41 protein-coding genes are annotated in these 52,541 nt (G+C 70.3%); 24 read left to right on the top strand and 17 right to left on the bottom strand.

Annotated features, from left to right (window positions below; genetic code table 11):
- From E1294_RS21510 to E1294_RS21500, 3 genes are all read left to right on the top strand, one after another.
- Nucleotides 1–1,021, top strand: a 1,021-nt coding sequence (locus E1294_RS21510; protein WP_342775070.1) for a MerR family transcriptional regulator, incomplete at its 5' end; no start/stop codon positions are given.
- Between the two features lie 23 nt (nt 1,022–1,044).
- On the top strand, nt 1,045–1,272 hold the full coding sequence (locus E1294_RS21505; protein WP_220447858.1) for an NUDIX hydrolase: 228 nt from the start codon (nt 1,045–1,047) through the stop codon (nt 1,270–1,272).
- A 47-nt stretch (nt 1,273–1,319) separates the two neighbouring features.
- On the top strand, nt 1,320–2,324 hold the full coding sequence (locus E1294_RS21500) for a MerR family transcriptional regulator (RefSeq protein WP_132510796.1): 1,005 nt from the start codon (nt 1,320–1,322) through the stop codon (nt 2,322–2,324).
- A 44-nt stretch (nt 2,325–2,368) separates the two neighbouring features.
- Here the strand turns inward: E1294_RS21500 and E1294_RS21495 are convergent, their stop codons facing one another.
- On the bottom strand, nt 2,369–2,752 hold the full coding sequence (locus E1294_RS21495) for a TIGR03618 family F420-dependent PPOX class oxidoreductase (RefSeq protein WP_132510794.1): 384 nt from the start codon (nt 2,750–2,752) through the stop codon (nt 2,369–2,371).
- A gap of 121 nt (nt 2,753–2,873) precedes the next feature.
- Between E1294_RS21495 and E1294_RS21490 the strand changes: the two genes are divergently transcribed.
- Complete coding sequence (locus E1294_RS21490) at nt 2,874–3,326, top strand: winged helix-turn-helix transcriptional regulator (RefSeq protein WP_132510792.1); 453 nt, start codon at nt 2,874–2,876, stop codon at nt 3,324–3,326.
- 71 nt (nt 3,327–3,397) lie between these two features.
- Here the strand turns inward: E1294_RS21490 and E1294_RS21485 are convergent, their stop codons facing one another.
- On the bottom strand, nt 3,398–4,252 hold the full coding sequence (locus E1294_RS21485) for an SDR family NAD(P)-dependent oxidoreductase (protein WP_132510790.1): 855 nt from the start codon (nt 4,250–4,252) through the stop codon (nt 3,398–3,400).
- A 174-nt stretch (nt 4,253–4,426) separates the two neighbouring features.
- Between E1294_RS21485 and E1294_RS21480 the strand changes: the two genes are divergently transcribed.
- Complete coding sequence (locus E1294_RS21480) at nt 4,427–5,323, top strand: LysR family transcriptional regulator (protein WP_132510788.1); 897 nt, start codon at nt 4,427–4,429, stop codon at nt 5,321–5,323.
- On the opposite strand, the gene E1294_RS21475 is transcribed toward E1294_RS21480, so the two are convergent.
- The gene (locus E1294_RS21475) at nt 5,320–6,327 is read right to left on the bottom strand and encodes an SGNH/GDSL hydrolase family protein (protein WP_132510786.1); all 1,008 of its coding nucleotides are present in this window, start codon (nt 6,325–6,327) and stop codon (nt 5,320–5,322) included. The two genes, E1294_RS21480 and E1294_RS21475, sit on opposite strands and share 4 nt — an antisense overlap.
- 10 nt (nt 6,328–6,337) lie before the next feature.
- Complete coding sequence (locus tag E1294_RS21470; RefSeq protein ID WP_132510784.1) at nt 6,338–8,131, bottom strand: right-handed parallel beta-helix repeat-containing protein; 1,794 nt, start codon at nt 8,129–8,131, stop codon at nt 6,338–6,340.
- A gap of 208 nt (nt 8,132–8,339) precedes the next feature.
- Between E1294_RS21470 and E1294_RS21465 the strand changes: the two genes are divergently transcribed.
- The 10 genes from E1294_RS21465 to E1294_RS21420 are packed head-to-tail and all read left to right on the top strand — an operon-like array spanning nt 8,340 to nt 20,393.
- Nucleotides 8,340–9,395 carry a LacI family DNA-binding transcriptional regulator gene (locus E1294_RS21465; protein WP_132510782.1) on the top strand — a complete coding sequence of 352 codons (1,056 nt, stop codon included), beginning with the start codon at nt 8,340–8,342 and terminating at the stop codon, nt 9,393–9,395.
- On the top strand, nt 9,392–10,318 hold the full coding sequence (locus E1294_RS21460) for an ABC transporter permease (RefSeq protein ID WP_132510780.1): 927 nt from the start codon (nt 9,392–9,394) through the stop codon (nt 10,316–10,318). Before E1294_RS21465 ends, E1294_RS21460 begins: the two co-directional genes overlap by 4 nt.
- Nucleotides 10,315–11,181, top strand: a complete 867-nt coding sequence (locus E1294_RS21455; protein WP_132510778.1) for an ABC transporter permease — start codon at nt 10,315–10,317, stop codon at nt 11,179–11,181. The genes E1294_RS21460 and E1294_RS21455 overlap by 4 nt, the downstream gene beginning before the upstream one ends.
- Before the next feature lie 29 nt (nt 11,182–11,210).
- On the top strand, nt 11,211–12,734 hold the full coding sequence (locus tag E1294_RS21450; RefSeq protein WP_165977408.1) for an ABC transporter substrate-binding protein: 1,524 nt from the start codon (nt 11,211–11,213) through the stop codon (nt 12,732–12,734).
- A complete protein-coding gene (locus tag E1294_RS21445) occupies nt 12,731–13,747 on the top strand; it encodes an ABC transporter ATP-binding protein (protein ID WP_132510774.1) in 1,017 nt (338 codons plus the stop codon). The genes E1294_RS21450 and E1294_RS21445 overlap by 4 nt, the downstream gene beginning before the upstream one ends.
- A complete protein-coding gene (locus E1294_RS21440; RefSeq protein WP_132510772.1) occupies nt 13,744–14,541 on the top strand; it encodes an ATP-binding cassette domain-containing protein in 798 nt (265 codons plus the stop codon). Before E1294_RS21445 ends, E1294_RS21440 begins: the two co-directional genes overlap by 4 nt.
- A gap of 24 nt (nt 14,542–14,565) precedes the next feature.
- Nucleotides 14,566–16,176 (top strand): FAD-dependent oxidoreductase, encoded by a 1,611-nt coding sequence (locus E1294_RS21435; protein WP_246083170.1) that lies wholly within the window; start codon nt 14,566–14,568, stop codon nt 16,174–16,176.
- Nucleotides 16,176–17,084, top strand: a complete 909-nt coding sequence (locus tag E1294_RS21430) for a dihydrodipicolinate synthase family protein (protein ID WP_132510768.1) — start codon at nt 16,176–16,178, stop codon at nt 17,082–17,084. Before E1294_RS21435 ends, E1294_RS21430 begins: the two co-directional genes overlap by 1 nt.
- On the top strand, nt 17,077–18,810 hold the full coding sequence (locus tag E1294_RS21425) for an alpha-amylase family glycosyl hydrolase (RefSeq protein WP_132510766.1): 1,734 nt from the start codon (nt 17,077–17,079) through the stop codon (nt 18,808–18,810). Before E1294_RS21430 ends, E1294_RS21425 begins: the two co-directional genes overlap by 8 nt.
- Entirely contained in the window at nt 18,807–20,393 is a 1,587-nt protein-coding gene (locus E1294_RS21420; protein WP_132510764.1) for an arylsulfatase, read from the top strand. The genes E1294_RS21425 and E1294_RS21420 overlap by 4 nt, the downstream gene beginning before the upstream one ends.
- Nucleotides 20,394–20,427: 34 nt before the next feature.
- Here the strand turns inward: E1294_RS21420 and E1294_RS21415 are convergent, their stop codons facing one another.
- The 4 genes from E1294_RS21415 to E1294_RS21400 all read right to left on the bottom strand — a co-directional run bounded on the left by E1294_RS21415 (nt 20,428) and on the right by E1294_RS21400 (nt 24,146).
- Entirely contained in the window at nt 20,428–21,060 is a 633-nt protein-coding gene (locus E1294_RS21415; protein WP_132510762.1) for an isochorismatase family protein, read from the bottom strand.
- Nucleotides 21,061–21,296: 236 nt separating this feature from the next.
- Entirely contained in the window at nt 21,297–22,196 is a 900-nt protein-coding gene (locus E1294_RS21410) for an alpha/beta fold hydrolase (protein WP_132510760.1), read from the bottom strand.
- 226 nt (nt 22,197–22,422) lie between these two features.
- Nucleotides 22,423–22,929, bottom strand: coding sequence for a hypothetical protein (locus E1294_RS21405; protein WP_132510758.1), 507 nt, complete (start codon nt 22,927–22,929; stop codon nt 22,423–22,425).
- Nucleotides 22,926–24,146 carry a molybdopterin-dependent oxidoreductase gene (locus E1294_RS21400; protein WP_246083169.1) on the bottom strand — a complete coding sequence of 407 codons (1,221 nt, stop codon included), beginning with the start codon at nt 24,144–24,146 and terminating at the stop codon, nt 22,926–22,928. The genes E1294_RS21405 and E1294_RS21400 overlap by 4 nt, the downstream gene beginning before the upstream one ends.
- 367 nt (nt 24,147–24,513) lie before the next feature.
- On the opposite strand from E1294_RS21400, the gene E1294_RS21395 reads away from it, so the two are divergent.
- From E1294_RS21395 to E1294_RS21385, 4 genes are all read left to right on the top strand, one after another.
- Nucleotides 24,514–24,801 (top strand): DUF1905 domain-containing protein, encoded by a 288-nt coding sequence (locus E1294_RS21395; protein WP_132510754.1) that lies wholly within the window; start codon nt 24,514–24,516, stop codon nt 24,799–24,801.
- Between the two features lie 207 nt (nt 24,802–25,008).
- Nucleotides 25,009–25,851, top strand: coding sequence for a neutral zinc metallopeptidase (locus E1294_RS21390; RefSeq protein WP_246083168.1), 843 nt, complete (start codon nt 25,009–25,011; stop codon nt 25,849–25,851).
- Nucleotides 25,852–25,983: 132 nt separating this feature from the next.
- Entirely contained in the window at nt 25,984–26,130 is a 147-nt protein-coding gene (locus E1294_RS52840; RefSeq protein WP_165977406.1) for a hypothetical protein, read from the top strand.
- 422 nt (nt 26,131–26,552) lie between these two features.
- The gene (locus E1294_RS21385) at nt 26,553–27,686 is read left to right on the top strand and encodes a HesA/MoeB/ThiF family protein (RefSeq protein ID WP_165977405.1); all 1,134 of its coding nucleotides are present in this window, start codon (nt 26,553–26,555) and stop codon (nt 27,684–27,686) included.
- Between the two features lie 50 nt (nt 27,687–27,736).
- Here E1294_RS21385 and E1294_RS55945 read toward each other — a convergent pair whose 3' ends face one another.
- Nucleotides 27,737–27,985, bottom strand: a complete 249-nt coding sequence (locus E1294_RS55945; RefSeq protein ID WP_342775071.1) for a nuclear transport factor 2 family protein — start codon at nt 27,983–27,985, stop codon at nt 27,737–27,739.
- On the bottom strand, nt 27,982–28,104 hold the full coding sequence (locus E1294_RS57265) for a hypothetical protein (RefSeq protein ID WP_281284468.1): 123 nt from the start codon (nt 28,102–28,104) through the stop codon (nt 27,982–27,984). Before E1294_RS57265 ends, E1294_RS55945 begins: the two co-directional genes overlap by 4 nt.
- Before the next feature lie 267 nt (nt 28,105–28,371).
- Here E1294_RS57265 and E1294_RS21375 point away from each other — a divergent pair, with 267 nt between their 5' ends.
- The 4 genes from E1294_RS21375 to E1294_RS21360 all read left to right on the top strand — a co-directional run bounded on the left by E1294_RS21375 (nt 28,372) and on the right by E1294_RS21360 (nt 36,720).
- Nucleotides 28,372–31,590: an AfsR/SARP family transcriptional regulator gene (locus E1294_RS21375; protein WP_132510748.1), complete on the top strand. Its 3,219-nt coding sequence runs from the start codon at nt 28,372–28,374 to the stop codon at nt 31,588–31,590.
- A gap of 60 nt (nt 31,591–31,650) precedes the next feature.
- Entirely contained in the window at nt 31,651–32,289 is a 639-nt protein-coding gene (locus tag E1294_RS21370) for a histidine phosphatase family protein (RefSeq protein ID WP_132510746.1), read from the top strand.
- 143 nt (nt 32,290–32,432) lie between these two features.
- The gene (locus E1294_RS21365; protein WP_132510744.1) at nt 32,433–32,903 is read left to right on the top strand and encodes a hypothetical protein; all 471 of its coding nucleotides are present in this window, start codon (nt 32,433–32,435) and stop codon (nt 32,901–32,903) included.
- Between the two features lie 85 nt (nt 32,904–32,988).
- The gene (locus E1294_RS21360; RefSeq protein WP_132510742.1) at nt 32,989–36,720 is read left to right on the top strand and encodes a protein kinase domain-containing protein; all 3,732 of its coding nucleotides are present in this window, start codon (nt 32,989–32,991) and stop codon (nt 36,718–36,720) included.
- 147 nt (nt 36,721–36,867) lie between these two features.
- Here E1294_RS21360 and E1294_RS21355 read toward each other — a convergent pair whose 3' ends face one another.
- The 7 genes from E1294_RS21355 to E1294_RS21325 all read right to left on the bottom strand — a co-directional run bounded on the left by E1294_RS21355 (nt 36,868) and on the right by E1294_RS21325 (nt 46,026).
- Complete coding sequence (locus E1294_RS21355; RefSeq protein ID WP_132510740.1) at nt 36,868–37,596, bottom strand: class I SAM-dependent methyltransferase; 729 nt, start codon at nt 37,594–37,596, stop codon at nt 36,868–36,870.
- Nucleotides 37,597–37,977: 381 nt separating this feature from the next.
- On the bottom strand, nt 37,978–39,222 hold the full coding sequence (locus E1294_RS21350; protein WP_165977404.1) for an MFS transporter: 1,245 nt from the start codon (nt 39,220–39,222) through the stop codon (nt 37,978–37,980).
- A complete protein-coding gene (locus tag E1294_RS58115) occupies nt 39,207–39,443 on the bottom strand; it encodes a bS18 family ribosomal protein (protein ID WP_132510803.1) in 237 nt (78 codons plus the stop codon). Before E1294_RS58115 ends, E1294_RS21350 begins: the two co-directional genes overlap by 16 nt.
- Nucleotides 39,433–41,205: an ABC transporter ATP-binding protein gene (locus E1294_RS21340; RefSeq protein WP_165977403.1), complete on the bottom strand. Its 1,773-nt coding sequence runs from the start codon at nt 41,203–41,205 to the stop codon at nt 39,433–39,435. Before E1294_RS21340 ends, E1294_RS58115 begins: the two co-directional genes overlap by 11 nt.
- The gene (locus E1294_RS21335; RefSeq protein ID WP_132510734.1) at nt 41,202–43,058 is read right to left on the bottom strand and encodes an ABC transporter ATP-binding protein; all 1,857 of its coding nucleotides are present in this window, start codon (nt 43,056–43,058) and stop codon (nt 41,202–41,204) included. Before E1294_RS21335 ends, E1294_RS21340 begins: the two co-directional genes overlap by 4 nt.
- Nucleotides 43,055–44,404, bottom strand: coding sequence for a salicylate synthase (locus E1294_RS21330; RefSeq protein WP_132510732.1), 1,350 nt, complete (start codon nt 44,402–44,404; stop codon nt 43,055–43,057). The genes E1294_RS21335 and E1294_RS21330 overlap by 4 nt, the downstream gene beginning before the upstream one ends.
- Nucleotides 44,401–46,026, bottom strand: coding sequence for a (2,3-dihydroxybenzoyl)adenylate synthase (locus E1294_RS21325; RefSeq protein WP_132510730.1), 1,626 nt, complete (start codon nt 46,024–46,026; stop codon nt 44,401–44,403). Before E1294_RS21325 ends, E1294_RS21330 begins: the two co-directional genes overlap by 4 nt.
- 144 nt (nt 46,027–46,170) lie before the next feature.
- Between E1294_RS21325 and E1294_RS21320 the strand changes: the two genes are divergently transcribed.
- Nucleotides 46,171–52,541 (top strand): non-ribosomal peptide synthetase (locus E1294_RS21320; protein ID WP_132510728.1); only part of this gene is annotated, 6,371 nt, incomplete at its 3' end.

The following is a 52,541-nucleotide window of genomic DNA, read 5'->3' as shown; positions in this document are numbered from 1 at the left end:
CCATAGTGGCGGCATGGACGACAACGAGTTGTACCCGATCGGGGACGTGGCCCGCAGGACCGGGCTGAACGTGAGCGCCATCCGCTACTACTCCGACGCCGGGATCATCGCACCCACCCAGGTGACCGAGGCGGGCTACCGCCTGTACGACATCCGCGCCATCGCCCGGCTCGAACTCGTCCGCACCCTCCGCGATCTGGACGCCGGCCTGGACGACATCCGCCAACTGCTTGACGGCGAGACGTCGCTCCACGATCTCCTCACGACGCACCTGGAGCTCGTCGAGCGGCAGGAGCGGGACCTCCGGGCCAGGAGGGCCGTGCTGCGAACGCTGGTCAAGCAGGGTGGCACGGCCGCGCAGGCGGCCCTGATGCACAAGCTCGTCGCGATGCCCGACGAGGAGCGCGAGCGGCTCGTCGACGCCTTCTGGAACGAGGTCGGCGAAGGCCTCGACGTGCCGTCCGGCTTCGTCGAACGCCTGCGCACGATGCGGCCGCGGCTGCCGGAGGACCCCACCGCCACCCAGCTCGAAGCCTGGATCGAGCTGGCCGACCTGGTCCAGGACGAGGAGTTCCGCGGCGCGGTCCGCTCCTACCTCCAGGACACGTTCTCCACGCCCCCGGGACGGCTCATGGCCGCCACACCGGTGCAGGACTTCATCTACGGGCCGGGGGTGACGATCATGGAGGACATCATGGCTGCGTACCGTTCCGGGCTGTCCGCGGACGCGCCACGCTCGCAGGAGCTGGCCGTCCGCCTCGTGGACGCGACCGCCGCGCTCGGCGGCTGCCAGGCGACCGTCGAGTTCCGGCGCGAGATGGCCGCGAAGTTCCTCGAAATCGATGAGATCCTCCGCGATGAACCTCAGGACGACATGTCCCGATTCGACCTCACTCATGGCAGGTACCTGTCCCTGGTGTTCGCGATCAACGGGACACCGCCCGTCGCGGACCAGCAGGTCGTGCCCTTCGCGTGGATCGCGGCGGCCCTTCGTGCTTCGCTCCCGCGCACGAGCCCCTGACACCGCCTGGGAGGATGACCTATGTGGCACCAGGAACGCGCATCACACGGGATGCCTGTGGGGGAGACCCGCTGGCCGCCGTAGCGGCCGCGATCGTCCAGGACGGGCGCCTCCTGGTCGTGAGCAAGCCCGCCGCCGAGCTGGCGCACCTGCGATGGATCTCCGGGCACGAGCGTGACGTTCAGCTCCCTCCCGCCGTCAGGGACCATGTTCTGCCGTTGTTGCGGCAGGGCGGTCTCATGGCGTCGTAGCCGGCAGGGCTTGAGTCTCAAGCCGCTTGAGACTCCATAGTGGCGGCATGGACGACAACGAGTTGTACCCGATCGGGGACGTGGCCCGCAGGACCGGGCTGAACGTGAGCGCTATCCGCTACTACTCCGACGCCGGGATCATCGCACCCACCCAGGTGACCGAGGCGGGCTACCGCCTGTACGACATCCGCGCCATCGCCCGGCTCGAACTCGTCCGCACCCTCCGCGATCTGGACGCCGGCCTGGACGACATCCGCCAACTGCTTGACGGCGAGACGTCGCTCCACGATCTCCTCACGACGCACCTGGAGCTCGTCGAGCGGCAGGAGCGGGACCTCCGGGCCAGGAGGGCCGTGCTGCGAACGCTGGTCAAGCAGGGTGGCACGGCCGCGCAGGCGGCCCTGATGCACAAGCTCGTCGCGATGCCCGACGAGGAGCGCGAGCGGCTCGTCGACGCCTTCTGGAACGAGGTCGGCGAAGGCCTCGACGTGCCGTCCGGCTTCGTCGAACGCCTGCGCACGATGCGGCCGCGGCTGCCGGAGGACCCCACCGCCACCCAGCTCGAAGCCTGGATCGAGCTGGCCGACCTGGTCCAGGACGAGGAGTTCCGCGGCGCGGTCCGCTCCTACCTCCAGGACACGTACGGCACGTTCCCGGGACGCGGCATCGCCGCCGCACCGGTGTGGGACTTCATCCACAAGGAGGGGGCGAAGATCGGGGAGGAGGTCTTGGAGGCGTACCGTTCCGGGCTGGCGGCGGACTCGCCACGGGCGCAGGAGCTGGTCGTCCGCCTGTCCAACGCCTCCGCCGAGACCTTCGGCAGGCAGGCCACGACCGAGTCACGTGACCGGCTGGCCAGGGCCTTCCTGCTCGTGGAGGATCTCCGGCGCGAGGACTCCGAGGAGGAGGCACGGTACGACGCCACTCACGGCAGATACCTGTCCCTGGTGGCCCTGATCAACGAGACCCCGCCCAGCACGGACGAGGACGATCCGGCGCTCTTCGCGTGGATCGCCTCAACCCTTCGTGCTTCGACCCGGCAAGGGGCGTGAGTGACGGGAGCGGCGCGTTGAAGCCGTTGCCGGGGCTGGGGGGCTCAGCCGACGCCGACGGTCTGCCGTTCAGGCTCGACGACGGCGACGACGCGTTCCTCTTCCCGGGGGTAGGGCCGGCCGGTGTACTTCGTGGAGATCCGGTCGATGATCTCCCAGGCCGCGTCGCCGTCCAGCCACCCGATGACCCGGCCGCGCACGATGACGGGCTGGAACGGGTCGTCGGCGGGCGTCAGGGAGAGCGCCACCCGCGGGTCGCGGCGCAGGTTGCGAGCCTTGCGTGAGTGCGGTCCCGTGAGGAAGACGATGTGGTCGCCGTGCGTCCCGATCCAGAGCGGGACGGTGTGGGGCGAGCCGTCCGGCAGGACGGTGGCGAGGTGGGCCAGCGAGGTGCCGTCGAGGACGCGGCGCACGTCAGGGCTGAGCATCTGCTTCTCCTGGCGGGAGGTGTCGTCTCATTTGCGTGCTCCGATCGGAGTTCCTTGAAGAGACTCCATGACCGTAGCACGCAGAGTTCCCTAAGGGAACCCCGACAGCTAGGCTGATGCCATGCAGCGCACGAAATTTGGCGAAATGGCGTGCTCGATCGCGCGCACGCTCGACGTCATCGGGGGACCCTGGTCGCCGCTCATCCTGCGTGACGTGTGGGTCGGGTTCACCCGGTTCGAGCAGATCCAGGCGGATCTCGGGATCTCGCGCAAGGTCCTCACCGAGCGGCTCGGCCACCTCGTCGAGTGCGGCGTGATCGAGCGCCGGCCCTACGACCGGCGGCCACGGTACGAGTACGTCCTGACGGAGAAGGGCATGGAGCTCGTCGACCTGCTCATGGTCATGGCCGGCTGGGCGGACAGGTGGCTCGCGGGCGAGGCCGGGCCGCCGGTGCTCTACCGCCATCACGCGTGCGGTGAGATCAGCCGTGTCGACCTGCGCTGTGCCCACTGTGGTGGGCCCATGCACGCCGGCGACGTCGACCTGCTGCCCGGCCCGGGCGCGGCCGTCTGAGGCCCCGCCACGGACCGCGCCGGAGATCCGCGGTCCGTGGCGGCCACGACGGAGCCCGGCGACGGGTTTCGTCAGTCGCCGAGGAGCATGGGGGTCCACCGGCGTACGGCCGCCGCCACGTCCTCTGTCAGGTACTGGAGCAGGTTGTCGTCGGGAGCGCCTGACGGGCCGATCACCACATCCGTCCCGTGGTAGGGGCCGGTGCCGGCGGCCAGGACGGCGGCCGCGGCCTCCGCCACCGGGCGGGTTACCCACTCCTGGATCTGGTCCCAGAGCGGGCGCATCTGCGGCGGCAGGATGTCGATCGTCATCTGCGCCGCGTTGGGCGTCGCGGCGGGTCCCGGGTCGACGGCGACGACCTGGACGCCCTGGCCGTCCAGTCGCTTGGCGAGGTCCATCGTGTGGGCGAGATGGGCGAGCTTCGCCCGGCCCGTCGCGGCCAGGCCGTAGTAGGGCCCCGGCGGCTCCACCTCCTCGAACTCCGGCACCGCCGCCATCATGGCGGAGGAGGTCACGTTCACGATGCGGCTGGGCGCACCCGCCTTGAGCGTGTCCAGCAGGGCCTCGGTCAGCACGTACGGCGACAGGTGGTTGAGCACCACGCTCGCCTCGATGCCGTCGGCGTTCTCCCAGCGCCGGGTCCACATGCCGCCCACGTTGTTGACCAGCATGTGCAGGGGCCCTTCCGAGGCCAGCCGATCCGCGAGCGCGCGGGTGTCGGACAGGGAGGAGAGGTCGGCGCGGAGGAAACGACCCGCGGCGCGCCCTGCCGCCTCCTCCAGCCGGGCTGTCGCGGTTGCGCCGCGTTCGGCGTCGCGGCCCACGACGGTGACGTCCCAGCCCCGTGCCGCCAGCCCCGCGGCCGTCTCCAGGCCGATGCCGCCGGTTCCCGCGGTAACAACCGCCTTGCGGGCATGCTCAGACATTGCGTCATCCATTCAAGAGGGTGAGGTGAACGAGTGCCGCGGGCGAGGTCGCGGGCCGATGGGCTCCGCGCCGCGGCGCTAGACCAGCACACACCGGCCACCGCCGGAAGGGAAGTTCCGATGCGGCAGACCGCCATGTCGCAGCGGCATAGCCGCACGTGAGAGACTGCGCGTGTGGCTGATGTGGAGATTCGCCAGTTGCGCTACTTCATCGCTGTTGCCGAGGCACACAACTTCACCAGGGCCGCCGAGCGGCTCGCCATGACCCAGCCCGCGCTCTCACGCGCCATCCGCGCCCTGGAGCGGGACGTCGGCGCCCAACTGCTCGTCCGCGCCCCTGGCGACGTGAGCCTGACCCCCGCGGGTGAGGTGCTGCTGGGCGAGGCCAGGACCCTGGTCGCCCAGGCCGGACATGCCCTGTCACGGGCCCGCAGGGTCGCGGGGACGCAGGCCCCGCTGACGGTGACCGGGCCCGGGTGCGACGCCTCGCTGCTGAACGAACTCGTGCGGTCGTACAACGAGACCGAGCCGCGGATGCCCGGCCATGCGGTGGTCGGCAACGCGGGCGACCAGTTCGGCCGGCTGCGCTCCGGCGCGGCCGACGTCGCGTTGTTGCGCGCGTCGGTCGACGACGAGACGCTGGACAGCGTGGTCCTGCTCATGGAGCAGGTGCACGTGCTGCTCGCGGCGTCGCATCCGCTGGCGGGCCGGGAGTCGATCGGTGTGGCGGACCTGGCCGACGAGCCCGTGGTGCGCTGGCAGGGAGACAACCTCCAGCACATCGCCTCCGAGCTCTGGCCGGACGGGCTTCCAGGGCGGCCGGGGCCGGAGGCGAGCGACGGCCTGCAGATGCTGGCGGTGGTCCGGCTGGGGCAGGCCGTCGTCCTGAGCACGCCCCGGGCGGCGGCGGCGACGGGATCGGCGGACGTCAGGGCCGTCCGCCTCAGCGACGGGCCGCCGGTGCCGCTGCGCCTGGCCTGGCTCCGCGACCACCCCCAGGTGCAGTCCGTACACCGGTTCGCCCACCACAGCAGGGCCGTCTGCGCGAACCGGGACGGGCAGGCGGGCTAGGGATCGGGCGCGATGGCGGCCAGGCGTGGGGCGAGCCGCCCGGCCATGAGGCGGTAGCCGTCGGCGTTGGGATGCAGGGCGTCAGGGAGCAGGAGGCGAGCGTCGCCGGCTCCGAAGACGCTCGGCCCGTTGACGAGGTGGAGGTCGGTCACGCCGCATCGGCGCAGCGTGGTCACGGCGTCCGTGACGGCGCCGCGGACCTCGTCGAGGGTCATCATCGCCTGGTTGGCCAGCCGCTCGCGGCCCGGTGAGACGATCGGCGAGATCACGGCGATCGGCGCCTGCGGATGTGCGTCGCGAACGGCCTGGATGAACCCCGACACCTGGCCGGTGAGCGTCCGCGGGCCGAGGCTCGCGCTGCCGTGGACGTTGATCCCGAGGCAGAGCGAGATCAGGTCCGCGGGCGTACGCGCGATGGCCCTGGCGACGATGGGATCAAGGTGACACTCCCCGGCGAAGCCGAGACAGGTGAGATCCCAGCCGAGGCGCCGGGCCACGAGAGCGGGCCACGTCTCGCTCGGGCCGGAGGCCGAGCGGCACTGCGTGATCGAGCTCCCGTACGTGAGCCAGCGGAACCCCTCGTCCGCGGGGGCGGTGGCGTACGTCGCGCCGTGCAGGACGAGGGGTCCTGTCCGGATCTCGCCGAACTGGGGCAACCACACCTCGATGACCTTGGTGCCGGGCGGCAACGCGACGTGGCTCGTCGTCGCACCTGCCGTCAGCGCCGTCCGCCGCCACAGCGCTCCGTCCACGACGACATCCAGCGACGTCACATCATCGTCGACGGCGTGGGTGCACAGCTCAAGCGCGGTCGCGTCGGTACGGACGACCGCGCGCACACCGGCCGGCATGCGCGCACGCGTGACCAGGCCGGGAGCGTGGGCGGTGGCGATCCGGTCCGGTGGCAGCCGCCACGGTTGCCATGAGCCGCCCTCCTCCGTCCAGGCCAGGCCGCCCCGCCAGACGGCCGGCCGGGCGTCGGGAGCGAGCTGGATCGGCGCCACGCGAGCCGGGTCAGACCTCGGCGCCGAGCACGACGTTCCGCCAGGATTCCCCGTCGGAGAGCGCGAGGCCGCGCTTGCCGGTCTTCGGGTCGCGGATCATGATGATCCCTCCGGTGTGGTCGGCCGCGTCCGGCAGTGTGCCGGGTGCGTGTTCGGCCAGGGCCACCTGGTGTGCGTACACGGTTCGCATCCGCCGGTCCGCGCTGCCCAGGTCTCGTCCGTTGTCGACGGGGGGAACCAGCCCGGTGGCGTTGGAGATCATGGAGACCAACGCGTTGGTGGACGTGGTCGAGCAGAGCAACTCGGTGGCGGCCGATCCCGACTGGTTGACGGGGACGACCCGCAGCCCGCCTTTGACGCCCGGGTTGGCGTTGCTGCCCTCCACGACGAACGAGCCGTAGCGGTCCTCGCCCACCTTGACGGACCCGGTCGAGGTGCTGACCACCTTCGCCGCCGCTCCCAGCGGCTCGGCCACCTCGATCCGGTTGAACCGGCCCGGTTCGGCCTGCACGAACGAGTCCGCCCCCACCGCGCCCGCGACCAGCGGCACATGCGCGGAGGCGTTGCCGATGACGTGTGACTCGTGCAGCCCGCCGGTGGTCATGACCGGCGGCCGGTCGGCTGGGTCGGCCGAGATGACGTTGCCGATGATGCTGAACGCGCTCGCCTTCCCGGCCACCCTGATCGCGGCGGCATCGGATTTGCCGTCGAGGTTCCAGTGGTCGAACGAGTTGTTCGCAATGGTGATCTTGCTGGCGTCGTTCTCGAACCGGATCGGCGAGTGGTTGAGCCAGTTGAACGTGTTCCCGCTGATGGTGACATTCTGCGCCTTGACGCCGCTGGAGAACTGGATGGCGCTCGGGCCGTCGTTCAGCGGCGGCTCGAACCCGCCGAGAACGTTGTCGCCGATGGTCAGGTTGTGGCCCCCGCTGGTGATCTCGATGATCGGCCCGTTGTCCCCCTTTTCCACCACGTTTCCGCTGATGGTGGAGTTGGACAGGCTGCCGATCAGCAGGCGCCGGCCGATGTCGAGCAGGTTGCCCTGGATGATCGCGCCGCGGAAGTCGCTGTCCTCGGCTCCCTGCGTGACGATGGCCTGGAACGGGCTGTGGAAGTGGTTGTTGGTGATGAGCCACTTCCGCAACCCGTACGGCGGGACGTGGACGCCGCCGCCTTCGACGCCTTCGGTGGGCCAGGCAAGGCTGATGCCGGTGGTGCAGAGGGCGACGAGGTTGTGCGAGAAGTACAGCCCGCGGCCGACGTGCTCGACGGCGAGCTTGAACGACACGAACGTGCACTCCAGGATGGCGGCGTCGGTGTCGTCGGTGTTGACCTCGCCGGCGAAGCGCAGCGCCCGGTTGTTCTCGGTCTTGGCGGGGGCGACGAAGGCCAGGCCATAGATCGCGGCGAGCGAGCACCGCACGTCGATGCCCACACCGTCGTGCTCCACCTGGATGATCGACGCGCGGTTCGTCATGGTGCTGTAACCGCGTAGCTGGATGCGGTTGAAGTTCTCGCCGGGCTGGTCGGGGATGACGATGGTCCGGGTGATCCGGTAGGTCCCCGGCGGGAAGACGACGATCCGGTACTGGGTGCGCTGGGCGTTGATGGCCTGCTCGATGGCGTCGGTGTCGTCGTGCTCCCCGTCGGCCAGCGCGCCGTACTGTTGTGGCGTGACGACGTCCTGCGGTTCCGCGGTCGCGGCCGCCGCGGGTGCCGGCCCCCAAGACACGGTGGCCGCGGCCGCGCCCAGTGCCGCACCGCCGATCCGTAACAGCGCTCGCCGATCGGTTCCCTCAGACATGGCCCCTACCTCCTGTGAAGCGGGTTGATACGTATAGATCGTGGATCGTACAGACCGGATATCCGGCTCACAAGGGGCGGTGCGTTGCCCCTTGTGGGGCTGCTTACGACATCTTGAGGAAATATTGGGGAAATCTGCCCCTTGTGGGAACCGCCCTCGGGTCCCTAGAGTGCCTCGGAGTCGTTACGTATTAGTCAAGTGGATCGCCATGCGCAAACGAGCGGGGCCACGACGCCCCACCCAGGTCGAGATCGCCCAGCGGGCCGGAGTGTCCCAGGCCACCGTCTCCCTCGTGCTCAACGGGGGACCGGGCGTGCCCGTCGCCGAGGAGACCCGCCGCCGGGTCCAACAGGCGATCGAAGACCTGGGGTACGCCGTCAACCCCGCCGCCCGTGCGCTGCGCGGGATGACCGTCAAGACCATCGGGCTCTACACGTTCGAGTCGGTGTTCCCGGTCGACCAGCGGGACTTCTACCACCCGTTCCTGCTCGGAGTGGAGGAGGAGGCGGCCCGGCTCGGCTACGACCTGCTGTTGTTCACCTCGGCCAACACCGCCCACGGCGGGGTCTACGCCAGGGGGCGCAACGCGCTGCTGAAGGCCGACGGCTGCGTCCTGCTGGGCCGGCACATCTCGCGGGACGACCTGGCGAACCTGGCCAAGGAGGGTTTCCCGTTCGTCTTCATCGGCCGGCGCGACATAGAGGGAACCGAGCTGTCCTACGTCGCCCCCGATTACGTCACCCCGACCGCGGCCCTCGTAGAGGAACTGGTCGCCCTCGGGCATCGGCGGATCCTGCTCCTGCGGCAGATCGACGGCGCGGAACCGGGCGACGATCGCGAGCTCGGCCTGCGACAAGGCGCCCAGGCCGCGGGCCTGAGCCCCGACGACCTCGTCGTCGAGTTCTCCTCCGGTGCCGAGGACATCGGCACGGACCGGGTCACCGGATGGGTCCGGGCGGGGATCACCGCGGTCGTGGTCGAGCCCTCCGAGGACAACGCCAGCGGCCTCGCCCTGGCCGAGGTCGCCGAGGCGGCCGACCTGCGCATCCCGGACCACCTGTCGGTCGCCTTCCTGGGCTCCGCGCCGCCGCCGACCGCGACCAGGATCTGGACGTCGTTCGAGATACCACGGGTGGAGATCGGCCGGGCCGCGGTGCAGCTGCTGGTCAACCTGCTCGAAGGCGCGGAACAGCCGCCCCTTCAGCTGGTCGTGCCGTGCACGGACGTACGCGGCAACTCGATCAGCCGGGTGGTGCGGCGATGACCAGGTACGCGTTGCGCACCGCGGCGACCGGCGTCCTGATCGTCTTCGGGGCCGCCACCCTGGTGTTCTTCATCATGCGGGCCGCCCCCGGGGACCAGGCTCTGGTGCTGCTCGGGCCGGACGCCACGGCGGCCGAGGTGGCGGCCGCCCGGACCCGGCTCGGCCTGGACCAGCCGCTGCCGATCCAGTACTGGCACTATCTGACCCAGCTGGCGACGCTCGACTTCGGAGAGTCCTACCGCTTCGGACAGCCGGCGGTCGAGCTGGTGTTGTCCCGGCTGCCGGCGTCGGTGGAGCTCACCCTGACGGCGACCGTCATAGCGATGACGGGCGTCGTCCTCGGCGCGCTGGCCGGCGCCCATCGCGGCCGGTGGATCGACCGCGGGATCTCGGGTTTCGCCCTGACCCTCTACTCCATGCCGCCGTTCTGGATCGGGATCATGCTGATCCTGGTGATGGCGTTGCAGCTCCGGCTGCTCCCCAGCGCCGGCGTCGGCACCCCGGCGCACATCGTGCTCCCGGCGCTCACGCTCGCGGCCCCCTTCACCGCGCTCCTCACCCGGATCACCCGCAGCAGCGTCGCCGACACCATGGCGGAGCCCTACGTGCAGCGGGCGTACGCCAAAGGGCTGAGCACGCGCGAGGTGGTGACCGGACACGTGGTACGCAACGCGGCGACCCCCGTGGTGACCGTCGGCGCGCTGCACGTGAGCACGCTGCTGGGCGGCGCGGTGATCGTGGAGAGCGTCTTCACCTGGCCCGGCCTCGGCTCGTTGCTGGTGACGGCGGTCACCAACCGCGACTACTCGATCGTGCAGGCCGCCGTGCTCCTCATCGCGGTCATCGTGGTCTGCTGCAACGTCGCGGCGGACCTGATCGCCGCCCGGCTTGATCCGCGAGTCAGGCTGGGGGCACGCGCATGAGCGCGGTGACCGTCCGGCCCCGGTTGTGGCCCGTCCGCCTGCGGTCCACGCCGACCGTCGCCACGATCGCCACCGTCGTGCTCGCCGGCTACCTGCTCGTCGGCCTGCTCGGCCCGCTGCTGATCGCGTACGACCCGGTGGCGACCAGCGTGGCGGACCGGCTGCTGCCGATCGGGGCGACGAGAGCGGATGGCACGGTCGCCCTGCTGGGCACCGACGGCGCGGGCCGGGACATGCTCGGCCAGCTCGTCTACGGCGCCAGGACGTCGATCATCATCGGGATCTCCGTGGTGGCCGCCTGCCTGGTGGTGGGGCTGGCCTTCGGGACGCTCGCCGGCTACCTCGCCGGCTGGACCGACGTCGCGATCTCCCGGTTGATCGACATCCTGATGGCCTTCCCCGGCATCCTGCTGGCGATCGTGATCGCCGGCCTCTTCGATCGCAGCATGCTGGTCGTGGTCCTGGCGTTGTCGGTGGCCGGCTGGGTCGGCTTCGCCAGGCTCGCCCGTGGTCTCACCCTCTCGCTGCGCGAACGACCGTATGTCGACGCGGCGCGGCTGATCGGGGTCGCCACTCCGGTCGTGATCATCCGGCACGTCATCCCGTTCGTCATCGGCCCGGTGACCGCGTTGGCGACCACGGAGTTCGCCGGCGCGGTGTTGTCCGAGGCCGGGCTCAGCTTCCTGGGCCTCGGCCTGCCCTCGGCCACGGTCTCCTGGGGTCAGGTCATCGCGAACGGCAAGGACTATCTGGACACCGCCTGGTGGATCTCTGCGCTACCGGGGCTGGCGCTGACCGGCCTCGTGGTGAGCACGGGCCTGCTCGGCGACCATCTCACCCAGCGTCTCGGCACCAGCCGCTGACGGCTCAGCCAATGTCAGGAAGGATTCCCATGAGGCCCGTTCGGCTTCGTCGTGCGGTGGCCCTCGCCGCCGCGACAGTGTCCATCGTCGGGCTGGTCGCTTGCAGCACCACCACCGGCGGCTCGCCGACCGGTGGTGCCGTGCCGCAGGAGCTCGCCGTCGCCGTCTGGACCCCGATCGAGAACCTCGACCCGCACGGCGCGTCCGCGATGGACAACGGCACCCAGGTGGCCGCCAAGGCGATCTTCAGCGCGCTGGTCCGTACGGCGGGGAAAGGCACGTTCGAGGGCGTGCTCGCCGAGTCGTGGCAGGCCAACGAGGACGCCACGGAATGGACGTTCACGCTGCGGAAGGACGTCAAGTTCTCCGACGGCACGCCGGTCACCAGCGCCGACGTCGTGGCCTCCTTCGAGCGGCTGCTGGCGCTCAAGGGCGCGATGGCCGGCAACTTCGCCGGACACAAGGCCAAGGAGAGCGGCACGAACAAGGTCGTCATCACGGCCGAGGACCCCGATCCCGCGCTGCTCGGCAAGCTCATCACCTTCTACGTCACCCCCGCCGCGCACCAGGACGACGACTGGACCAAGCCGATCGGCTCGGGCCCGTTCATCGTCGAGAAGTTCACGCCCGGCCAGAGCCTCGTGCTCACGCCCAACCCCGGCCACTGGCGCGGCAAGCCGGCGCTGAACCGCCTGGAGCTGCGCAGCATCCAGGAGATGGCGGCGCGGATGACCGCGCTGAAGACCGGCGAGGTGGACATGACGTGGGCGGTCCCCGACGACCAGTTGCCCGGCCTGAAGGGCAACTCCGACCTCGTGGTCGAGAAGGACTCGGGCAGCGGCGTCATCACCATGTGGATGAACGGCTCAGAAAAGGGGCTCAAGGAAGCGGCCGTCCGGCGCGCGCTGTGGCAGGCGGTCGACTTCGCCACCATCATCAAGTCGCTCTTCCCTGAGACCGGTTCGGCGGCGAACTCGGTGGTGACCCCCAACGTGCTCGGCCACGCGCCGCAGACCCCGGTGACGTACGACCCGGCCGCCGCCAAGAAGGCGCTGGACGACGCCGGCTGGGACTACGACCAGACGATTCAGATGCAGTTCTCCCAGCCGCAGTTCCAGCAGTTCGCCGACGCGGTGGCGAGCGACCTCGCGAAGATCGGGGTCAAGGCCGAGCCCACCCAGAAGGAGGCGGCGGTCTTCCTGCAGGATCTGCTGGCGTTGAAGTGGGATCTGAACATCCAGCAGCTCGGCACCGCAGGCTTCGACGCGGCGACCAACCTCGGCCGGTTGTACACGTGCGCGGCCAAGCGCACCGGTTACTGCAACCCCGAGCTCGACAAGCTGCTGGCCCAGGCGGGCTCGACCAGCGACACCGCCAGGCGGCAGGAGCTGTACGCGCAGGCCAACAAGATCATCTGGGACGACGCGGTCGGTATGTACCCCATGTTCGTGCGCAACCTGTACGTCCGGAACAAGTCCGTACAGGGCCTCACCGTTCCCCCGGACCTCACGCCGGACTTCTCCACCGTCCGGATCGGCACCGGCGCATCATGAACCGGTCCTCGAACGTCACCGATCCGGTGCCGGCGGAGCTCGACCCGGAGCCGGCGTCGTTGCTGCGGGTCGAGCACCTGTCGATCGACCTGCCGGGCCCCTCCGGCGCCATCCGCGTGGTGGACGATGTCTCGTTCACCGTCGCCGCGGGCCGGACCACCGGCCTGATCGGCGAGTCGGGCAGCGGCAAGACGATGACGGCGACCGCGATCATCGGGCTGCTGCCGGCCGGCGCGGCGGTCTCCGGCCGGCTGCTGTGGCACGGCGAGGACATGACCGCCATGGCGGAGCAGGATCGCCGCCGGCTGCGCGGGCGCGGCATCGCCATGATCTTCCAGGACCCCCAGGCGGCGCTGGACCCGACGCAGACGATCGGCCGGCAGGTCGGCGAGATCCTGCGGCGCGGCGGAATGCCCGCGAAGGAGGTCCGCCGGACCGTGATCGACCTGCTCGGCCGGGTGGGCATCCCGGACCCGGAGACCCGGCACGCTCAGTATCCCCACCAGTACTCGGGCGGGCTGCGACAGCGGGCCATGGTGGCGACGGCACTCGCCGGCTCGCCGGAGCTCATCCTCGCCGACGAACCGACGACGGCGCTCGACGTCACCGTGCAGGCCCGCATCCTCGCGCTGCTGAGGCGCGTCCGCGACGAGGAGGGCATGGCCATGCTGCTGGTCAGCCACGACCTGCGGGTGATGGCACACGTGGCGGACGAGGTCGTCGTCATGTACGCCGGCCGGATCTGCGAAGTCGGCGGCGGCCGGGAGGTGCTCAACAGCCCGGCCCACCCGTACACGCGGGCGCTGGTGGTGAGCGTCCCGGCCGTACGCAGCAAGACGGCCATCGCCGAGCCGCTGCCGGGCAGCCCGGCGAGCCCGGCGGAACGCCCGAGCGGCTGCCCCTTCCACCCGCGGTGCGCCAAGGCGCAGGACCGGTGCCGAAGCGAGGTGCCGCAGATGCGCCGGGTCGCCGCGGGCCGGCAGGTCGCCTGTCACTTCCCGGAGGAGATGTGAGCGCATCGGCTCTGATCGAGGTCAGCGACCTCGTGGTCAACTTTCACACCCGGAGGGAGCGCAGGCGCGGCACCGCACCGAACGCCGTCGACGGCGTCTCCTTCGCCCTTCGCCCTGACGAGACCCTGGCGATCGTGGGGGAGTCCGGCTCGGGAAAGACCACGGTCGCCCGCTGCGTCGTCGGACTCCAGGCACACCAGGAAGGGGCGGTCCTGTTCGACGGGGCTCCGGTCGGCCCGGTGGCGAGGCGGTCACCGGCGACCCGGCGGGCGATCCAGATGGTCTTCCAGGATCCCGCGGCCTCGCTCAACCCCCGGATGAGCGTCCGGTCGATCATCGCCGAGACCTGGCGGACCCACCCCTCGGCCGCTCCGGACGGCCGATCCTGGGATGCCGCGATCGGCGAGCTGCTCGCGGACGTCGGCCTGGACGCCGACGTCGCCACCCGGCGTGCCACGGCCCTGTCCGGCGGGCAGTGCCAGCGGGTCAGCATCGCCCGCGCGCTCGCCCTGCGTCCCCGGCTGCTGGTCTGCGACGAAGCCGTCTCGGCACTCGACGTCTCGGTGCAGTCGCAGATCCTGCGGCTGCTGGCCGGCCTGCGCGCCGCTCGCGGGCTCGCCATCCTCTTCATCACCCACGACCTCGGGGTGGTCCGGCAGATCGCGGACCGGGTGGCGGTCATGCACCAGGGCCGCCTGGTCGAGACCGCGGCCGCCGACGATCTGTTCGAGCGGCCCGACCATCCGTACACCAGGAAACTTCTCGACGCCGCCCTTGACCTTGAGGGCGCCTGAATTCACATGCAACCAGGGGGAACGTTGGAATCGCGGATCACTGATGCGGATCTGGCCATCATCGGCGGCGGCGTCGGAGGAGTCGCCGCCGCGCTCGCAGCTCTGCGACGCGGGCTGCGGGTGGTGCTGACCGAGGAGGGCGACCGCATCGGCGGGCAGTTCACCAGCCAGGGCGTGCCCCCGGACGAGCACAGGTGGATCGAGCAGTTCGGCTGCACCGCCTCCTACCGCCGGTACCGGAACGCGGTCCGCGATCACTACCGGACGTGGTATCCCCTCACCCTGGCGGCCAGGAACCAGCCACACCTGAACCCCGGCCTGGGCCGCGTCGGTGCGCTGTGCCATGAGCCGCGGGTCAGCGGCGCGGTGCTGCGCGCGCTGGTCGACCCCTACCTGAGCAGCGGCCGGCTGCGCGTCCTGCTCCGTGCGCGGCCGGTGGCGGCGGAGACCGACGACGACCGGGTCCGCAGCGTGACGGTGGACTGTGCGGACACCGGCCTGGTGCACATCACGAGCCCGTACTATCTGGACGCGACCGAACTCGGCGACCTGCTGCCGCTCGCGGGTGTGGAACACGTCACCGGGTTCGAGTCCCGGCACGAGACCGGTGAGCCCAGCGCGCCGGAGGTGGCGCAGCCCGGCAACATGCAGGCGTTCTCCTGGGTGTTCGCCGTCGATCACCGCGAGGGCGAGGACCACGTGATCGACCGGCCGGCGAACTACGACCACTGGAGCGCGTACCGTCCCGACTACTGGCCCGGACCGCAGGTCGGGCTGACCGCCCCGGACCCGCGGACGCGGGAGCCGCTGACACGGACGTTCACCCCCAACATCCGGTCAGGGCCCGTGCTCGCCGACCAGAGCCAGGACCCGGGCGATCGCGAACTGTGGGAGTTCCGCCGGGCCGTCGCGCGCGAGCTGTACGAGCCCGGCTTCGTGACCAGCGACGTCACCCTGGTGAACTGGCCGATGATCGACTACGTGGCGGGGCCCCTCATCGGAGTGGGCGAGGAGGACAAGGCCCGCCACCTCGCCGGCGCGCGTGAGCTCTCCGCGAGCATGCTCTACTGGCTGCAGACCGAGGCGCCACGGCCGGACGGCGGCCGCGGCTGGCCGGGGCTACGGTTGCGGCCGGACGTCATGGACACTCCCGACGGCTTCGCCGCCGCCCCCTACATCCGCGAGTCCCGGCGGATCAGGGCCGAATACACCATCGTCGAGCAGGACGTGTCTCTCGCCGTGCGAGGTGTGGCGGGCGCGACGCCGTACGACGACGCGGTCGGCATCGGCATGTACCGGATCGACCTGCACCCCTCGACGGGCGGCGACAACTACATCGACGTCCCCAGCTGCCCGTTCCAGATCCCGCTCGGCGCCCTGCTGCCCGTACGCATGAGGAACCTGTTGCCGGCCGGCAAGAACATCGGCAGCACGCACATCACCAACGGCTGCTACCGGCTCCACCCCGTGGAGTGGAACATCGGCGAGGCCGCCGCCTCACTGGTGGCCTACTGCCTGGGGGAGACGGTGGAGCCGCACGATGTCCGGCGCAAGGAAGGACACCTGCGGGCGTTCCAGGGCGCGCTGAAGGCCGACGGCGTGGAGCTGTCCTGGCCGGAGATCCGGGGGTACTGATGCCGGTGTCAGGTGTGATCGTCCCCGCCGTGACCCCGATCGGCGAGAGCGGACGCCCGGACCTCGCGGCCGGCCTGGGGTACTTCGGCGCGCTCGCCGCCGCGGGCATCACGAAGATCATGCTCCTGGGCACGAACGGCGAAGGGCCGTTGCACCAGACGGAGGAGATCAACGCGTTCCTCGGCGACGCCGTCGGCCACTGGCGGCGGCTGGCGCCGGACGGCTCCGTCGTCGTCAACGTCTCGGCCGCCGGCACCCGTGAATCGCTCAGGCGGGCCGAGATCGCCGCCGAGGCCGGGTGTGACGCGGTCGCCCTCAGCCCGCCCTGCTATTTCCACCATGACGAGCGCGACGTCGTCGAGCACTACCGGGCGAGCCGTACCGCGGCCGTGCCGGTGATCGCGTACAACATCCCGCGGTACGCGCCGCCCTTCTCGGCGGGCTCGATCGCGGCCGTCGCCGACATGGAGCACGTCGCCGGCGTCAAGGACAGCTCCGGTGACACGGACATCCTGCGCCAGTGGCTCGACGTCAAGCGCCACCGGCCGGACTTCGGGGTGAGCCAGGGAGCGGAGGGCAAGATGCTCGACGCGCTGGCCGCGGGCGCGGACGGGATCACCCCCGGAATCGCCAACATCGCCCCGCGCGTCGCGCTGGAGCTGGTCGCCGCCTACCACGCCGGCGATCAAGATCGTGCCGTCCTGGCCCAGAAACGGGTCATCCGGTTGCTCGGGGTGCACGGGATCCGGGCCGGAGTCCCGGTCGTCAAGGCGAGCCTGGCCATGCGGGGCCTGTGCCGCGCCGAGGTCGCCCCACCGCTGCGGACCCTCGACGACGGCGAGCTGGCGGCACTGCGCGAGTTCCTGACGGGATTCGAGCCGGACCTGATCGGAGCCGCCGATGGCTGACGTCGAGTGGTGGCGTACCGCGGTGATCTACCAGATCTACATCCGGTCCTTCGCGGACGGCGACGGCGACGGGATCGGCGACATCGCCGGGATCCGCAGCCGCCTGGGCTATCTGGCCGAGCTCGGTGTCGACGCCATCTGGATCACGCCGTGGTACGCGTCGCCGAACAACGACGGGGGCTACGACGTATCCGACTACCGCGCCATCGCCCGCGAATACGGCGACGTACGCGGGGCCGAGCAGCTCGTCGCGGAGGCGCACCGGCATGGCCTGAAGGTGATCCTGGACATCGTGCCGAACCACACGTCCACCGATCATCCCTGGTTCCAGGCCGCGCTCGCCGCCCCGCCGGGCTCCGCGGAACGCGCCAGATACCACTTCCTGGACGGCCGGGGAGCCGCGGGGGAGGTCGTGCCCAACGACTGGCGCAGCACGTTCGGCGGCCCGGCCTGGACCCGGGTGCCCGACGGGCAGTGGTACCTGCACCTGTTCGATCCCACCCAGGCCGACCTGAACTGGTCCAACCCCGAGGTTCGCGCGGAGTTCCTGGACCTGCTGCGCTTCTGGTTCGACCGCGGGGTCGACGGGTTCCGCGTCGACGTCGCCACCGGCCTGGTCAAGCACCCCGGCTATCCCGATCTGGGCTACCGCGAGGAGGACCTGCTCGTCCTCACCGACGTGCCCGACCATCCGCACCGGGACCGCGACGAGGTGCACGCCGTCTACCGGGAGTGGCGCGAGGTGGCCGATGCCTACGACCCGCCGAGGGTCTTCGTGGCCGAGGCGTGGGTGGCGGATCCCGAGCGGCTGGCCCGGTACGTGGCGCCGGCCCAGCTCCACACCGCCTTCAACTTCCCCTTCCTGCAGTCCGCGTGGGACGCCGGCGATCTGTTCACGGTGATCGACTCCACGCTCCGCACGATGTCGCTCTCTGGGCCGCTCTCTGGGCCGCTCTCTGGGCCGCTCTCTGGGCCGCTCTCTGGGCCGCTCTCTGGGCCGCTCTCTGGGCCGCTCTCTGGGTCCCTCCCCGGTGCGCCGCCGACCTGGGTGTTGTCCAATCACGACGTCGAACGGACGGTGACCCGCTACGGCCGTGCCGACACCCGCAAGCACCAGGGAAGGTCCGGTCACGAGCTGGGCCCGGTCGACGAGGATCTGGGCCGCCGTCGCGCCAGGGCCGCGCTGCTGCTGATGCTGGCGCTGCCCGGCGTCGCCTACCTCTATCAGGGCGAGGAACTCGGGCTGCCCGAGCACATGGACATCCCCGACGATCGCCTCCGGGATCCGATCTGGACCCGTTCCGGCGGGCGGCGCCGAGGACGCGACGGCTGCCGCGTACCGCTGCCCTGGACGCCGGCACCGGACGGCGCCGGGTTCGGTTCGGCGGACCCATGGCTTCCGCAGCCTCCTGGCTGGGGGCGGCTCTCGGTGGCGAACCAGGTGGACGACCCGGCCTCCACCTACCACCTCGTGGCGCGGGCGCTGCGGATCCGGCGGGAGCTGGACGTCCCCCAGGAGCTCGAATGGGTGGACCGAGCCGGCTCGGTCCTGCGCTTCCGGCGCGGACCGGACTTCGAGTGCGTCGTCAATATCGGCGCCACGGAGGTGCCGGTGCCCCCGGGCACGCTCACCCTCCTGCGCAGCGACACCCTCGACGCGGCACACGATCCGCTCGGACCGGACACCGCCGCCTGGTTGCGCCCGCAGGGCGGGAGCGGGCCATGAGACGGCCCAACATCGTGCTGATCCTCGCCGACGACCTGGGCTATTCGGACATCGGCTGTTATGGCGGTGAGATCCGCACGCCGAACCTCGACCGGATCGGGCGGTCCGGGGTGCGGCTGTCGCAGTTCTCCAACACGGCACGATGCAGCCCGTCGCGCGCGTCCCTGCTGACCGGGCTGCATCCGCACCAGACCGGTATCGGTGTTCTCGCAGGCAACGGCGCACCCGGAGGGTATCCGGGCAGCCTCAACGACCGCTGCGTGACCGTCGCCGAACTGCTGGGAGCCGCCGGGTACGCCACCGGCATGTCGGGCAAATGGCACCTGAGCGGGCCGTTGCGGGAGCCGGCCGACTCGTGGCCCACGCGGAGAGGGTTCGGCGACTTCTTCGGAACGCTCAGCGGATGCGGGAGCTACTACGACCCGGCGACGCTGTACCGAGGCGAGGTGGACGCGAGCGCCGAAGTCCGCGATCCGCGATTCTTCTACACCGATGCGATCACCGATCACGCGGTGGAGTTCATCGGCCGGGAGGCCGCCGCCGGTCGTCCGTTCTTCGCCTACGTGGCCTACACCGCGCCGCACTGGCCGCTGCACGCGCCCGAGGAGGACATCGCCGGATACGACGGCGTCTACGCCGCGGGCTGGGACGAACTACGCGCCCGCCGGCTGGATCGGCTGCGCGCCGAGGGCCTGCTCGGCGCCGAGTCGGCACTGTCCGCGCCCGACCCGGCGCAACCACCGTGGGCGGCGGCGCCGGATCAGGCGTGGGAGGCACGCCGCATGCAGGTGTACGCCGCCCAGGTGGAGCGGATGGACCGGGGCATCGGCCGGATCCTCGACCAGCTGACGGCATCCGGAGTCTCCGACGACACCATCGTGGTGTTCCTGTCGGACAACGGCGGCTGCGCCGAGATCCTGCCGCTCGGCGACCCAGCAGAGTTCCGGACCAGACGGCACATCGTGCCGGCGACCACCCGGGCGGGCGCCGAGTTACGCGTCGGCAACACCCCGGACGTCGACCCCGGCCCGGAGGACACCTACGTGAGTTATGGCCCGGCGTGGGCCAACCTGTCGAACACCCCGTTCCGCCTCTACAAACGATGGGTCCACGAGGGAGGCATCGCGACCCCGTTCATCGTGCACTGGCCCGCGGGGGGCCTGGCCGCGGGCCGGATCGTCCGAACGCCCTTTCAGCTCACCGACGTGCTGCCCACCCTGCTCGCCGCCGCCGGCGTCGACTATCCGCGTGAGTACCGGGGGCGGGAGGTGCCGCCCCCCGAGGGGCGCAGCATGTTGCCCGCCCTGCGCGGGGCGCCGGTCCCGGACACGTGGCTGTTCTGGGAGCACCTCGGCAACGCCGCCGTACGCCGGGGGCGGTGGAAGCTGGTCCGCGAACACGCGGGGCCATGGGAGCTGTACGACATGGACACCGACCGCTCCGAGCTGGCCGACCTCGCCGACCGCCGCCCCGGCCTGGTCGCCGAGCTGGCCACGGCTTACCAGGGCTGGGCGCGGCGGGTCGGCGTCATAGCCCGGCGCTCACCTCCGTCACCTGCCAGCCGACGGCGCGGGCGCAGGTGATCGTCTGAGACGCCGGTGTCGTGGGCGCGCGAACCTACGTGGCCGCGTGCTTACGGGCGTTCGTGGTGAGGGTGTTCTGGTGCCTCCACGAGCTGAGGTGCTCGTAGATCACCTTGGCGAAACCCGGCGCGGTCTTCTGCTCGGTCCAGGAACGTTGGAGTTCGGACCCGATGGCCAGCCAGTTCGCCGGGACCACCCCGGCCTGGACCAACCGCAGCACAGCGGTGTCGTGAGTCTCCTTGGTGGTGGCAGCCGAGGCGTCGACCACCGCGTACACCTCATGACCGCGGTCGAGAGCGGTCAGGGCGGTCAGCGCCAGGCAGACGTCGGTCTGAACACCCGCCATGATCAGTCGCCGGCGCCCGGTCGCCTCGATCGCGGCGGCGAAGTTCTCGTCGTAGAACGCGTCGAAGCCCTCGTGCCGGTGGATGACGGGGTGGTCGCCCAGGACCTCGGCGAGCTCCGGGTACAGCGGGCCGGACGGCGCGTCATCGTAGCCGTTCGTGACGACCAGCGGCATGTCGAAGACCTTCGCGACCTTCGCCAGGGCGACTGCGCCGCTGATGTTCTCTTCGAGTGTGTGAGATCCGATTAGGTTGGAGAAGCCGATCGCGTGGTCGATCAGGACGATCGCGCTGTTGTCCGGGGAGAGCGGTGTGCGTGCCATTGTCTGTCCTCTTCCGCTGTCGGAACTGCAGGTGCGGGTGGATCCGACCACCCGGCGACATCAGCTCTAACTTGTCTGCACAGGCAGATATTTCCGATGCGTGGCCCGGTGCGCTGTGATACCGCGCACACATGTCTGCGGGCCTTGTGGCCAGCGCTCCGCTATCGTCGCTCAGCGGTGCTCCGAGAAGGTCCTGCTGTCCGTGCGTCCTGGGGTCGCCACCCCTGCGGCCGGGGCTAGCCGGCGACCTGCGTGGTGACGCGCTGGATGGCCTTGACGGCGATGTCGGGCTGGTCGGTGTAGATGTAGTGCCCGCTCCTGGTGGCGGTGCTCAGCGTGCTGTTGCTGGAGATGGCGAGCCACTTGCGCTGGCCTGCGGCCCACGCCTTCTCCAGGCGCGGCCCGTAGGCGGGGACGGCCTCCAGGTACGGCTGCCCGTGCGTGATCACCTCGACCGGGATGTCCCCGGCGGAGCGGACCTTGCCGTCGGGGATGACGAGCTTCTCCGGGTTCTGCCCCTTGAAGACCGCCAGGTTCTGCGCGCGCACCCCGGCCGCCGGGCCCTTGGCCGAGCCCGGGATCACCTTGGCGATGTCACCGGCCATGGTGGAGGGGGTGGCGTCCATCAGCACCAGTCCCTTGACGCGGTCCTGGTGGCCGGGGGCGTAGCGGGCGGCGATCAACCCGCCCAGCGAGTGCCCGGCCAGCACGACCGGACGGTCACCGGCGATCCGCTCCAGCACCCCGGTCAGGATCTTGCCGGTGCTGTCGAAGTCCTGGGGGCCCTGCGGCTGGTCGCTGCCGCCCGCGCCGAGCCGGTCGTAGGAGCAGACCCGGTTCTTCTCGCTCAGCGTCTTCTGCAGAGCGGCCATCTTGTCCAGCGTGTCGCCCCCACCGTGCATCAGCACGATGACCGGCTTACCGTCCGCCGCGTCACCCGCACACGACACGTTCACCGACCGGCCCGCAACGTCGATCTTCTTCGTCCCGTCGATCAGGTCGGCCTCGACCTGCTGCTCCGCGGAGGCGATGGGGTCCCAGTTCTCCCACGCGTCGCCGTTGCAGCCGGCGGCTCCCGCGCCGATCACGGTGCTGCACAGAGCGGCCAGAACGGTTGCCTTGATCGTGCGGGGCATGGGTCCTCCAGTGATTGACGGGGTGGTGTGGTGGGAAGCGGCGAAGCGCCTCAACCACGCCTCAACGCTAGGGATCGGGCGGTCCCCGAAGCGTCCCCGCACGGTGGACATTCGCCGGTAGCTCGCACGGGGGACAAGCCCGCCGGCGTCCTCCGAGTGAACCGGTCACCAGAGCGGGTGGACCGGCGGTCCTACAGCGTCGCGTGATCGCCGATCGCGCGGCCGGTCAATGATCCGGCCGTCTCGCGGCCCAGCGCCGCACCGCGTAGAGCAGGCCCGAGACGCCGAAGAGCACCAGGGTGATCAACAGCCACCGCCCGAGGTAGGGGGAGGTGCTCAGTCCGACCGCTCCCCGATAGTTGCGCTCGGCACCGCGCATGATGAGCGGGAACCACACCACCAGCAGCAGGCAGGACAGCCCGGCCGGCACCCGTACGTGATTGACCACCGCCGGCCGCCATCCGGCCGGGCGCGCCCGGCCGAGGCGCGCCGGAAGCTTCGGCAGGGAGCGGATCGCGGTGTCGGCCGCCGAGTACAGCGGCCACAACACCAGATCGTGGAAGATGACGGCGCCGACGAACCACACGGCGAATCCCATCCCGATGCCGGCCCCCACCACGCGGGTGGCGGCGTAACCGGCGACCGCGAAGCAGGCCGCCAGCCCGAGCAGGTGCCACGGGCCGGCACCGTAGGCGCTCGCCCACCGGCTCGCGCCGCGACCGCGGCGGGTCACCGCCCCTCCCGGCGGAACTCGAGTTCGCGCACCCACTTGGTGTTGTGCACGCCCGGGGCGTTCGGCACGATGATCCGCGCGGGAAACCCGTGGTCAAGGGACAGATCGGCGCCGTTGACCCGCAGCGCCAGCAGCGAACGCGGGTCGGCCACCTGCCCGGTGCTGAGTGATGCCTGGCCGAAATAGCCCACACGTTGCAGAGATCTGGCCGTGACCGCCGCCGCGCCGGGTGGGAGGCCGGCCAGGCGGGCCAGGTCCGCCAGCCGCACACCTGTCCAGACCTGCTCGGTCGACCACCCCTCCACGCAGGCGATCGGCAGCGCGTAGGTGTGCAGCGGCATCGCCAGCAAGTCCGCACGGGACAGGTGAATCCGGCTCGCCCCCACGACCGCCAGCCGCCACCCGTCGCCTGCCTCCGCCGCGGTGACACCGAGGCTCGCCGCCGTCTTGTTGACCTGGAAGTCGTTGGGCCCCGTCCCGTACTCGCGCCCGTGCGGTGCCAGCAAGGCCGTCCGGCGCAGCGGCCCGTCCAGCGTCTGGCCGGCCGACAGGCCGAACATCAGCACCGAGCCACCGCCGACGAACGCCAGCACGCCGCGCCGGGACATGGTGGGCGGCGCCGGATCCGCCGGGACCAGGCCGTTGGGGTCGGGAGGTTCCGGTCGCGTGTCGGCCAGGCGTGTGCGCAGTTCGCGACGCAGGTCCCGGGACCGCACCGCGCGGATCGCCCGCGGCAACCGCACGGCGACGTGGACGGCCAGCGCCGCCAGAAAGATCCACGCACCGTACAGATGCGCCGGATAGAAGGAGAAGGGAAAGACGTAGAAGAGCTGGATGTTGAGGATCCCGGTAGCGAACTGAAATCCCGCACCGCCGACCAGCAGCACCAGGCTGGCACGGTCGACGGCCTGCGCGATCGAGCGAGCCGGCGGCCACTCGAACAGCTTGGGGATCACCGACCACAACTTGGCGAGGAGCACCGGAACCAGCGTCAGCCCCAGGACGACATGGGTGCCCTGGGTGACCCGGTACAGCCATGCCGGGTGCGTCGGCCAGTCGAAGAGGTAGAAGCCCAGCAGCCCCTTACCCGGCGTCATGTCGTTCCCCGGCAATCGGGGCTCATAGGCGGCGTACGACAACAACCCGGTGACCGCGACGATGACGAGCCCGACGAGCAGGACGAGACCGAACACCGACGTGAGCCAGGGTCCGCGCAACGGGCTCCGCCAGAAACCCGGCCGGAACGGCCCGGGAGGCCCGTTTCCCGCCCGCAACCCAGCCCTCAGCCGTGTCTTCAGCCGTGTCTTCACCTGTGCCCGCAACCGTCCGGCCCGGCGACTCTCCACAGCGGACGCGTTCCGCGCATGGGCGCGCCCGTGCGGCGTATCCGGCACTGATCCCCCCGAAGCCGTTGTCGGATGCTGGGGTCCTTACCGCAAATGCCGCCTTCAACGCATGACAACGGTAAACATCCCGCTATGCTGCGATCGCCTTGGGCGAGGGCGTGTGGTCCGTGGTGCCACGTCGTCCTGACGTGCTCGTCCGTGTGCAGCCGCGCGACGAGGGTGCTTCTATCCTGTGTCGATGGACTTGGAGTTCAGCGGCGAGATGTGGTTCTGGAAAGGGCCGGCGCCGTGGCACTACATCACCGTTCCCGATGACGAGTGCCGCGATCTGGCGTCGATCGCCGCCCTGGTGAGCTATGGCTGGGGCATGATCCCGGTTGCGGCTCGGATACGGGGGACCCGGTGGAGGACGTCGCTGTTCCCCCAAGACGGGCGCTATCTCGTGCCGGTCAAAGCGGCGGTGCGCAAGGCCGAGCGGGTCGGCGTGGGGGACGTGGTGACCGTTCGGCTGACCGTCGATGTCTGACGCAACCACTGGGCCGGCTGTCTGCCCCCTGACGACGGTCCCGTTCCAGCGTTGACGCGACGGTGATCCGACGCGTGTTCGTACCGGCTGTCACAGCTGCCTCACGGAGCAATTACGCCAATTGTGACCCATTATGCCCGATCTTGACCTAACCTTGTGCAGTCTATGAACGTTTCTCACAGATTCGCAGCGCTCGCATCCACCGGTGTGGCCCTCACGATGGCCGTGACCTCGCAGGTGTTCGTCCTGAGCGACGTGGCGTCGGCGTCCGCGGCATCCAGCAATCAGATCCAGCAGGCTGTCCACCCGCTCGCGGGGGCCGCGGTGAGCACGCAGAGCCGGAGCGCCAGTGCGAACAAGTCACTGGCCACCAGGAACCGGATCTACCGGACCGGCCGCCTCACCGACGTGAACTGCTCGCCCGGCGCGCTGCCTTCTGGGAGCACGCGTGCGTACAAGCGTTTCCTGACGCGCGTGACCAACTGTCTCAACAAGGCGTGGGGCTCGCAGTTCCGCAAGGCGCGGATGCCCTTCTCCAAGCCGCGGCTGCGCATCATCACCAGGAAGGTGAACACGCCCTGCGGCAGGTGGAGCACCGGCGCCGACGGCTACTACTGCTCCTCCAACCGCACGATGTACATGCTGATCACCAGGAAGCAGCTCCGCCAGCCGTTCCCGCTGGGGATCGCGCGGCTCATGGCTCACGAATACGGCCACCACGTGCAGCAGATCTCGAAGATCTGGAGCTACTACTGGACGGCCCGTAACTCGGCCGGCAGGTCCCAGCGCCTGGCGCTGTCGCGCAGGTCCGAACTGCAGGCCGAGTGCTTCTCCGGCGCCTTCATGTCGACGCTGCGAGACGGGTCGCACTTCTCGGACCGGCAGTGGAACTACACGGTGGACTGGTTCAGGAAGAACGGCGCCAAGGCCTGGCCGCAGAACGACCACGGCAGGGGGCCCACGCAGGCGGCCTGGATGACGCGCGGCTACAACAGCGGCTCTCCCGGATCGTGCAACACCTGGGTCGCGTCGGCTCGCAGCACCACCTGAAGTCTCGTCACCTTTGATGAACGAACTTGGCGCGGACACTGACGCCGAGTCCAGGTTGATCACCGCGCTGTCCATCACGTTCTCATAGGAAAGGGCCGGGCCCGTCGCGGGCCCGGCCCTTTCCTCTTCGCATTGACCTCCGCGGGCTCCCCGGCCGCGATGCTCAACGCGGACCAGGCCCAGTACGCGGTGAGCAAGACAGGCGATTACGTCGCGCTGCCAGCGAACTCGATCAAGTCGACCAGCGACGACGTCGCCAGGTTGTCGGCCAAGGACTGACCCGCCCGCGGGGGCCGCCACCGGCCTCCCGTGTGCGGGCTCCCTCCCGGCTTCATGGACAGGCCCGGAGAAGAAACACCCCGGATTCGGACGTCGCGTGGGTTCCTCCGCATGCCCGGCGGGGTGGCGGTGGCGGACGGCCGTGGCTGCGGCCCCCGACGAGCTTTACGTCAGGCTGTTCAAACGCGGCGTCGCCGACAATCTCCACGAGGCGATTCAGGGCCCGGCTGACTTTCCCTTGTAAAACAAACATGTGCTGGGCAGAATGCACTCAAGGAATCCGTTCGGCGAAAGGGGCGTCCGGTCGTGGTGCAGCTCGAAGAAGCCGGCCTGCGCGTAGACGCGGTGACCGCTTCGAATTCCGCCGGCAACTGACAGTGCCACGGGCGAGGCGTCGCGCCTCACCCGTCCGGGAGGAGCGCGTGACGGAGTGGCGCCCCCGCCTGCGGGAAAGCGTGATCGTCCAGGCCGAGGGCCACGAACTGCTCTTCCTGTGCACGGCGGACAGAACCGTGAAGAGATTCGCCGCCGACGATTTTGTGAAACACGTGATAAAGCTTCTCGACGGCACGCGCACATATGCCGAGATCGAACGCTCCGTCGGTGACTCGCAGGCGCTCGGCGAGGTGCTGCAGATCCTCACGGAAGAAAGGCTCCTGAGTCGCGTCGGAGACCTGGAGTCGTCCTTTTCGAAGCTCGGCGAGGAACGTGCCGAATTCTACGACCGCCAATTGCGGCTGCTCCAGGATTTCTGCGACCAGGGCCGCGCCGACGTCATCTGCGGCGCGCGGTTGCAGGAGCGCGTCGACCGCTCGACCGCGGTGGTGTGCGGCGTCGGCGGGCTCGGCGGCTGGGTCGTGCTCTCCCTGGCGAACGCGGGTGTCGGCACGGTCCGCCTGTGCGACTTCGACCGGGTGGAGCCGTCCAACCTGACCCGGCAGGCCCTGTTCGCCCTCGCCGACGTGGGAGCGCCCAAGGTGGAGGCGGCTGCCGCCAGGCTGCGGGCGGCCAATCCCTTTGTCACGGTCGAGACCTTCGACCGGCGCGTCACGTCGTCCGCCGACCTGACCGACCTGGTGGACGGCGCGGGCATCGTGATCAACGCGATGGACCTGCCCACGCCCAACGACACGGCCACCTGGGTCAGCGAGGCCTGCCGGCCGGACGTGCCGCACATCCTGGGCACCGGGTACGCGTACCACATCGGGGTGCTCGGCGCGACGGTCCTTCCTGGCAGAACGGCCTGCTGGGCGTGCGTGCGGGCCGCGACCTTCGCCGACCACGGGCGCCATCGGATGGAGTCGCTGATCGGCAAGAGGCAGAAGGCGGGCGCCATCGGGGCGTTGTGCGGGCTGGTCGGCACGATCCTGGCCTGGGAGGCGATCCGGGTCCTGACGGGGCTGGAGCCGGCGCTGAGCGGCAAGTGGAGCGAGGTGGACTTCTGGCCGCTGGAGATCCGTTCGCGCCCCATCCCGCGGCGACCCGACTGCCCGATCTGCGGGGAGGAACGCGGTGGAGCCCCGTTCCAGCGACCGGACGGCTCTGATCACCCCTGACGGCACGCCGCTTCCGCGGAAGGCTTCCGCGCGCCCGCCGCAGCCGCAGATCAGCGGTAGCCGTTCTCCTTCAGTTCGACGACCCAGGCACGACGCTCGGCGATCTTGCCGTCACGCATGACGAACACCTCCGCCATGGACATGCGCATCTCGCCGCCCGCGACTCGCTTCACCGTCCCGGTGAATTCCGCCATGACGACATCGCCCTGCTCGACCATGCGCACGACCTCCAGGTGAGGAGGGTCGATGAGTCCGGGCGGGCCGTCGATGGCCCGGTCGTAGGCGTTTTTGCCGGTCAGGTGGAAGGCGCCGAAGACGGTCCACTCGATGCGTCTGTCAGGCAGGACAGGATCTGCTCGTGGTCGTTCTTGCGGAACCCGTCCAGGTAGGTGTTGACGGTCTCGATATTCCGTGACATGTCTGCTCCTTCTCCTCGGGATGCCGTCCAGGGGGCGCACTGTTGCGCGAACCGGCGGCTCCCTCGCAGGTAGGTCGGAGCAACCCCGAGGGTTCTCGACATCACTCTGGCAACCAAACGTCCAGCAGCAGGACATCAGGCGCGTTCGACACCGATGTCGTAAGGGGATCGAGGGCAGGGCAGGAAAAGTTCGCAATCGTTTCTTCACCCAGCGGACCGCCGAAACGGGCCGTCCAGGTTTACAGTGCGTCCATCCAAGGGAGCACGATGAAGTTCGGGATATTGGGTCCACTGACGGTGTGGCGAGAGGGTGAGCCGCTCGATCTCGGCACGCCCAAGGCCCGGGTGCTGTTAGCGGTCCTGCTGTGCCAAGCGGGTAACCCTGTTTCGGAAGATCAACTGGCCGTGGCGCTGTGGGGGAACACCCCTCCGAAGAGCGCCACCAAGAATGTGCAGACCTACGCCCACCGGCTCCGGCGGCACCTGAGCGACCCGGCTCGCGTCGTGCGGCAGGGCTCCGGCTATCTGGTGCCGGTGGCCCCGGACGAGCTGGATGCGGCGAGATTCGAGAAGCTGGCGGGCTCAGGGCAGGCGGCGGAGGCTGCCGGTGAGCCGGAGGAGGCGACCCACCGCCTGCACGAGGCGCTGAGTCTCTGGCGCGGGCCCGCGTTCGCCGGCATGGCCGATGTCCCGATGCTGGCCGCGGAGGCCGTGCGGCTGGACGAGGTCCGCCTGTCAGTCCTGCAGTCGCGGATCGCCGTGGACCTGAGGCTGGGACGCCACGCCGGGCTGTTGGGCGAGCTGATCGCGCTCACCGGCGAATACCCCCTGCGGGAGCGGCTGCGCACGCAGCTGATGCTGGCGCTGTACCGCTGCGGGCGGCGGGCGGACGCGCTCGCCGAATACACGCGTGCCCGCAAGACCCTGATCGAGGAGACCGGTCTGGACCCGGCCGAAGAGCTGCACGACATGCATCAGAGAATCCTCACGGAGGACCCCTCACTCGACCTCGTTCCTCGCGCCATGGCGACGATCCCGGGCTCGCCTGCGCGGGGCCCGCGCAGGCCGGCCGAGGCCCAGCGGGCCTACCGTGAACGTGCCGCGCGCCGCCCGGAGGAACGGGGCGTCGAGACGGGCGAGAAAACGCGGCACACGCCCACACGTTCCAGGTCCGCCGACCGTACCGTCCATGTCAGCGCTCTGACGCCTGAGCTTCGAGTGGCCCCCACCCCCGCCGAGTTGCCGCCGGACATCGCGGAGTTCACGGGCAGGGACGGCGAGGTGGCGGACCTCACCGAGGTCCTCACCAAGCCACGGCCGGGCACCGTCGCCATGGCCAGCATCGCGGGCATGGGGGGCCTGGGCAAGACCACGCTCGCCGTGCACGTCGCGCACCGGATCGCGGGTCGTTTTCCCGACGGCCAGCTCTATGCGGACCTGCGCGGCGCCTCCGCCGACCCTGCCCGCCCGGAGGACGTGCTCAGCCGGTTCCTGTTCGCCCTGGGCATCAGCGCCACCCGCATACCCGAATCCCTGGAAGAACGTGTGGCGTTCTACCGCAGCTGCATGGCCGGACGGCGAATTCTCATCCTGCTGGACAATGTCGCAGGGGAGGAGCAGGTACGGCCGCTCCTGCCCGGGGCCCCCGGCACGGCCGTGCTTCTCACCGGACGTGTCCGGCTGGTCGGTCTCGAAGGTGCGAGCCTGCTGGAGCTCGACGTCCTGCCGTCGGCCCAGGCCATGGACCTGCTGAGAAAGATCGTCGGCGACGCGCGCGTCCAGGACGACCCGGACGCGGCTCTGGAGATCATCCGGCTGTGCGGCCGGGTCCCGCTGGCGGTCCGCATCTCGGCGGCCAGGCTCCTCGGCAGAAGGCAGTGGAGTCTGTGCCACCTCGCCGGCGTCCTCGGGGAGGAACGGCACCGGCTGGACGAACTTGTGGCGGGGGACCTCGACATCCGCGCCGGATTCGAGATGAGCTACCGTACGCTTCCCGCTGGCGCGCAGCGGGCCTTCCGGCTGGCCGGGCTGCTCGACGCGCCCGACTTCGCCTCCTGGGCGGTGGCGGCCCTCCTGGACGTGCCGATGCGGCAGGCGGAACGCGTGATCGAAGCCCTGGTCGACGCGCATCTGCTGACCCTCACCGGGACGGACGAGACAGGCAGGCTCAGATACCGCTTCCACGACCTGATCCGGTTGTACGCGCGCGAGCGGGCGCAGCGCGAGGATCCCGAACCCGATCGCCAGGCCGCGCTCCGGCGGGCCCTGGGTGCGTGGCTGGCACTGGCGGAGGTCGCGGCGGAGCACGTCCCGGGCCCCTGCTTCGCACCCATGCACAGCAGCGCGCCACGCTGGCGGCTGCCCGCGGCGGTCTCCGGCCCGCTGCTCGCCGACCCGATGGCCTGGTTCGGCGCGGAGCACGCCGCGCTGATGGCGGGGGTCGCCCAAGCGTGCGAGGCGCGCCTGACCCAGCTCGCCTGGGATCTCGCGGGGTCCACCGAGACGTACCTCAACGTGCGCGGCCTGTATGACGGCTGGCAGCGCATGCATGAGCAGGCGCTCGCGCTCTGCCGTGAAACCGGCGACAAGCGCGGCGAGGCCGTGCTGATGCGCGGTCTCCTGGAGGTCACAACCTGGAGCTCACCGGCGGGCCCAGGGCCGGCGATGACACGGATGCGGGCCGGCGCTTCGCAGCTCCTCGACCTGTTCACCATGCTGGACGATCCGGTCGGAATGGCCGACGCCCTGGCCACCCTGGCCTGGAGCATGACGGCCGACGGGAACGGCGGCGTACAGGCGCTCGCCCTGGCGGAGCGCGCCCTGCGGACGGCCGCCTACGCGGACTACCTCGGCGGCCAGGCGCGGGCCTATCACGTGATGGCGATCATCCACGGCGAGGACGATCCGCAAGCGGCGCTCACGGTCCTGGAGCAGGCGACGAAGGTCGCCGAGGCGCTCGGCAACGCTCACTACACCACGACGATCACCCAGTTTCTCGGCGCGGCGAAATCGTTCTGCGGTGACATAACGGGCGGCCAGGAGCTGCTGGAGAGTTCCCTGGAAATGGCGCGGCGGTTGAACTACCGCTATCTGGAGACGTTCTCGCTGCTCTACCTCTCGAAGCTGTTCGTCGCGGTCGGGGACGAGCGGGCCAGGGCGACCGTCGAGCTGACGCTGGCCCACAGTGAGGGGGGCAACTTCGGCCATTACCTCGCCGACGCCCTCAGCGTTCTCGGACAGTTGAACCTGGCCGAAGGAGATCTGCCCGCCGCCATCGCCACCCTCGAACGCTCGGTCCGGGTTTGGCGAACCCGCGGCTCGATCCCCTACCTGGCGCGTACGCTCCGCGCCCTCGGCGACGCCCACGGCGCCGCCGGCGACCACCGTACGGCCAGGGCTGTCTGGGAAGAGGCCCGCGAACTGTTCCGCGAGATCTCGCACGAGGACGGCGTGAGAACGCTGGACGCCCGGCTCGCGACTCCCTGACTCGCCCCCGCCACCGCGACCGGATCATCAGGTACAGCGCCCTACAGGAAGAGCTCACACATGCGCGCCATCTACGCCGTCACCCATCCGGAGGCGACGCACCACGTCGAGGGGATCGTCGGCGGCTGGCATGATTCGCAACTGACGCCGGCCGGCCTCAGCGCGGCGGCCTCCATCGCCCAGGCGTTGCGGGCCCGGATCCCGGACGGCGCCGACGTGGAGCTGTTCTCCTCGGATCTGCGGCGCACCCGGCAGACCGCCGAGAAGGTCGCCGAGCTGTTCGGTCTGAAACCGATCCTGGACCGCAGACTGCGGGAGAAATCCTACGGAGAGGCGGGGGGAAGGCCGCAGGAGTGGCTGGACCAACGATTCGTCCCGCCGCCGGCGGCCGGGGAACGGCTGGAACACGACGAGGGCGTGGAGGGTGCCGAGACCAAGGCGGCGTTGGCGCAGCGCATCTACGCGGCCATGGACGAGATCTTGCAGCGCCCGTGTGAACACCAGATCATCGTGACGCACGGTGGCTCCCTGACCTTCGTCGTGGCGTCCTGGATCAAGATGCCGATCAAGGCGGTCGGCCATGTCAGTTTCCGGGTGTCATCCGGCAGCATCACCACGTTGCGCGAAGACGACTTCTTCCACAACCGCACGGTCGTCATCCTCGGTGACACCCGCCATCTCGACTCCGTCGAAGGCTGACCGGCTGACTCGCGGACGTGCGGTCGAGTGCCTTGTGCGCCGGGCGGAAAAAGAATCACAAAACCCGAACCTTCCATCCCCGGGCGCTATCTAACCCGCATGTAGGACGAACATAAAAAATAGACCCGGAAGGGCATTTACACATGCGATCGAAGCTGGCCACCCTGTTCCTCGCCACGCTCACCGCCGGCGGCTGCGTCCTCGCCGGCGCCTCGCCCGCCTCGGCCACGTCGCACTACGGCAAAAGCAAATGGATCAGCGCCGAGAGAGGCTGGCAGCACGCGGGCGTGTACGTCGAACCCGGTGACATGATCCGGATCCGCTACGCCGGCGGCCGGTGGACGGTCGACCACCGCGCGTTCCCCTACGTGTCCTCGGCCGGCTATGCCCGGCACATCGACCGCAGGATCTACCAGCAGTGCAAGATCCTCAGCAGGCACCCGCACGGCTCGATGATCGCGAAGATCAACGGAGACCACTACAGGGTCGGCAGCAGGGCCCTGATCCGGGCGCGCGAGGCGGGCTTCCTCCAGCTGCGCGTCAACGACGCCAACGGTTGTCTCCGCGACAACGACGGCTCCGTCCGCGTGAAGATCACGGTCGCCGACCACTGAGAGCGGTGAACGCGCGGTCGGCGCCGGTGAGGATCGACCAGGCGGACGGCCAAACCAATCGCCGTCTGAGCGCGTCCCATCGATCATGAGTGCGCTGCTGGGAGAAGACCCGCACACCATCGGCGGCTACTGGCTGGCCGGCCGCCTGGGGCAGGGGGGCCAGGGCGTCGTTTACGAGGCTTACGACGGCGAAGGCGCCCGGGTGGCGCTCAAGCTCCTGCACGCGGACGGCCGCCGCGCGCAGCTGGACCGGTTCGCCCGGGAGGTCGAGGCCGCGCGAAGGGTGGCCTCTTTCTGCACGGCTCGGGTCTTGGACGCCGATCTGGCGGGCCCGCGGCCGTACATCGTCAGCGAGTACGTCAGCGGGCCCAGCCTGCGCGCAGCCGTACGGGATGGGCGATCGTTCGTGGGGGATGACCTGCACCGGCTGGCCACGGCGATCGCCACCGCGCTGGCCGCCGTTCACGAGGCGGGAGTGATCCACCGCGACCTGAAGCCCGACAACGTCCTGCTCGGTCCGGACGGTCCACGGATGATCGACTTCGGTATCGCGCGTACCGAGGAGATGTCGTTGACGTCCACCGGGCTCGTCGCCGGCACACCCGCCTACATGGCGCCCGAGTCGTTCAGCGGGCGGCGGGCGGGCGCGCCGGGCGACGTGTTCGCGTGGGGCGCCGTGGTGCTCTTCGCCGCGCAGGGAAGGGATGCCTTCGGCGGGGACAACGCCGCTGCGGTGATCCACCAGGTCCTGTCGGCCGTACCAGACGTGGGCGGGTTGCCGCCCGTGTTGCGCCCGCTGGTGGCGGCGGCGCTGGCCAAGGAGCCGGAGGCGCGGCCGACGGCCCGGGAGTTGTTGCTCGCTCTGGTCAGCGGGAACGGCGAGGCGGCCGGGTTGTTGCGTGCGGGCAGCGAGCGGGCGCGGCAGATCGTCCCGGACGAGGGCCGGGATCCAGGGTTGGGGACGATCGCCGAGGAGGCCTACGCCGCACTCCCGGAGGAGCAGCGGCGACTGGTGCCCGGAGTGTTCCTGCGGCTGCTCGCCTTGGACGAGTACGACGTGGAGACGACCCGCCCGGTGCCCGTGGCCGAGCTGGAGTACGGCGGGCAGGTCCTGGAGGAGATCCTCCGGGCGTTCTCCTACGTGCTTTCCGAGCGTGACGGCCAGATGGTCCTGACACGCCCCGCCGTCCTGCGCGCGTGGCCTCGCCTGCGCGGCTGGGTGAGTGAGGCGAAAGCGGGCCTGGCGGTCGTCGCGCAGCTCGGCCAGGCCGCCCGCCACTGGGATGACAACGGTCGCGGCGACGGCGACCTGCTGCGCGGCAGCCGGTTGGAGGCGGTTGAGAGCGGGGCTGTCGGCGAGCTCCGCCATATGACGCTCACCAGGCTGGAGCGTGACTTCCTCGACTCCAGCCGCCGTGCGCTGATCCGGTCCAGGAGAGTACGGCGGGGCGCGATGGTCACGCTTGTCACGTTGCTCGTCGTCGCTCTCGCCGCCGCGGCCTCGGCCGTGTACGCCGCGGGCGACGCCAACAGGGAGCGAGAGCGGGCGGAGGCACAGAAGCGGCAGGCGTTGTCCAGGCAACTGGCGACGCAGAGCGTTCGGCTGGTCGGCGCCGAGCCGACGGTCGGGCACCTGCTGGCGGTCGCGGCCTGGCGGCAGGCGCCCACCAAGGAGGCCCGCCACAGCCTCCGTAACGCGCTCGCCGAGCCCGCCGTCCACGCTCAGCCGGGCCCGGCGATCGCGCTGGCCTTCAGTCCCGACGGCAGGGTCCTCGCGACCAACGGGGACGAGGGCGTCGTGACACTCCGGGACCCCGTCACGCACCGTCCGACCGGCTCACTGACCGGCCAGAAGAGCATGGTCTCCGAGGTGACGTTCAGCCGCGACGGCCGGTTCGTCGCGGCGGCGGCCGAGGACGTGCGGATCTGGGATGCCGCCACGCGCGAGCAGCTCGGGGAGCCGCTTCGGGGCGGCGCCACCGTGGCGTTCAGCCCGGACGGCAGGCTCCTCGCCACGGGCGGCGACAGGGTGCGGTTGTGGGATGTGGCCACGCGCGAACAGATCGGTGACGCGCTCCCCGGAGCCAGCGCCGTCGCCTTCAGCCCCGGCGGGAGGCTGCTGGCGACCCACTCCTCCCGCGACACCGAGGCCAGGGTCTGGGAGGTGGACTCGCGCAGGCAGGTCGCCTCGCTCGAAGCGCGCTCCAGCCCTTCCGGCACCAACCACCTCGCCTTCAGCCCCGACGGGAAGCTGCTGGTCACCGGCAGCCACGCGTTGCGCCTGTGGGACGTCGCGACGTGGCGGCCGATCGGCAAGCCGCTCATGAACAGGCAGATCCTCGGCGTCCGTGTGGCCTTCAGCCCCGACGGCGCGGTCCTCGCGACCACGAGCGACGGCGGCCGGACCCGGCTGTGGGATGTGGCCACGCGCCAGGAGCTCGGTCCGAGGCTCTCCGGACACACGATCGCCCTGCACGGCGTGGCCTTCAGCCCTGACGGGAAACTGCTGGCCACCGGCGGCGTCGATGGGCTGTGGTTGTGGAGGCCGTTCACGCACCGGCAGCTGGGGCCTCCCCTGCCCACGGCGGGCACCACCGCGCGCGCCGCGACGTTCGGCAAGGACGGGCGGAGCATCCTGACGTCCGACGCGCGGCAGGTCAGGCTCTGGGACCTCGGCTCACGAAAGCCGATCTTCACCATCAAACCGGCGCACCCCATTAACGCCGCGGTGCGGAGCCCGGACGGTGGCACGCTCGCGATCGGGCTGGAGTCCGAGCTGACCTGGTGGGATGTCGCCACCCGGCGTCAGGTGGGTTCGGTGAGAACCCCCCGCCACGTCATAGGGGCGGCGGCCTACAGTTCGGACGGGCGGATCCTGGCCATGGCGCTCACACCGGACCTGCGGACCGGTTCGAAGCCCGAGATATGGCTCCTCGACACGCGCACCCATCGCCGGATCGGCCGGATCGTCCTCACCGAGATGATCATGCAGCTGGTCATCAGCCCCGACGGCAGATACCTGGCCGCGGTGAACAACAGGGAGAACGCCCAGCTGTGGGAGTTGTCCACCCAGGTCAAGGCCGGCCCGCCCATCAGCAGGGCGAGGGCCGTCGCCTTCGCCCCGGACGTCGGGACCCTCGCCGTGGCCGGCACCGCGGGAACGCGGTTGATCGACCTGGCCTCCCGCAAGCAGCTCGGCCGGGAGCTGGGCGGGCACTCCGGTGTGATCACCGCGGTGGCCTTCAGCGCCGACGGCGCCACCCTCGCCACCGCGAGCGACGACAAGAGCGTCCGGCTGTGGGACGTGGCCACGCACGAGCAGGTCGGCGCCGCTCTTCCCGGCCGCAGCAGGGTCTCCGGGGTGGCGTCTCGGCTGCGCGAGCCCCGCCAGCAGGCTCGCCTGGTATCAGCCAACCGAATCATTATGTACGGCACATCATTAAATGAGGTAGAAACAGCCCATAGGGGTACCTTCAGTGACGAATCTCAACGAGGAGATCTGAAGGAGTCGGACATGTCAGTCGCTGTGGAGCATCGCCAGCACGCCGACCACTCCCACAGTCACGGGCCCGGCTGCGGCCACGTGGCCGTACCACACGGGGACCACGTGGACTACGTGCATGATGGTTGCTTGCACCGCCTCCACGAGGGCCATGTGGACGAGTGTGAGGTGCGGGCCCACGTCACGCACGACGGCCATGATCATCAGCACGGGTCCGAGTGCGGGCATGTGGCCATCCCGCATGGCGACCACGTGGACTACGTCCACGACGGACACCGGCACGCCTCCCACGAGGGGCACTGGGACGACCACTGATCGCGAGCATGCCCGGCCAAGAGAACGATCCGCGCCGGCGGCGGCGCGGAGCCGTTAAGGCTGGTCACTGCGACACGGCACCAGAACGTGACCTCGGCCATGTGAGCCGGCGGCCTACGCTCCGTCAGGCGCGACGGGACATGTGCCTCACCTGTGCGCGCGGGACTGGATGGTGTACATGCCGAGCTCCGCCGGGCCGGTCTGCTTGAGGTCGAGGCCGTGCTCATCGAGCTCCGCCTCGAGCGTCTTCTCGTCGAGGACCCACCAGTCGTAGCTGACGTCCAGTTCGGCAACCATGTCCGAGCCCTGGCAGGTGCGGTACGTCATGTGCCAGAGGAGCCGGTCGGGACCGGCGGGTTCTGCCTTCCCCCAGCCCTCGTATCTCCGTCGCCCGATGCGCACATCGGCCCCCTTGAACTCCGGGACGGCGACGGACTCGGTCGGCGGCTGAAGGTTGAGCACGGCCCGGCCGCCGGGGACGAGTCGCGTGTCCAGCATTTTCCAGATCCTGGCTCGGTCCGCAGCGGGGAAATGGCCGATGACGTTCATCACGACCACTGCGCCGAGTCGATCGGGAAGCGTGGCCTGCAGGAACCCTTCCGGGAGTACGGTGACCCGGTCGCGCAGCCGGGCGTTCTCGGCCACCCGGGCAAGCAGGACGGAACGGAGCGCGAAGGACGGCTCGACGGCGACTATGTCCGCATGGGGCACCGCCTGGGCGATCACCCGTGTGCCGTGCCCGCCGCCGGCTCCCACGTCCACGATCGGACCGGAGACGCCACGCAGTGCTTCCGCGAGCGGAGAGCTGAGAGCGGACCAATGCGAACCCAGCATGATGTCGATGAACTCGGCGGACTTCTCGTACTGATCGACCATGCTGGCTCCTCGTTGGCAGTGGTTGTCATTCTTGTTCGGACCATGCGCAGCCGCGGATCGAGCCGGTCGGCGTCCAGGTCGCCGTCCGCAAGCCACGTCTCAACGGACTCGGCGTCGCCCTGGCTGAGGATCGGGCCGCCGAGAATGGCCCCGCCGCGGGGTCGGCGATCCACGTCGCAGGGCTGGACGACCAGATGGCAGCCGTTGTCGTGCGCGGCGCCCGGCCGGCAGCGTGGCGCGCGAAGCAGGCATCCGGCACGGACGAGCACTCCGTGGGGCAGCGCCGGACGATGGCCGCCAGCCGCGGCAGCACGTCCAGGCCGGGCTCGGAAGAGCGGCATGGCCCTGCCTGGCAGACCGCCGCGGTGAAGGGCCGTTCGGTCATCGTTCCTCCTGCGGTTCTGCTGGGGTTCCCGGTGGCGCCGTCACCGTGGTGACTTGGGTGCGGCGGGCGGCGGGTGAGGCCCATGCCAGGACGAGCGCGGCCGTGACGGCGCCGAGCGCGGTGAGGATGGGGATGGCGGGGTCGATCTCGTACAGGGCGGTGCCCAGCAGGGGGCCGACGATGAAGGTGGCGCCGATGGTGGCGTTCACCAGACCCGAGATCGATCCTTGCTGCGTCTGCTCGACGACCAGGGTCGGTGCGGCGGTGAAGCCGGGGATCGCCAGGCCGAGTCCGAGGGCGAGCAGGGCGAATGCCGTGGTGATCAGCCACAGGCTCTCCGAGACGGACAGCAGCGCGAAGGCGGCGATGGCGATGGGGCTGCCGGTGCGGAGCAGACGCAGGACCGGCCAGCCGAGTGCGGGGACGGCGGCGCCCTGCACCGCGACGAGCACCACGCCGGCGGTGAAGAGCACGATGCCGACGGCGCCCGCGGTTTCCTGCGGTCCGAGGTGGAGGCGGTCGGCGACGAGGAAACCGATGATCACTTGGACGAGGCCGAGCGACAGGTAGAGGAAGAAGCCGATCGTCAGGAGGGGCCACAGCCGTGCGTCCCATGGGCGCGGTCCCGGGCCGCTGTGTGCGGCGGGTGCGCTCGCGGCCGGTGGGCGTACGGTCGCCAGGACCCAGAGGGCGAGCAGCAAGCACAGGATGGGGGCGAGGTAGAGGGGAAGCATCAGCGACGCCGCGGCCAGTGCGCCGCCCGCGGCGGGGCCCAGGACCATGGAGACGCCTTGGGCCGCGCCGACCAGGCCGGTGGCGCGGGTGCGTTCGGTCTCTGTGGTGGTGGCCGTGCCGGCCACGGCCAGGGCGGCGACCGGCAGGGCGGCGACTCCCGCGCCGAAGACGATGCTGCGGGTGATCAGCATCAGCGCGAAGACGAGGGGCGTGGGCATGGTGTCGTCGAGCCCGAGAGCGGCCACCGCCGCGAAGCCGGTCAGGCCCGCGGTGGCGAGGCCGAGCCCTGACAGCAGGACCAGGCGTAACCCGATCCTGTGCAGGGCGTGGCCCCACAGCGGGCTGGCGATGGTCAGGGCCGTGGCGGCGACGGCGATGACCAGGCCCAGCTGGGTCTCGGTCAGCGTCAGCTCGCGGGAGAGCGGCGCCAGGACCGGGGTCAGGAGTTGTTGCGCCGAGTAGACCACCAGGACGGCGATGAGCAGCGGGATCAACGATTTGCGCACCAGGAATGCCCTTCTCCCAGACGACGGTGGTCGCCCGGCCGTGGAGATGTCCGCGCCGGGTTGTCCGCCGGCACGGTCATGCGCTGGGGCGGGAGGTGTGGGGGGAGCAGGGCCATCTCGCGGGCGAACTCGATGGCCTTGGCGATCTGACGCTGCTGCTGCACGGTGACTCCGGTGACACGGTTGCTGCGATGATAATCGTTTTCGCCATCATGGCACAGCCCGCGACGTGCGGGCCAGCCGCCAGCTGCCGGCCTTCTCGCGTTCGGCCCATAGCCTGGCGTAGCGCTCGTTCAAGGTGAGAAGGTCCTCATGCCGGCCGCGTTCTACCACCTGGCCCCGGTCCACCACGACGATCTGGTCAGCCGAGCGGATCGTGCTCAGCCGGTGGGCGACGACGATGACCGTGCGGTTGCGGACGAGCTCGGCGAACGCCTGCTGGACAGCCCGTTCGTTGATCGGGTCCAGCGCGGAGGTGGCCTCGTCGAGCAGCACGATCGGAGCGTCCTTGAGGATGGCCCGGGCGATGGAGATGCGTTGGCGCTCACCACCGGACAGGGTCGCGCCGCCCTCGCCCACCGGCGTGTCGTAGCCGTGCGGCAGTACGGTGATGAAGTCGTGCGCCTGGGCCTGCCTGGCGGCGGCCTCGATGCTTTCCTCGGTGGCCCCCTCGCGGCCGAAGGCGATGTTCTCCCGGACCGTGCCCTGGAACAGGTAGACATCCTGGAACACAACGGTGAGCGCGTCGAAGAGCTGCTCAGGCGTGAGATCGCGGACGTCGGCGTCGCCAAGGCGCACCGAGCCGGTGTTCACGTCCCAGAACCGCGCGATCAGCGAAAGGATCGTGCTCTTGCCCGCTCCCGATGGACCGACCAGGGCGGTCATGGTCTTCGGCGGGACGGTCAGTGACAGGCCCTTGATGACGGGTTGGCCAGGGTCGTAGCCGAACGTGACGTCGTCCAGCCGCACCGACGGTGCGCCGATGGCGGTCTTCTCAACGGTGGGTGCCGGTTGGGTGGGAAGGTCGTGGATCGCACCGATTCGGCGCAGGGCGGCCTCGGCAAGCCGTGACTCCTCGCCGCTCGCCGCCACCTGGAGCAGCGGGGTGTAGATGCGCAGGACCAGGACGAGGAAGATGAGGACCGCGCCGGCGTCCAGCCGCCCGCCGGAATACCAGTAGCCGAGTGCGGCGATCGTCAGCGGTATGCCGAGCTGGACGATCCCCATCGTGGCCAGTCCGGCGGGGACGAGCCTGACGGCCAGCCGGTCGTTGATATCGCGAATGTCCCGCAGGGCGCCGTGGAACCACTCCAGGCTGGCGCCGGTCCGGTCGAAGGAGCGGACGACCGCGATTCCCCGGACGTACTCGATCATCCGGCCGTTCGCCGCGGCGAGCAGCTCGCCTCTTTCGGCCGCTCTGCGTCCGAAGTAGCGCGAGGTCCACCGGTACAGCGGCAGCGCGGCGACGACGCTGACCGCCACGGCGAAGGCCATCGGCACGTCCACGGTGAGCAGGCCGGCGAAGATGAACACCGGCAGCGAGGTCGCGCTGAACCAGAGCGGGAGCCCATGGTGCGCATAGGTGGAGACCGCCTCCATGTCACTGGTGAGCATGGTCGACACGTCACCTGCGCCGCGTTCGCGCACCGTGCCCAGAGGGAGGCGCTGGATATGTTTGAGCGTGCTGGTCCGGGCCTCGCCGATTCCGTAGAACGTCGCGGTCCATGCCAGACGGTTGCTGAGATAGCCGAAACCATACTGCCCGGCGGCCCCGGCGAGCACGAGGCCGATCGCCAGGCCGACCCGCTCCTCGGTCAGTGTCCCCGTACGGATGTGATCGATCACCCAGACCAGCGTCACCACCGGGACGGCCGCCGCGAGCGACATCAGGATCTGAGCGATCAGTGAGGTGACGAATGCCTGACGGTGCGGGCCGAACAACCGCCAGAGGGTCCGCACCGTGCCCGTGTAGTACGTCGTCATGTCGGCTCCATAGTGCTGGTCGGATCCGCCTTGTGGACCGCTTCGCCGAGGGCGATCCGTTCGGTGGATTGGAAGGCGCGCCACATGTCGGCGTAGAGGCAGTCCGCGGATATGAGATCCTCGTGGCGGCCGCATTCGGTGATGCGACCGTCATCGACGACAAGGATCTGGTCGGCGCCGGTGATCGTCGACAGACGGTGCGCGATGATGATCACTGTCCGGTCGGTGACCAGCGTGTCGATCGCCGCCTGCAGGGCCACCTCGTTCTCCGGGTCGACGAACGCGGTGGCCTCGTCGAGTACCACGATGTCGGTGCCCTTGAGCAGGGCGCGGGCGATGGCGAGGCGCTGGAGCTCGCCCCCGGACAGACGGTTTCCGTGCTGGCCGATCCTGCTCTGGTAGCCGTCCGGCAGGGCGGTGACGAACTCGTGTGCACGGGCGGCGCGGCAGGCGGCCTCCAGGTCGGCGTCCGTGGCATCGGGTTTGGCGAGCCTGAGATTGGCCTCGACGGTGTCGTCGAACAGGAACGTCTCCTGGAAGACGAACGACACGTGCCGCATGAGCTGCGAGAACGGGATCTCCTTGACGTCGGTCCCGCCGACCAGGACCGCACCCTCCCGCGCATCGAAGAACCGGCAGATCAGGCGGGCCACCGTGCTCTTGCCGGCACCGGACGGGCCGACCAGCGCCGTGACGGTGCTTGGTGCAGCGTGGAATGTCACGCCGGTCAGGGCGTCGCGGTCGGCTCCGTCGTAGCTGAAGGTCACGTCGCTGAACTCCACCGAGGCGTCGCGCAGTTCCGCGTCGTGGCCGGCCTCGGGTAGCTCTCCGGCGTCCTTCAGCTCGTTGATGAGCTGCGCGCCGTACGACAGCACGGTGAGCTGCGCCGCGAAGTCCTGCAGCTTGACCACCGATCCGCCGTACCCGAGTCCGATGACGAAGAAGAACAGCAGCTCGGGAGCGCCGATGGCGTCGCTCGCCCACAGCAGGAGGCCCACGGGCACGATCGTGATCGCCGTGGCCGACGTCAGTGTGAAGAACGCCGTGTAGAGGGGAAGGAACGCCTTCCCCCAGTCGGCCTGGTATTTCGCGGCGCCGTGGATCGCGTCCTGCGTCTCCGCGAACGTGGCGTCCGTCCGGTTGAACATCCGCACCATCGGCAGCCCGCGCACCATCTCGACGATGGAGCCGTTCATCCGCCCCATGGCGGCCATGTAGCCGCCCATCTTGCCCTGGGAAGCCCGCATCCCGTGGTTCATCAACGCGAAGGCGACGACGAGGCCGGCGACGGCGGCCAGAGTCATCCGCCAGTCGACAACGAGCATCCAGATCGTGGAGGCGACCACCACGACCACCGCGGCGACCACGTCGGGGATCGCGTGGGCGAGGAACAGCTCCAGCCTTTCGACATCGTCCGACAGGGTGCGCTGGATCTCCCCCGACCGCTTGGACACGACCTTGCCCAGCGGGACCCGGCCGAGCCGTTCCCCGATCCGCAGCCGCAGGCGGTACAGCGTTCCGAACGCCGCCCGATGGGAGATCAGCATGGCGAGGCCCATGAGGACGTACTGGCCCACCACGAGCGCCAGGGCGGCCCAGGCAAGCCCGAACAGGTAATCCCCTCCCGCGCTCCCGTCGAGGAGAGCGCTTATGGCGAGGTAGATGACGTAGAAGGGCCCGAGCTGGCACAGCGTGCCCAGCGTGGCGAGAAGCGCCGCCAGGGCGTACCGGCCGGCGTCGTCTCTGGCGAACGGCAGCAGCAGCGCGACCCGAGACGCGACGGTGCTCTCCGATGCGGCCCGCGGTGGAGCGTCGGCCTGGGGCGAAGCCTGTTCGACGGTTTCCGTGCTCATGCCTTCGTTGCTCCTTCCGTACGGGCCCGCAGGTGTGGGGCGACGCTGCGGAGCTTCTCGCAGGTCTCCTCCCACTCCCGCTCGGGCGTGGACTGGCCCATGATTCCGGCGCCGGCCCGCAGCCAGTTGCGGCCGTCACGCTGGAAGACCGTGCGCAAGGTCAGGGCGGCGTCCAGGGTCCCGTCGGCGTCGGTCATGAAGACCGCACCGCCGTACAGTCCCCGCGGCGCGCTCTCGCGGTCGCGGATCACGTCCAGGGCCGCGGCCTTGGGCACACCCGTGGCCGTCACGGCCGGGAAGAGCGCGGCGAAGGCCGACCACGGGGTTACCCCGTCCCGCAGTTTCCCGGAAACGCGCGAGGCGATGTGCTGGACGGCGCCGCGTTTCCGGATCGCCATGAACTCGCCGATGGACACGGTCCCGCCGTCGCAGACCTCGGCGAGCTCCTCGAAGGCGAGCCGGACGGAGACGGCATGCTCGATCACCTCCTTCGGATCGTTCAGCATCTGCTCCCGGAGCCGGGTGTTCTCGCCGGGATCCTGGCCGAGTGCCCTGGTTCCGGCCAGGGGCTGGGTGCTGATCCGCCGGTCGGAGCCGATCTCGACGACGGTCTCCGGGCTGAATCCGGCGGCCCGCCATCCGCCCATGTCGAACAGGAACGACCGGGCCGGAGTCGCCGCCGTGCGGCCTGCGAGATAGGTGGCGAACAGGTCCAGGCCGTCCGGGAGGGGGAGAACCCGGGACAGCACCGCCTTGTTCAGCCGGCCCGCCTTGATGTCTTCGACGGTTCGGGCGACCGCCCTGCGGTACGGCTCCGCCCCGGCGTCCAGCGAGACAGGCAGCGGATGGACGGCCGGTGCCGCCTCCGTCCGGGCGAGAAGCTGCGCCGCGCGGCGCAGGTCCTCCTCGGAGGCGGCGCGGATCCGGGCTCCGCCCCGAGTGAGCTCCACCTCGACCCGCGGGAGGAAGAGGTGGAACAACGGTCCGGGGCCCGGGGCCTTCCCCCGAAGGAGATGCGCGAGCTCGAAGGAGGCCCATCCGTAGCCGCGCCAGCCCGCGTCCGGCAGGGTCGCGAGCAGTTCGGTGACCCGCTCCAGGGGTTTCCCCGCAGTGGGGGTCTCGTATCCGTGTCCGCCGCTCCACGCCCGGACCCGTTCGGCGTCGACCGTCACCGAGCCGGCCAGACCGGTCGCGAAGTGCCACGTGCCCCGGCGTTCGTACACGGCGTACTGGTCGCCGATCCCCGACCGGGCCAGCCGTACCGCGGCCGAGGCGGGGTCTCCCGGCAACTCCACGTGCGCCTCGTGAGCCGGCCGCGGGACGGCGGCCGCCCAACCGGCGGTCATGACCGGGCCTTCGCGACGGGGGACGCCACCATGGCGGCCAGCGCGCGCTTGTCGGTCTTGCCGACCCTGGTCACCGGAAAGGCGTCGACGACCTCGACCCGATCGGGGATCTTGTACGGCGCGACGCCACGGTCACGAAGGAACACCGCCGCCTCGCTCCGCCCTATGGGCGGGCTGCCGGACGCGGCGATGACGAAGGCGCACGTGCGCTCACCGAGCAGGTCGTCCGGCACGGCGACCACCGCCGCGTCGGCCACCGCCGGATGGGTGAGGAGGTGTTCTTCGAGCTCGACGGCGGCGATCTTGTCTCCGCCCCGGTTGATCTGTTCCTTCACCCGTCCCTCCACGACCAGATGGCCGGTCGGGGTCATCCGGACCAGGTCGCCCGTGCGGTAGTAGCCGTCCTCGGTGAAGGAGACGGCGTTGTGCTCGGGAGCCCGGTAGTAGCCGCGCAGCGTGTACGGCCCCCGCGTGAGCAGGTGGCCGAGTTCGCCGGGAGAGACGTCGGCATCGTCCTCGTCGACGATGCGGATCTCGTCGCCGGGCGACAGCGGGCGCCCCTGGGTGTGCAGCACCACGCCCTCGGGCGCGTCCGGCTCGGTGAAGTTGAGCAGACCCTCGGCCATGCCGAAGACCTGCTGGAGCACGGGGCCGAACGCGCGCCCTACCAGCCTGGCGTGTTCGGGGAGCAGGCGGGCGCCCCCCACTTGCAGGAGCCGCAGGGAAGAGAGATCCGAGCCGGACCACTCGGTCGCCTCGGCCCACATCCGGGCGGTGGGCGGGACCAGCGCGGTGACCGTCACGCGTTCCCGTGCGATGACGTCGAAGACCTCGTCCGGCGCGACGGCGTTGGTGAGCACGGCAGTGGCCCCGGCGTGCAGTGCCCCAAGCACACCCGGGCAGGCCAGCGCGAAGTTGTGGGATACCGGTAGGGCCGCCAGGTACACGTCGTCCGGACCCAGCCCGCACAGCTCGGCACTCGCCCGGATGTTGTAGAGGTAGTCGTCGTGGGTCCGGGGGATGAGCTTGGGGAGCCCTGTGGTCCCGCCCGAGACCAGCATGACCGCCACGTCTGAGGGGGCGGCTCCGCCGTGGTCGCGTCCGGGGGCGGCGTCCAGATCGGTCAGGTCGATGAAGGGCCCGGGTGCGCCGTCGACGACGACGTGCCGCAGGCCGGGCACGTCGTCGCGGACCTGCGCCGCGAGCTCCCGGTAGTCGAACCCGGCATGCTCGTCTGGGATCACATAGGCGACGGCCCCGGACTGCCGGCACAGGTGGACGATCTCGTTGCGCCGGTGCAGGGGGAGGGCGAGTACGGCGACCGCCCCGATGCGCTGGAGCGCGAAGAACACGGTCAGGAACGTCGCGACGTTCGGAAGCTGCACGACGACCCGGTCGCCGGGCGACAGATCGAGCCCGGACAGGCCGGCGGCGAGCCTGCCCGCGGCGGCGCCCAGGTCAGCGTAGGTGATCCGGTTCGCGGCGTCCACCACGGCCGGGTGGTCGGATCGGTCCCGGGCGCGCCGTCTTAACAGCTCGTCGAAGGTCTCGCCATGCCAGTAACCGGCCTTCCGGTAGTGCTCGGCGAGCTCGGGCGGCCAGGGGACGCAGCCTTCGAGCATGGGTTGTCCGCCTCTCAAAGCTCTTGCAACGGATGGGGGAATGAATATAGATATGGTAATCATTATCAATCAGACATGCCCGAAATTTCTAGAGATCTCGCGTCGAGCCGCTGCCGCTTGCTCCGAACCTGATTGGGATCGAACATGAACGAGCCCCTGTCCGTCAGCCTGGACGATCTCCGCGTCGCGGTCGGTGAACTGGCCGAGGCTTCGGCGGAGCAGGTGTCAGAGGACACCGACCTCTTCACACTCGGATTCGACTCGATCCGGCTGATGCGGCTCGTCGGCTGGCTACGACGGCAAGGTGCCGCCGTGAGCTTCGCCGACCTCGCCGAACACACGACCGTCGGGGAGTGGTGGTCGGTCATCCGAGAGAGCGGCCCACGCCGGGAAGTCACCGCGCCGCGCCCGGACGTCGACGAGGCCGGGGTGTTCGATCTCGCGGTGATGCAGCACGCCTTCTGGGTCGGGCGGGCCGAGAACCAGCAGCTCGGGGGAGTCGCCGCGCACTTCTACACCGAGTTCGACATGGGGTTCGACGTGAGGTTCGACGCGGGGTCCGACACGAGCGAAGGCCCCGGCGTGGACCCGGGGCGGCTGGAACCGGCGGTGCGGGCTCTGTTCGCCCGCCACGGCATGCTCAGGGTCAGGATCGGCGACGACGGGCGTCAGCGGATCGGCGAGCAGCCGAACTGGCCCGGCCTGCGCGTTCACGACCTGCGAGGCATGGAGCCGACCGAGACCGAGCGGCGGCTCGCCGCCACCAGGGAGTCGCTCTCCCACCGGATCATGGACATCGCGTCCGGCGAGGTCTTCGACATCCAGCTCAGCCTTTTCGACGGCGGCAGCCGGTTGCACGTGAACCTCGACATGGTGGCGGCCGACGCGCTCAGCCTGCGGGTTCTGCTGGCGGACCTGTCCGAGCTGTACACCCATGGGGCGGACGCGGACCTGCCCCCGCTCGGCTACAACTATCCCCGGTACCGGGCGGAACGTGCCGCGACCAACCGCGAGGAGCGCGAGCGGGCCGCCGCATGGTGGCGGGAGCGGCTCGCCGACCTTCCCGGGCCGCCGGTCCTCCCAGTCGTCCCCGACGACGGCGCGGGTGCGCGGCCGACCGTGGTGCGCAGGCATCACTGGATCGCACCGGCCGGCCGGCGGCGGCTGCGCGAGTGGGCACACCAGCGCGGCCTCACCCCCGCGGCGGTCCTCGCGACGGCGTTCGCCGAGGTGATCGCCCGGTGGAGCGCCACAGACCGGTTTCTGCTCAACCTGCCGACCTTCGACCGGGAGCCTCTTCACGACGACGTCGGCCGGCTCGTCGGGGACTTCTCCAGCTCGGTGCTGCTCGATGTGGACCTGACCGAGCCGATGCCGTTCTCCGCCCGGGCCGCCCGCGTGCAGAAGGACCTCCGGGAGGCGATGGGCCATGCCGCCTACACCGGGGTGGAGGTGCTGCGCGATCTGACCAGGGCGAGCGGCGGTGAGGTCGTGCTCGCGCCCGTGGTGTTCACCAGTGCGCTGGAGCTGGGCGAGTTGTTCGCACCTGATGTACGGCGGTGCTTCGGGGAGCCGTCATGGATCATCTCGCAGGGGCCGCAGGTCTGGCTGGACGCGCAGGCGACCGAACTCGACGACGGGTTGCTGGTCAACTGGGACGCCCGCGAATCGGTGTTCCCGCCCGGCCTCCTCGACGCGATGTTCAAGGCGTTCGTCGATCTGGTCGGGGCGCTGATCGCGGATCGCACCTCCTGGGACGCGCCGGCTCCGCGCGGTCTGCCCGCCGTCCAACGGCCGGTGCGCGAGCGGGTCAACGACAACGACGGTCCCGCTGCCGGAGGCCCCCTCCACGAGCGGTTCTTCCGGCTCGCCAAGGATGAGCCCGACCGGATCGCCCTGGTCTGGACCACGCCGGGCGACGGCGGCACGGACGGATCGATGACCTACGGCGAGCTGTCGCTGCGGGCCCGCCGGGTCGCCGGCCTGCTCCACGCCCGTGGGATCCGGCCAGGGGACACGGTCGGGATCACCCTGCCGAAGGGCCCTGACCAGGTGGTGGCCGTGCTGGGGGCGCTCGCCGCCGGGGCGGCGTACGTGCCCTCCGGGCTCGACGTTCCTCCGGCGCGACGCGCTCACGTGTACGGCGCGGCGGGCGTCACGCATGTTCTGACCGGCCTGGAACATGACTGGCCGCGGGGTATCACGTCGATCCCCATGGAGGACGCGGTCAGGTTCGCGCCGCTGCCGGACATCGCGCACGTCGATCCCGAGTCGGTCATGTACGTGCTGTTCACCTCCGGCTCGACCGGTGTGCCCAAGGGCGTGGAGGTGCCGCACCGAGCCGTCGCCAACACGATCGACGCGGTCAATGACGTGTTCGGCGTGGACGGTTCGGACCGGACCATGACGCTTTCGTCGCTCGACTTCGATCTGTCCGCCTACGACATGTTCGCCTTCCTTTCCTGCGGAGGCAGCGTCGCCGTACTCCATGAGGAGCAGCGCCGGGACGCGCGCGCATGGGCGCGCATGGTGCGCCGATGGGACGTGACGGTGGTGAGCTGTGTGCCGGCGCTGCTGGACATGCTGCTCGTGGCCGGCGCGCGGGACCTTCCCGGATCGCGGCTGAGGCTGGTCATGCTGGGGGGCGACTGGGTCACCGTGGACCTGCCCGGGCGCCTGCGCGAACTCGTCCCTGGCTGCCGGTTCGCCGGGCTCGGCGGGATGACCGAGGCGGCGATCCACACCACGGTCTGCGAAGTCGATCAGGTGGACCCGGCGTGGCGGGCCGTGCCGTACGGGCGCCCGCTGCGCAACATGCGGTGCCGGGTCGTCGGTTCGCGAGGGGAGGACCGTCCGGACTGGGTGCCGGGGGAGCTGTGGGTCTCGGGCCCCGGCGTCGCGATGGGATACCGGGGTGATCCGGAGCGCACGGCGGAGAAATTCGTCGAGGTGGCTGGCCGACGCTGGTATCGGACCGGTGACCTGGCCCGCTACCTGCCCGATGGCACCCTGGAGTTCCTGGGCCGCTCCGATCACCAAGTGAAGATCCGCGGGCATCGGATCGAACTGGGCGAGCTCGAGTCGCACCTGGCCGCCCACCCGGGCGTGGGCAAGGCGATCGCCACAGTCGTGGAAGTGGCGGCCGCCCCCCGGCTCGCCGCGGCCGTCGTGTCGTCCGACCCCGAATCGCCGGATCGGCTGGAATCGGATTCCCTGCGCCACTGGCTCGGCGAACGGGTTCCCCGATACATGGTTCCCGGAGTGATTCGCGTGCTGGAAAGCTTCCCCCTGACCGGGAACGGGAAGATCGACCGCAAGGCCATCCACGCGGCGTTGGCCTTCGCCGGACGGGACGACGGGTTCGAGCCGCCCGTGGGGGTGGCCGAGGAGACCGTGGCGGCGCTCTGGCGCGATCTGCTCGGTGTGGAACGGGTCGGCCGCCGTGACGGCTTCTTCGCGCTGGGCGGGGACAGCCTGCTCGCCACCCGGCTCGTGAACAGGCTCCGCGAGGCGGGGATGCGGGGCGCGGAGATCGCCCGCCTGTTCGAGACGCCTGCACTCGCTGAGTTCGCCGAGGCCCTGACCCCCGGTGCGGGCGAGACGACGCCGGTGCTCGTCTCCGATGCCGACCGCCGCTTCGATCCGTTTCCGCTGACCGAGGTGCAGCAGGCGTACTGGCTGGGCCGTTCGGAGGGGCTCGCGCTCGGAGGCGTTCCCGCGGTCTTCCGGCTCACGTTCGACGGGGCGGGCGTGGACCTGGACCGGCTGCGCCAGGCCATGGAGCGGCTGGTCGCCCGGCATGACATGCTGCGAGCCGTCATCTGGGACGACGGCACCCAACGGATCCTGCCCGAGACGCCCCCGGCCACCATCCAGGTCCTCGACGCGGCCGTCCCCGATCCGGAGTTCCTGTACGGATGGGCCGGTGAGCCCGGACGGTGGCCGCTGTTCGACGTGCGCGCGGTCCGGTACGGTGACGGCCGTACCAGGCTGGCCGTGAGCGTGGACGCGGTCGCGTTCGACGCGCTCAGCGTCAACACCATGATCGCCGAGCTCGCGCATCTCTACGCCGAGCCCGCCGCGGAGCTTCCCCGGATAGGGGTGACCTTCCGCGATTACGTGATGAACGCATCCCCCTCGGACCGGACCACGGCCGAGGCCTACTGGCGGGAGCGTCTGGCCGCGTTGCCGCCCGGCCCTCAGCTGCCTCTCCACGCCAATCCCGCCGCGGTTCGCCCGCGGTTCACGCGACGCGCGGCCGGCGTGCCGGCCGGCCGGTGGAAAAGGATCAAGGAGCGGGCGCGGGAGCACGGCCTGACACCGTCGGTGGTGGCGCTGGAATGCTACGGACGGGTGTTGTCCAGGTGGAGCGACCGGCAGGACCTGACCGTCAACCTCACTCTGTTCGACCGGCACGACGTCCACCCCGACATCGGCCGGGTGCTCGGCGACTTCACCACCTTGCTGCCCCTGGAGTACCGGCCGGAGAAGGGGGAGGGATGGCTGGCGGCGGCGCGTCGGCTTCAGGCGCGGCTCGGCCGGGACCTGGAGCATCGGGCGGTGTCGTCGATCTGGGTGCAGCGCGAGGTGGCCCGTGGCACGGATGCCCCCTCCGCGGCGTTCCCTGTCGTCTTCACCAGCACGCTCGGCCTGGGCGGGGAGCCGTTTTCCGGGCTGCCCGAGGTGTTTCCGCGCTGGGTGGGGGGCGCCTCGCAGACCCCGCAGGTATGGCTGGATCACCAGCTCTTCGAGCACGACCGTGAACTCCGGCTGGTGTGGGACGCCGTAGACGAGCTGTTCCCGCGGGGCGTGCTCGACGCCATGTTCGCCGCCTACCAGGACCTGCTGGTGTGGCTGGGCGACGAAGAGGATTGGTCGCGGTGCCCGGCCATGGCCCTCCCCGTGGAACAGCGCCTGGCCCGGGAGCGGGTGAACGCGACGACCGGCCAGGAGCCGGGGCGGTTGCTCCACGAGGCGTTCTTCGAACGTGCCGCGGCTGATCCCGGGCAGACGGCGCTGCTGTGCCGCGACGGGGGGCAGGTGTCCTACGGTGTCCTCGCCGATCGGGCCCTGCGGGTGGCGGCGATGCTGGCCGGTCGAGGGGTCAAGCCGGGCGACCCGGTGGCGGTCAGCCTGCCGAAAGGGCCGGACCAGATCGCAGCCGTCCTGGGCACGCTCGCCGCCGGCGGAGTCTATGTGCCGGTGGGGGTGGACCAGCCCGAGCGGCGCCGCCGGAGCCTGACGGAGAGAGCCGGGGTCGTCACCGTGCTCGACGATCTCGCCGGGGCGGACCGGTGCGAGCCGCTGTCCCGCCCGGTTGTGGTCGCCCCTGACGCGCTTGCGTACGTGATCTTCACCTCGGGCTCCACAGGTGAGCCCAAGGGGGTGGAGATCTCCCACCGCAGTGCGGTCAACACGGTCGACGACATCGTGGAGCGGTATGGGGTCGGCCCCGCTGACCGGGTCCTGGCGGTCTCAGCGCTGGACTTCGACCTGTCCGTGTTCGACGTCTTCGGGCTGCTCGGCGCCGGCGGCGCGCTCGTGCTGATCGGCGAGGACGATCGCCGCGACGCGCAGCGCTGGCTGGAACTGGTGCGCCGGCACAGGGTGACGGTGTGGAACACCGTGCCCGCGTTGCTGGAGATGCTGGTGACGGTGGCGGAGATGGACCGCTCGCTGCCCGGCTCACTTCGGCTGGCCATGGTGTCGGGAGATTGGGTCGGGCTGGACCTGGCCGGCCGGCTGCGCTCGCTGGTGCCGGGCTGCGACTTCATCGCGTTGGGGGGAGCGACCGAGGCGTCGATCTGGTCGAACGCCTTCGAGGTGACGTATGTGAACCCGGAATGGTCGTCGATTCCGTACGGCTATCCGCTGCGCAACCAGCGGTTCCGCGTGATGGACCAGGAGGATCGTGACTGCCCCGACTGGGTGCCCGGTGAGTTGTGGATCGGCGGAATCGGCGTCGCCGCCGGATACCGGGGCGACCCGGAGCGGACGGCGGACAAGTTCGTCGAGGACGGTGCGGGGCGCTGGTACCGGACCGGTGATCTGGGCCGGTACTGGCCTGACGGCACGCTGGAGTTCCTTGGCCGCAGGGACACACAGGTCAAGGTGCGCGGGCACCGGATCGAACTCGGAGAGGTCGAGGCGGCCCTGGCGGCGCACCCGGCAGTGGCGCAGGCCGTGTGCGTGGCCCCGGGAGAACGGAACCGCAGGCGCCTGGTCGCGTTCGTGCAAGGGAGCGGCCTCGACGGTTTGGCGGAGTTCCTTGCCGAGCGACTGCCCACGCATGCCGTACCCGCGCAGATCATCCCGGTCGCGTCCTTCCCCCTGACGGCCAACGGCAAGGTGGACCGGGCCGCGCTGACCAGCAGTGCCGACCGGGCCCCCGAACGCGGTTTTGAGGCGCCGGTCGGGGTGGTGGAGGAGACGGTGGCGGCGATCTGGGGTGATCTGCTGGGAGTGTCGCGGGTGGGTCGTCATGATGGGTTCTTCGCCTTGGGCGGGGATAGTTT

Source organism: Nonomuraea diastatica, assembly GCF_004349015.1.
Lineage (GTDB): Bacteria > Actinomycetota > Actinomycetes > Streptosporangiales > Streptosporangiaceae > Nonomuraea > Nonomuraea diastatica.
The sequence above is the reverse complement of the archived record's forward strand: the minus strand, read 5'-3'. Positions and strand labels throughout refer to the sequence as shown.

What these genes read in the sequence shown, in the direction of transcription:
- E1294_RS21500 (WP_132510796.1), top strand. Translation starts at nt 1,320, where the DNA reads ATGGACGACAACGAGTTGTACCCGATCGGGGACGTGGCCCGCAGGACC.
- E1294_RS21495 (WP_132510794.1), bottom strand. Translation starts at nt 2,752, where the DNA reads ATGCTCAGCCCTGACGTGCGCCGCGTCCTCGACGGCACCTCGCTGGCC.
- E1294_RS21490 (WP_132510792.1), top strand. Translation starts at nt 2,874, where the DNA reads ATGCAGCGCACGAAATTTGGCGAAATGGCGTGCTCGATCGCGCGCACG.
- E1294_RS21485 (WP_132510790.1), bottom strand. Translation starts at nt 4,252, where the DNA reads ATGTCTGAGCATGCCCGCAAGGCGGTTGTTACCGCGGGAACCGGCGGC.
- E1294_RS21470 (WP_132510784.1), bottom strand. Translation starts at nt 8,131, where the DNA reads ATGTCTGAGGGAACCGATCGGCGAGCGCTGTTACGGATCGGCGGTGCG.
- E1294_RS21465 (WP_132510782.1), top strand. Translation starts at nt 8,340, where the DNA reads ATGCGCAAACGAGCGGGGCCACGACGCCCCACCCAGGTCGAGATCGCC.
- E1294_RS21460 (WP_132510780.1), top strand. Translation starts at nt 9,392, where the DNA reads ATGACCAGGTACGCGTTGCGCACCGCGGCGACCGGCGTCCTGATCGTC.
- E1294_RS21455 (WP_132510778.1), top strand. Translation starts at nt 10,315, where the DNA reads ATGAGCGCGGTGACCGTCCGGCCCCGGTTGTGGCCCGTCCGCCTGCGG.
- E1294_RS21450 (WP_165977408.1), top strand. Translation starts at nt 11,211, where the DNA reads ATGAGGCCCGTTCGGCTTCGTCGTGCGGTGGCCCTCGCCGCCGCGACA.
- E1294_RS21445 (WP_132510774.1), top strand. Translation starts at nt 12,731, where the DNA reads ATGAACCGGTCCTCGAACGTCACCGATCCGGTGCCGGCGGAGCTCGAC.
- E1294_RS21430 (WP_132510768.1), top strand. Translation starts at nt 16,176, where the DNA reads ATGCCGGTGTCAGGTGTGATCGTCCCCGCCGTGACCCCGATCGGCGAG.
- E1294_RS21425 (WP_132510766.1), top strand. Translation starts at nt 17,077, where the DNA reads ATGGCTGACGTCGAGTGGTGGCGTACCGCGGTGATCTACCAGATCTAC.
- E1294_RS21420 (WP_132510764.1), top strand. Translation starts at nt 18,807, where the DNA reads ATGAGACGGCCCAACATCGTGCTGATCCTCGCCGACGACCTGGGCTAT.
- E1294_RS21415 (WP_132510762.1), bottom strand. Translation starts at nt 21,060, where the DNA reads ATGGCACGCACACCGCTCTCCCCGGACAACAGCGCGATCGTCCTGATC.
- E1294_RS21410 (WP_132510760.1), bottom strand. Translation starts at nt 22,196, where the DNA reads ATGCCCCGCACGATCAAGGCAACCGTTCTGGCCGCTCTGTGCAGCACC.
- E1294_RS21395 (WP_132510754.1), top strand. Translation starts at nt 24,514, where the DNA reads ATGGACTTGGAGTTCAGCGGCGAGATGTGGTTCTGGAAAGGGCCGGCG.
- E1294_RS57265 (WP_281284468.1), bottom strand. Translation starts at nt 28,104, where the DNA reads ATGTCACGGAATATCGAGACCGTCAACACCTACCTGGACGGGTTCCGC.
- E1294_RS21375 (WP_132510748.1), top strand. Translation starts at nt 28,372, where the DNA reads ATGAAGTTCGGGATATTGGGTCCACTGACGGTGTGGCGAGAGGGTGAG.
- E1294_RS21370 (WP_132510746.1), top strand. Translation starts at nt 31,651, where the DNA reads ATGCGCGCCATCTACGCCGTCACCCATCCGGAGGCGACGCACCACGTC.
- E1294_RS21365 (WP_132510744.1), top strand. Translation starts at nt 32,433, where the DNA reads ATGCGATCGAAGCTGGCCACCCTGTTCCTCGCCACGCTCACCGCCGGC.
- E1294_RS21360 (WP_132510742.1), top strand. Translation starts at nt 32,989, where the DNA reads ATGAGTGCGCTGCTGGGAGAAGACCCGCACACCATCGGCGGCTACTGG.
- E1294_RS21355 (WP_132510740.1), bottom strand. Translation starts at nt 37,596, where the DNA reads ATGGTCGATCAGTACGAGAAGTCCGCCGAGTTCATCGACATCATGCTG.
- E1294_RS21340 (WP_165977403.1), bottom strand. Translation starts at nt 41,205, where the DNA reads ATGACGACGTACTACACGGGCACGGTGCGGACCCTCTGGCGGTTGTTC.
- E1294_RS21335 (WP_132510734.1), bottom strand. Translation starts at nt 43,058, where the DNA reads ATGAGCACGGAAACCGTCGAACAGGCTTCGCCCCAGGCCGACGCTCCA.
- E1294_RS21330 (WP_132510732.1), bottom strand. Translation starts at nt 44,404, where the DNA reads ATGACCGCCGGTTGGGCGGCCGCCGTCCCGCGGCCGGCTCACGAGGCG.
- E1294_RS21325 (WP_132510730.1), bottom strand. Translation starts at nt 46,026, where the DNA reads ATGCTCGAAGGCTGCGTCCCCTGGCCGCCCGAGCTCGCCGAGCACTAC.